The following is a 54,990-nucleotide window of genomic DNA, read 5'->3' as shown; positions in this document are numbered from 1 at the left end:
GTGTGCAGGCGCTGCCTGAGGTCGGCGTTGTGCAGCAGCCCGATGTCCCGGCTGTTCACCATCTCGTGCTCCTGGCGCTCGCGCAGCGCCTCGACGGTCAGCCGCAGCTGCTCCTCGACCTGGTTCATCGGCTGGTTGTAGAGGTCGGCGACCCTGCTGTGCATGCGCAGCACGGTCTGGGCGACGCTCAACTCGTACTCCCGTGGCGCCAGTTCGTAGTCGACGAACGTGCCCGGGAGGGACGGTTCACCCTCGTGTCCGGACGCCAGGCTGATGGCCGCCTCGCCGTCCGGTGTCCGCTGCGCGGGCACCGTGGGGCGGCCGCTCGCCAGGTGGGTGCGGAGGCTGCCGGAGCGCCCGGCGACCTCCTCGAACGCGGTCCTGGACAGCGTCAGCACGGTGCCGCTGGTGAGCGACCGGAGGGTGACGTCCCACTCGCCGGCTTCGCCCTCCAGCCGGTCGTCGCCCGCGAAGTCGCCGTCCGCGAGGACGCCGTGCGAGGTCTGCCGGTCGTACTTGCCCCGGCCCAGCCGCTCCAGCTTCCCGTGCGCCACGAGCACCAGCCGGTCCGCGGGCTGCCCGGCCTCGACGATCGTCTCGCCGGGCCCGAAGTCCCGCTGCTCGCAGCGGTCCGCGAGCTCCGTCAGGGCCGCCTCGTCCTCGTATCCGCGCAGCAGGGGCAGTTCGGCCAGCTCGCGCGGGATGACGCGGACCTCGGCGCCCGTGGAGACGAACTCGACCCGGCCGTCGCCGAGCGTGTGGGTGAGCCGCCTGTTCACGCGGAAGGTGCCGCCGGACACCTCGACCCACGGCAGCACCCTGAGCAGCCAGCGGGAAGTGATCCCCTGCATCTGCGGGGGCGTTTTGGTGGTGGTCGCCAGATTCCTCGCCGCGGCCGTGCCGAGGCTGAGCCTCGCCTGCTCCTCCGCGCCGTCGCTGCCGGAATGTGTTTCCACGGAAGTGGTCATGGAACGAAGACCGCCAATCTGCTTGCTGGCTTTGCGAATTCAGCGCGCTGCGCCACGAAGCTAACCGCCGCCGCGGAGCAGCGGCAATCGCTCGAAAGAGCTGCCGGGGCGAGGAATGCGGGCGGGTACGGACGGGTAACGCCCGAGCCCGCCCGCCGGAACCGGCGGCCGCGCGAACTCCGTGACCAGCCACGGGAATTGGCCACCCGTACGGCCGCCGGGCCGCACACGGGCGTACGCCTGGGGCGCGCGCGGGAGCCGTCACGGTTGCGTTCCAGCGATGCGCCCCCGGACCCGTGCGGGTGCTCCGCCCACGTAACGTCGGACTGTCCGAGTAAAGTCGGACCAACGGGGAGAACGGGGAGTTGGGGGTGAGGCCGTGCGCAGCATCGCCGGGCTGTGGCGCTGGCGCCGTAATCCGCTGTGCCGCCGCAGCGACCGCCGCGAGGCGCTGGTGTCGCTGTGCGCCGCGCTGCTGATCGTCCTCGGCGCCCCCGTCGTCGGCCTGACCGGGGGCGTGCTGGCCCACGAGGAACTGCTGGGCGCGGCGCGGGAGCAGCGCGCGGAGCGGCACGCCGCGTGGGCCACCGTACAGCAGCTGACCACCCCGCAGCCCGGGCTGGGCGCCGACCCCGAGGACGCCGACGGGGAGAGCGAGAAGTACCGCGTCGTCGCGTACTGGCCGGGCCCCGACGGCGCCGTCCACACCGGCACGACGGACGTCGGCCACCAGGTGCGCCCCGGCGACCGGTTCCACGTCTGGACGGACGACCAGGGCCGTATCACCAACCCGCCGATGTCCGCGGCCACCGCCTCCTCGCAGGCGCTGCTGGCCGGCGTGGTGTCGGCGGCCCTCGCCGCCGGCCTGGTGGAGGGTCTGCGGCGGCTGGCCGTACGGCAGTTGCTGCGCCGGCGGTACGCGCGCTGGGACGCGGAGTGGGCGCGGATCGGTCCCGACTGGGGGCGCACGGGCAGCAGCAACTGAACCGTCGCTGACCTGTCATGGGACACCCCGCGCGCACGCTACGGTGGACCTGCCCGCACGCGCGGCAGCGCAGCTCAGATCGCACGAAGTGAGGACGCAGCAGTCCATGGGACAGGCCCCGGTCCAGGTCACGCACACCGGCACAGCGCGCTGGCGGCGCCGCACGGGAGAGTACGGCTCACTGTCCGCCGCGTTGCAGGCCGCGGCCGACGGCGATGTGCTCACGGTGGCCCCGGGCACGTACAGGGAGAATCTGACGATCGAACGGGCCGTCACCGTACGCGGCCCCGAGCGCGCGGGCAGCGGCTCGGTGCGCATCGCGCCCGCGGAGGGCGTCGCCGTCACCGTACGGGCGTCGGCGGCGCTGGCGGACCTGCAGATCGAGGGGCAGGACTCCGCGGCGCCCGCGCTGCTCGTGGAGGACTGCGCCCCGGAGCTGAACGCCCTCCGGGTGATGACGCGTTCGGCGGCCGGCCTGGAGGTGCGCTCCGGCGCCCGTCCCATCGTGCGCCGCTGCACGGTGGACAACCCGGCCGGGATCGGCCTCAGCGTGTGCGGCGGCGCCGGCGGCGTCTACGAGGAGTGCGAGGTGGTCGCCGCGGGCCAGGCGGGCATCTCCGTGCGCGACGGCGCGCACCCGCGCCTGGAGCGCTGCCGGGTCCACCACGCCTCCGGGGCGGGCCTGTCGGTGCACGGCGAGGGCAGCGCGGTCGAGGCGGTGGGCTGCGAGGTGTACGAGATCAAGGGCGCGGGTGTGCTCGTCGCGTCCCGCGCGACCGGGCATCTCACGGGCTGCCGCGTGCACCGCACGTCGGCCGACGGGCTCACGCTGGACACGGACGCGGTGCTGACGCTCGCCGACTGCGAGATCCACGACATCCCCGAGAACGCCATCGACCTGCGGTCCCGTTCGGTGCTGACGCTGACCCGCTCGAAGGTGCGCCGGTTCGGCCGCAACGGCCTGTCGGTGTGGGACCCGGGCACCCGCGTGGACGCCAACAGCTGCGAGATCCACGAGAGTACGGGCGACTACCCGGCGGTGTGGATCAGCGACGGCGCCACCGCGGTGCTCGACTCGTGCCGCGTACACGGCGTGCCGGACGCCCTGTTCGTGCTGGACCGCGGCTCGCGTGCCGACGTGCTCGACAGCGACCTGTCGCAGGTGCGCGGCACGGCGGTGTCGGTGAGCGACGGCGCGACGGTGCAGCTCGACGACTGCCGCATACGTGAGAGCGGCACCGGCGCGTGGTTCCGCGACCACGGCAGCGGCGGCACCCTCGCCAACTGCACCATCGACGGCGTCGCCACCGGCCTCATCGTGACCAAGGGCGCCGACCCGACGGTGGAGCGCTGCACGGTGACCTCGCCGGAGGAGGCCGGGGTGTACGTCTCGGCGGAGGGCCGCGGCACGTTCCACGGCTGCCGGGTCACCGGGTCGCGCGGGTACGGCTTCCACGTCATCGACGGCTGCCGTACGACGCTGCGCCGCTGCCGTACGGAGCGGTGCGCGCGGGGCGGCTTCGAGTTCGCCGAGGAGGGGCCGGTCGTCGAGGACTGCACGAGTGACGAGAGCGCCGCCGTGCCCGCTCCGGCCGCGCCCGCCGCCCGTACGACCACCGCCGTGGTGAACGCGGGCCTGCTGACGGCCGGTTCCGACGTGCCGGCCCAGGGGGCCACGGCCGGCGGGAAGGCGGCGCGGGTGCCCGGCGCTGACGGGGAGCCGGAACCAGGCAGCCCGGCGGCGCGTCCGGCGAAGGAGGTGCTGGGCGAACTCGACTGCCTGGTCGGCCTGGAGAGCGTCAAGCGCGAGGTGCGCATCCTCACGAACATGATCGAGGTGGGGCGGCGGCGCCTGCAGGCGGGCCTGAAGGCGGCCTCGGTCCGCCGCCACCTGGTGTTCACCGGCTCCCCCGGCACGGGCAAGACGACGGTCGCCCGGCTGTACGGCGAGATCCTGCACTCCCTGGACGTGCTGGAGCGCGGCCACTTGGTCGAGGTGTCCCGCGTCGACCTGGTCGGCGAGCACATCGGCTCGACGGCGATCCGTACGCAGGAGGCGTTCGACAGGGCGCGCGGCGGCGTCCTGTTCATCGACGAGGCGTACGCCCTCTCCCCCGAGGACTCCGGGCGGGACTTCGGCCGCGAAGCGATCGACACGCTGGTGAAGCTGATGGAGGACCACCGCGAGGAGGTCGTGGTCATCGCCGCCGGGTACACCACCGAGATGGAGCGCTTCCTGGCCGCCAACCCCGGTGTCGCGTCCCGCTTCTCCCGCACCATCACCTTCGGCGACTACTCCCCGGAGGAGCTGTTGAGCATCGTGGAGCAGCAGGCGGAGGAGCACGAGTACCAGCTCGGCGAGGGCGCCCAGGAGGCGCTCCTGAAGCACTTCACGATCCTGCCGAAGGGCCCGACGTTCGGGAACGGGCGCACCGCGCGGCAGACCTTCGAGGCGATGGTCGAACGGCACGCGGGCCGGGTCGCGCAGCTCGCCGACCCGAGCACCGACGACCTGACGCTGCTCTACGGCGAGGACTTGCCCGGCCCGGCCTGAGCCCCCGTCTGCGCCTCCGCCTGAGCCACGGGCCGGTCCCCCGCCTGAGGCACAGCGCCCTGCTGCGCCGGGAGCCGCCCCCTGCGCAGGCGCGCCAGCAGCCCGTCCCGCTCCTCGTCGAACGCGGGGTCGGCCTGATAGTCGCTGTGCCCCAGGATCGGCGCGGGCAGCGGCTGTTCGGCGGTGCGGCCGTACGCCAGCGGGTCGAGCAGCGGGCCCCGGTCGACGTCCGGGTCCGTGTCGGCGGGGAGCCGTACGGGGCCGCCGATGGGGTCGGTGAGCCGCCACAGGTTGCGCCAGCAGTCCAGCTCGCGGTGCAGGGAGCCGAGTTCGCGGGGGCCGAAGTAGGCGGGGAACCAGCGGCCGTAGAGCCGCTCCAGCGGCGATCCGTACGTGAGCAGGGCGACGTGCCGGCGGGTGACCGGGTCGAGCTGCCACACGGCGGCGGCCGCGAGGACGCTGCCCTGCGAGTGCCCGGAGATGACGAGCCGCCCGCCCGGCCGCTCCTGCGTCCAGGTCGCCATGCGCCACACCAGGTCCGGCACGGCCCGCTCGGCGTAGCACGGCGGCGCGAAGGGGTGCGCGGCGCGCGGCCAGAACGTGCCGACGTCCCAGAGGATGCCGATGGTGCGCCGGGCGGACGCGTCGCGGTAGGCGCGCCGGCCCATGGTGAGGAGCAGCAGGAAGCCGAAGCCGACGAGCCAGGAGCCCAGCGTCTGGACGGTGTCGGCGAAGCCGTCGACGATGTCCGGGGCGCCGTCGGCGGCCGTGCCGGGAACCTCGCCGGTGAGCCACGTGCCGAGCACCGCCGCGGCGCCCAGCAGCAGCGTGACGGCGGCGATCAGGCCGACGAGCAGCGGCGCCGAGTCGGTGACGGCGGCACGCGCGATGGAGCTCGCGATGCGCCGCGAGCGGGACTCGTCGCGCTCCGCACGCTCGGCGCGGTACCCCTCGTGCACCTGGCCGGCCAGCCGGGAGCCGTGCCGCCGCACCTGGAGGAGGAACGAGAACAGCAGCACCAGTACGACGCCCAGCAGCACGGGGATCGCCGACGACTGCCAGGTGAGCACGGTCGGCGGCCCGGCGATCGAGCCGTCCAGCCAGTCGGACACCCACTTCGTCACCCCGCCGGACATCACGCCGCCCAGCGCGCACGCGAGCATCGCCACCGAGGCGGCGGCCAGTCCGGCCAGCGCCGTACGCGCGACACGGGCCGCCCGGTGCAGCAGGACGCCGATGGCGGCGAGGGCGACGATCAGCACGCCCTGCGCGACGGCGAGGACCGCGAACGTCTCGTCGCCGGGCAGCTGTCCGCCGCTGCGCCACTCCGGGCGCGACCAGGCGGCGTGCAGCACGGCGAGCGCGAGGACGCCGGCGGCGGCGCCGGGCAGCAGCCGTACGGTGAGCGTGTCGAGGGAGTCGTCCGCCACCCGTTCCTTGCGGCCCCGGCGGCAGACCGCGTAGACGGTCCAGCAGGCGCCGGCCGCGATCAGCGCGGCGACGGCCCAGCCCAGCGCCTCCAGCGCGGCGGCGCCCCCGGGCCCGCGGTCGAAGCGGCCGGCCGCGGCGCTGATCGCGGCGGCCACGGTGAGGAATCCGGCGGCCGTGTGCGCGGCACGCAGCCGGGCGACGTGGCGCCGCCCGTACCAGAAGCCGGGCAGGCACAGCGCGGGACGCTCGGCGCCCTCCGGCTCGTCCTCGGCGACCGGGCGGCGCCACGGGGGCTGCGACTCGTACGCGCTCCACGTGCGGTGCGAGAGCCACCACAGCAGCACCGTCAGCGCGGTGGGCACCAGCGCGGCCAGCGCGAGCCGCCGTCCCGGCTGGCTCCACCAGCCGCCGCTGCCGCCCGCGTCGACCGCCATGAAGCCGAGCCAGTCGCGCTCCGCGGAGCACTCCGGCGTTCCGGCGCACTGCCAGGCGACCAGGTCGAGCGCCACCTGGCAGGCGGCGGCGGTCAGCAGCACGGTGAGGCTGAGCGAGACCAGCCGCACCAGCACGCCGTGTGTCCGTACGGCGGGGCGGCGGGGGTCGGCGGCGGGGCGCATCCAGTGCGCGAGGTTGGCGACCATGAACGGCAGCAGGATCAGCCAGAGGGCGCGGGCGCTGTTGCCGGAGGTGAGGTTGGACCAGCAGTACGCCTCCGGGATCGGCCGGTCCGTGTACTCCTCGGGCCGCTCCTCGCCGCCCACGTCGTCGCCGCGCCGGTGGACGGCGGCGGTGTCGTCGCCGCTGACGCGCTCCGTACGCGGATCGCCCAGCATCTCCTCGGGGGTGGTGCCGCCCACCCCGTGCACGAGCAGTTCCAGGGCCAGCCCGCTGGGCCGGTCCCGTCCCGCCTCGTCCGCTCCGCCGGCGCTTCCGCCCGCCGTTCCGCCCGTGCTTCCGTCCGCCGCTTCCGCCCCGACAGCGCGCATCGCGTCTCCCCCGTACCCCCGAAAACCCCTCCGGCCGCGCACCAGCATCCACCTCGGACTGTGCCGGGCGCAGCCCACCTCCGCCAAGACGACCCGAAATCTTCACTCGAGCGGCTGACGGACGCTCATGGGAGGATGAGCACGGGCGTACGGCCGGATCGAGCAGGGTGACGAAGGGACGGAAGGCGCGGTGGGCGACAACCAGAACCTCCTCGCGGAGCAGCGGCGCGCGCTGATTCTGGACGAGGTCCGGCGGCGCGGCGGCGTCCGCGTCAACGAGCTCACCCGGCGGCTCATGGTCTCCGACATGACGGTCCGCCGCGACCTGGACGCCTTGGCGCGGCAGGGCGCGCTGGAGAAGGTGCACGGCGGCGCGGTGCCGGTCGCGGAGGCGAGCACGCACGAGCCGGGCTTCGAGGTGAAGTCGTCGCTGGAGCTGACCGCGAAGGAGGAGATCGCGCGGGCTGCCGCGGCGATGGCCGTGCCGGGCAGCGCGATCGCGCTGTCGGGCGGCACGACGACGTTCGCGCTGGCGCGGCATCTGCTCGACGTGCCGGACCTGACGGTGGTGACCAACTCGGTGCGTGTGGCGGACGTGTTCCACTCCGCGCAGCGCGCCGCGGGCGACGCGCGGACCATACGGCCCGGCGCGGCGACGGTGGTGCTGACCGGCGGGGTGCGTACGCCCTCGGACTCGCTGGTGGGCCCGGTCGCGGACGCGGCGATCCGTTCGCTCCACTTCGACGTGCTCTTCCTCGGGGTGCACGGCATATCGGTCGAGGCGGGGCTGTCCACGCCGAACCTGGCGGAGGCCGAGACCAACCGGCGTTTCGTGGGCGCCGCCCGGCGCGTGGTGGTGGTCGCGGACCACACCAAGTGGGGCACGGTGGGGCTGAGTTCGTTCGCGGCGCTGGAGCAGGTGGACACCCTGGTGACGGACGGCGGTCTGTCCGGCGCCGCGCGCGCGGAGATCAACGAGCAGCTGCCGGGCCTGATCGTCGCGGGCGACACCGCGGACGGGAGCGCGGAGGCGAGCGCGGGTGCGGGCGAGGACGCCGCCGCGGAGGAGCCCGCCGCGTCGGACTGAACGGCGGCGGTCTAGGCTGTTCCGGCTGTTCCGCGCCAAGTGCCGTCTCTGCCCAGGGGGTTGCGCCGATGCCGAACCGACTGCGTTCCGTGGAGCTGGAGTTCGCCGAGACGGCGCCGGTGCGCCTCGTGTTCCGCGAGGAGGCGCGGGCGTCGCCGGAGGCGCTGTTCGACGCCCTCTCCGAGGTGGACACGTGGCCCGAGTGGTACCCGGGTGTGACCGGCGCCCGGCCGCTGGAGGGCGGCGAGCAGCGGATGATCCACCTCCGGGGCGGCGGGCGGTTCCTGGAGACGGTCATCACGAGCCGCCCGGAGCGGTATTCGTACCGCTCCGACGAGACCAACGCCCCCGGCGTACGCGCCCTCCTGGAGGACTGGCGGCTGGAGCCGTCCGGCACCGGCACCCGGGTGCAGTACACCTTCGCGCTGGACGGCACCGCGCCGTGCCGCGCGGTGGCGCGGCTGCTCGGCCCCGGGCTGCGGCGCGCCTTCCGCGGCGCGGTGCGCACACTGGACGGGCGGCTCGCGGCCGGCGGCTGATCCCGTACGTACGGGCCGGAGCCGCGTCAGTCCGGCCAGACGCCCTCGGTGAGGAACGTGTCGATGGCCGCCGCGTACGGCGCGATGTCCAGGCCCTGTTCGGCGAGCCACGCGTCGGAGTAGTACTTGTCGAGGTAGCGGTCGCCGGGGTCGCACAACAGCGTGACGACCGAGCCCACGCGGCCCTCCGCGACCATCTCCGCGACGATCCGCAGCGCGCTCCACAGCCCCGTGCCGGTCGAGCCGCCGGCCTTCCGCCCGATGGCCCGCTCCAGCGCCCGTACGGACGCCACGGACGCGGCGTCGGGCACCTTCATCATGCGGTCGATGGCGCCCGGTACGAAGCTGGGCTCCATACGGGGCCGGCCGATGCCTTCGATACGGGATCCGCAGTCGCTGGACGCGCCGGGGTCGCCGCGTACCCAGCCGTCGAAGAAGCAGGAGTTCTCGGGGTCGGCGACGCAGATCCGGGTGTCGTACTGCATGTAGTGGACGTAGCGGGCGAGGGTCGCCGAGGTGCCGCCGGTGCCCGCGGTGGCGACGATCCAGGCGGGCTCCGGATAGCGCTCGAGCCGCAACTGGTGGTGGATCGACTCGGCGATGTTGTTGTTGCCGCGCCAGTCGGTGGCACGCTCGGCGTAGGTGAACTGGTCCATGTAGTGGCCGCCGGTCTCCACCGCGAGGGCAGCCGACACGTCGTACACGGTGCGCGGATCGTCCACCAGATGGCACCGGCCGCCGTGGAACTCGATCAGTCGTGTCTTCTCGCTGCTGGTCGTGCGCGGCATCACCGCGATGAAGGGGACGCCGATCAGCTTCGCGAAATACGCCTCGGACACGGCCGTCGAGCCGCTGGACGCCTCGATGACCGGCCGGTCCTTGCGGATCCAGCCGTTGCACAGGCCGTAGAGGAACAGCGAGCGGGCCAGCCGGTGCTTGAGGCTGCCGGTGGGGTGCGTGGACTCGTCCTTCAGATACAGGTCGATGCCCCACCGCTCCGGCAGCGGGAAGCTCAGCAGATGCGTGTCGGCGCTGCGCTGGTTGTCCGCCTGGACCTTGCGGACGGCCTCCTTCAGCCAGTCGCGGTAGCCGGGGTCGCTGCGGTCGACGTCGCCGGTGGCGGATGCGCTGGTCACCCGCCGATCATAGAGCCGCGTCAGAGCCGCACCGGACCCGCACTGGTGGAGGCGCCGGATGCGCGGCACACTGCGAACAGGGTGTGGTGCACCCGGCCGGGTGACACCGGCTGCGATGGTTCACGCGGAGGGCGGTGCGGCATGGCGGACACGGACTTCGATGCCGGTGGCGTGCGGATCGAGCGGATGCTGCGGTCACTCACCCGGGCCGGGAGGGTCCTCATCCGGGACGGCAGGCTGGAGCTGCTGACCAGCTACGGGCGCGAGATCGACAGCGCGCCGCTGGAGAAGGTGCGGATCAGCGGCTGGTACGGCGCGCGGCGGCGGGCCGTGGCGACCGTCAACGGCACCCGGTATCTGCTCCGCCTGGGCCTCGGGCACCGGGAGGGCCTGGTCAGCGCGGTGCGTACGGCCCGCGCCAAGGCGGCGGCAGAGCGGGGCGTACTGGGGCGCTGAGGCGCGCGCCGGGTCCGCGGGGCGCCGGGTCGTCCCGGCGTCCGAGTTGCAGTGCGGTGACGGTGCCCGCACCCTGGGGTTTGTGACGCGCATCACATGCGATCCGCTTTCCGCCCGCCCGGGCCCTTCCCAGGGAGTCGCAGCCGTGATCAGTCGAACCACCACCCCGAGCAGGCACTGCGCGGTCGAGTTCCAGGCGCTGCCCTCGCGCATCGGCCAGGTCCGCCGCATCGTCTCCGCCCAGCTGCGGTACTGGCATCTCCATCCGCTCATCGACCGGGCCGCGCTCGGAATGACCGAGCTGCTGGCGAATGTCCACGAGCACGCGGGCCCCGACAAGCACTGCACCGTGGAACTGGTCTTCCTGTGGGACCGGCTGACGGTGTCCGTACGCGACCAGGACCCGAACCTCCCCCGGCTGCGCGAGTCGGGGGCGCTCGCCACCGACGGGCGCGGGCTCGCGCTGGTGGCCGCCGTCAGCGAGAGCTGGGGCGTGCACGCGCGGCAGGACGGCTCGGGCAAGGTCGTGTGGTTCACGCTGCCCGCGCCGTTCACCACCTCCCGTACGGTGCGGCCGGCGGCCCCCGCCGCGTCCACCGCGGCTGCCCCGTCGGGTGCGTCCGCCCCGCCTGCTCCGGCCGCCGCGGCTGCCGCCGCTGCCCCGGCCGCCGCGTCCGCGCCGCTGCTCGCGGACGACGACGGGGCCGCCGCCCCCGTGGAACAGCGGCCCCGCGCCTCGCACGCCTAGGGTCTGCGGGGCAGCCTGCGGCGTACGGTCCGGGTGCGCGCGCCGGACGGCGCGCGCGGGTCACTCCGTGGCGATGGCCCGGAGCACGTCCAGCCGTGCGGCCCGGCGGGCGGGGCGCCAGCCGGCCAGCAGCCCGACCGCCACGCCCACCAGCGCGACCAGCGTCAGCTGCACCGGCGGCACGTCGAACGTGAACGGCGTGGCGGCCTGCGCGTCCGCCGCCGTCACCAGCGCCCAGCTCAGGAACCCGCCGAGCACCAGCCCGCCGGCCGTGCCGAACGCGGCGACGAGGACGGACTCCCAGCGGACCATCGCCCGCAGCTGGGCCCGGGTCTGGCCGACCGAGCGCAGCAGGCCCAGTTCGCGGGTGCGTTCGTGGACGGCGAGGGTGAGGGTGTTGGCGATGCCGAGCAGCGCGATCAGCACGGCCAGCGCGAGCAGGGCGTAGACCAGGCTGAGCATCATGTCGATGCCGCTCGCAGAGGTCTCGACGTACTCGTCCCTGCTCTGCACCTCGGGGCTGCCGTACGGCTCCGCCGCCCGCTCGACCGCGGCCTGTGCCCGGTCGGACGGCACGCCGTCGGCGTAGGTCACGACCATGAGCCAGTCGGCGTCCTGCGTACGGTGCGGGGCCCAGGCCTCGCGGGTGATGACGTAGTCGCCCGTCAGCTCCGGCTGATCGTAGAGGGCCCGTACGGTGAACGTCTGCTTCTCGCCGTCGGCGAAGACCAGTTCGGCCCTGGAGCCGACCCGCCAGCCCCTGTCGTCCGCCTTCTCCTCGGAGACCGCGATGCCGTGCGTGCCGAAGTCGTCGAACGAGCCCGTCACCTCGCCGACGTCGAGTACGCCGCCGAGCCGCGCCGGGTCCGTCACGGTCAGCTCGGTGCCGCCGCCGTCGATGCGGGCGACGCCCCGGCCGAGCCCGAGCGCCGTCTCCACCTCGGGGAGCTTCTCGACCGCCGGTTCCAGCCGCGGGCTGAGCCCCGCGCCGCCGGGGCCCTGGCCGCCGAAGCCCGAGGAGGCGGTGACGGCGGCGTCGCCGGCGAAGTTGCGCGAGACGGTGTCGTCCATCGTGGCCTTGAGCGACGACGCGAAGACCGTGAACAGGGACACCACGGCGACCCCGATCATCAGCGCGGTCGCGGTGGCCGCGGTGCGCTTCGGGCTGCGCAGGGCGTTGCGCTGCGCCAGGGCGCCCGAGATGCCGCGGGCCCGTGCGACGGGGCGGCCCAGGACGCGTACGGCGAGCGAGGACACCACCGGTCCGAGCACCACGAACGCGACCACCACCAGTACGGCCCCCAGCGAGGTCAGCAGCACCGTGCCGCCGGCCCCGGCCACCGCGAGCACCACCCCCGCCGCGCCGAGCACCGCGCCGGCGACGGCGCGCGTACGGGACGCGCCCGCCGACTCCACCGCGGTCTCGCGCAGTGCGGCGAGCGGCGCGGTGCGGCCGGCGCGTACGGCGGGCAGCACGGCCGAGCCGAGCGTGACGAGGACGCCGATGACAAGCGGCAGCAGCATGGACATCGCGCTGATGACCAAGTCGCCCTCGGGGAACGGGAATCCGATCGCCGGGAACAGCGCCTGCAGCCCGGCCGCGATCGCGATCCCGCCGCCGAGTCCGACGGCCGACGCGAGGGTGCCCACCACCGCCGCCTCCACCATGGTGGAGCCGAGCACCTGGCGGCGGGACGCGCCCAGGGCGCGCATCAGGGCGTTCTCGCGGGAGCGCTGGGCGACGACGATCGCGAACGTGTTGTGGATCGAGAACGTCGCGACGAACAGCGCGATGCCGGAGAAGACCAGCAGCAGGGTGGTGAACAGGCCGAGGAACTCCCCGGAGGTGTTCTCCTGCTGCTCGTCGGCGGCGGCCTCGCCGGTGATCGCCTCGACGCCGCGCGGGAGTTGGTCGGCGAGCGCCTTCGTCAGCTCCTCCTGCCCGGTGCCGGGTTCGGCCCGCACGTCGATCGTGGCGGCGCGTCCCGGCTCCGTGGCGAGGTACTTCTCCGCGTCGGCCCGCGTCATCCCGGCGAACGTGGTCTCGGCCATGCCGTCCTCGCCGCCGAAGGTGGCCAGGCCGACGATCTCGACCTCGACCGGCTCGGGCGTACGCAGCGTGGTGCGGTCGCCGACCTCCAGGCCGCCGCTCTCGGCGGCGCCCCGGTTGATCACGATCTCGCCGGACGCGCGCGGTGCGTGCCCCTCCGCCAGGTCGTACGGGTTGAGCTCCCGGTCCGTGACCCAGTTCCCCGCCATGGTCGGCGGCCCGCCGCCGCCCACCGGTTCGCCGTCGGAGCCGACGATCTGGCCGGGGCCCTCGATGCTGGGGGCGGCCGCGGCGACGCCGGGCACCTTCTCGATGGTGTCCACGAGCCGGGTGTCGACGGGTTCGCGGGCGCCCTGCGGGTTGTCCCCCGTGGTGATGGCCTCGCTGCTGCGGACCACCGAGTCGGTGCCGCTGGAGGCGTTGCCGAACATGGTGTCGAAGCTCGCGCGCAGCGTGTCCCCCATGACGAGCGTTCCGGCGAGGAAGGCCACGCCGATCAGCACCGCCGAGAACGTCCCGGCGAACCGGCGCTTGTGGGTGCGCAGCGACGCGAGGCTGATCCGTACGGAGGCGCGGGTGCCGCTCATGTCGCCACCTCCGGCTGACGGTGGTGCCCGTCGAACGCCTTCAGCCGGTCCAGGACGCGCTCCGCGGTGGGCGCCTCCATCCGGTCGACGAGCCGCCCGTCCGCCAGGAAGACGACCTCGTCGGCGTGTGCGGCGGCCACCGGGTCGTGCGTGACCATCACGACGGTGCGGTCCGTCTCCCGTACGGCGCGGCCCAGGAGCCGCAGTACCTCCTCGCCGGAGCGGGAGTCGAGGTTCCCCGTCGGCTCGTCCGCGAAGACCACCTCCGGGCGGCTCGCGAACGCGCGGGCCACGGCGACGCGCTGCTGCTGTCCGCCGGACAGTTCGCTCGGCCGGTGGTGCAGCCGGTCGCGCAGCCCTACGACGTCGATCAGAGAGTCGGTCCACTCGGAGTCGCCCCGTACGCCGGAGAGGTCCTGGGGCAGCGTGATGTTCTCGGCAACCGTCAGCGTGGGCAGCAGGTTGAACGCCTGGAACACGAAGCCGACCCGCTCGCGGCGCAGCAGCGTCAGCCGCTTGTCGCTGAGCGTGCCGAGCTCGGTGCCGCCGATGTGGGCCTCGCCCGAGGTGAGGGTGTCCAGGCCGGCGGCGCAGTGCATCAGCGTGGACTTGCCGGACCCGGAGGGGCCCATGATGGCGGTGAAGCGGCCGGCGGCGAAGTCGACGGACACGCCGTCGAGCGCGCGTACTTCGGTGTCCCCGCTGCCGTAGACCTTGACGGCGTCGACGACGCGTGCGGCGATGGAGGTCATTCCGAGCCTCCCTTGCTCTCCTTGAGCACGGACAGCCGCATCCAGTACTCGTTCTCGTCGATCTCGCCGGCCGCGAAGCGGTTCGCCAGGAGTTCGAGCGGCGCGTTCGCGGGGTCGGCGGCGGCCGTGCCGCGCCCCTGCCAGGGGCCGCGGCCGCGCCAGACGGTGCGGCGTGCCAGCGTGACCAGGCCGAAGATGACGGCCGCCCACATCAGCGGGAAGAGCAGGATCCAGGGGCCGGGGCCCCCGCTGTCGGCCCAGTGCGCCATGGTGTTCATGTCCGGTCAGCTCCTCGGTAGCGGTTGCTGTCTTCGCTACCGAGAGTCGCCGTACGAAGGGGTCCGCGTCGTCGTACGGCCAGCGGCCGTGCACGTACCCCGGCGGGAGTACGCGGCCCTGCGCGCGCTGCTTCCCGCGCGGGCGGAGCCGCGGGGCGGACGGCTCAGAAGGTGACTGCGATGCCGGTGTGCGGCCGTTTCCCGCGCCGCAGCAGGGCGGCGCCGGAGTCCAGCAGTCGGAACTTCCAGCCGTACTTGGCGCCCATCGCCGCCCGTACGCGGTCCAGCCCGGACCGGCCCGGCAGCAGCCGCGCCGTCGCCTCGACCGGCTCGGCGTCGCCCGCTGTGCGGCCCCGCGCGTCACACGGAGTGACGGTTACGCGGGTGTCGTTCCGCAGCCGCTTCACCTTGCCGGTGTCGGTCTTGGTCCAGATCAGCAGCTCCCCGCCGTCCGCCACGCACCAGACGGGCGTGGGGACCGGCGTGCCGTCACGGCGGAGCGTGACGAGGCGGACGTACGTGCTCTCGGCGATCACGGGCGGCACCATACGGCGAGGCTACGGCAGCGGGGCGCCGCCCGCGCCCGAACGGCGGCCGCGCCCGGGCGGCGTACGGCGGCGCGCGCGCCCGGCTCGCCACGTCACGTACGCCCGTGGCCGTACGCCCGTGCCCGTACCCCTGTCAGACGAGTTCGCGGCGCATGCAGACGCGCGGCCAGCGGTCGATGCCCAGTTCGGCCTCGTGCGCGCGGATCTCGCGGAGGCCCGGGGTCAGTTCGCCGTCGGCGAGCCGCCGGAAGCCGCAGCGCTCGTAGTACGGCGCGTTCCACGGCACGTCGTCGAACGTCGTCAGGGTGAGTGCGGGCACGCCCGCGGCCCGCTCGCGCTCCGCCACGTCGTCGAGCAGCGCCCGCCCGATGCCGCGGCGCGCGCTGCCGGCGTGCACCGAGATCTGCTCGACATGGGTGCAGCCGTCGACGGGCAGCAGCACCGCGTACGCCACCGGCCGGTCGTCCTCCCCCGCGCTGACCCAGAGCCGTCCGGCCTGCTGCAACTGCCGGAGTTCGGCCGGCGACGGCGGCTCGTGGTCCGCGATCAGGTCCATGCCCACGTCGCGGAACCACTGTCCCGCCGTCCGTTCGATCTCCCGCAGCACCTCGAGTTCCGCGGCGCGGGCAGGTCGGATCTCCATGGCCGTCAGCCTCCCAGCAGCAGCAGCGGGTCGTCCAGCAGCGGCTGCCAGGCCAGTTCGGCCGCTCCGACCAGGCTGTTGTGGTCGAGCGTGCAGGCCAGTACGGGCACGCCGCCGCTGCGGCCCCACAGGCTGCTGTCGGCGATGACGGCGCGGAGCCGTTCGCCGTCCTTCTCGACCAGCGCGCGGTGCAGCCCGGCGAGGACGATGCGGTCCGGGTTGAGGATGTTGACGAGCCCGGCGAGCCCCAGGCCGAGCCGGTCGATGAGCAGTTCGACCGCCGTACGGACCCGGGGGTCGGTGTCGTACTCCGTACGGATCAGCTCCCACGACTGCTCCAGCAGGGAGACCTCGGGCCCGGGCGTACGGCCCGCCGCCTCCAGGAACGCCAGCGGGTCGGTCTCCACGTCCAGGCAGCCGCGGCTGCCGCAGTGGCAGGGCCGCCCGGCCGGGTCCACGGTGAGGTGGCCGACCTCCAGGGCGAGGCCCGAACTCCCGGTGTGCAGCCGCCCGTTCAGCACCAGCGCCCCGCCGACCCCGCGGTGCCCGGTGCCGACGACGAGCAGGTGCTCGGCGCCGCGTCCGGCCCCGTGCCGGTGCTCGGCGAGGGCGGCGAGGTTGACGTCGTTGGCGGTGTAGCCGGTGGCGGGCGCGTCCGGGGACGGCCCGGGGACACGGGCGTCGGCGAGACAGCGGGTGAAGATGTCCCGCACGGGGGCGCCCGCCTCCCAGGCGAGGTGCAGCGGGTTCAGCGCCGTACCCTCCGGTTCGGCGACCGCGGACGGCACGGCGAGCCCGGCGCCGACGCAGCGCCGTCCGGTCTCGCGCAGCAGCCCGGCGCCCGACTCGACGACCTCGCCGAGCACTTGGGCGGGGTCCGCGTGGACGGTCATGCAGCCGGGGGCGGTGGCCACGATCCGCCCGCCGAGTCCGACGAGGGCGGCGCGGAAGCCGTCCGCGTGCACCTGGGCGGCGAGCACCACGGGCCCTTCGGGGTCGACGGCGAGCCGGTGCGAGGGCCTGCCCTGCGCCCCGACGGCGGCTCCGGGCCGGGAGTCGACGGTGATGAGGCCGAGCGACGCGAGTTCGGCGGCGACGGCTCCGGCGGTCGCGCGGGTCACGCCGAGTTCGGCGGTGAGCACGGCGCGGGTGGGCGCGCGTCCGGTGTGCACGAGGGCGAGCGCCGGCCCCAGGGCTCCACGGCCCCTCTCCAGCTTTGTTGTACGAGTCAGGGTCACACCCCTATTCTGGCTTTGTGCCGTCAATAAACAAACTACGGACCGCGCTCCCCGGCAGCGGAGGTCCCGCGGGCACGGGCCGACGCACCGCCGACGACGGGCTGCGGCGCCTCCGCGCCGCGCTCACCGCGTTCTTCGCGCTCGACGGCCTGCTGTTCGCCGGCTGGGTCGTGCGCATCCCCGCCATCAAACACCAGACGGGCGCGTCCGCCAGCGATCTCGGCCTGGCTCTGCTCGGGGTCTCCGCGGGCGCGGTGGCCACCATGACACTCACCGGCCGGCTGTGCCGCCGTTTCGGCAGCCGTCGCGTGACCGTCGCCTCCGCGGTGCTGCTGTCGCTCGGCATCGCGCTGCCGCCGCTGACCCACTCGGCACTGGCCCTGGGTCTCGTCCTGCTCGTCTTCGGCGCCGCGTACGGCGCCATCAACGTCGCCATGAACAGCGCGGCCGTCGACCTGGTCGCGGCGCTGCGGCGGCCCGTGATGCCCAGCTTCCACGCGGCGTTCAGCCTCGGCGGGATGCTCGGGGCGGGCCTCGGCGGGCTCGTGGCGGGGCAGTTGAGCGCCACACGGCACCTGCTCCTGCTCACCGTGACGGGCCTGCTGGTCACGGCGCTCACGGCGCGCACGCTGCTGGCGTACGAGTTGGCGCCGGGCGACGGCGGAGCGGCGCGCGACGCGTCCCGTACGGCACCGGATGCGGCGGGCGGCACGGAGCCCCGTACGGAGTCGCCCACGGCCGGCGGCGCGTCCCGTACGGATGCCGCGCCCGTCCGCCGTACCGGCGTGCTGGTCACCGTGCTCGGGCTGATCGCGCTGTGCACCGCGTACGGGGAGGGCGCGCTCGCCGACTGGAGCGCCCTGCATCTGACCGAGGACCTGGACGCGAGCGCCGGGGTCGCGGCCGCCGGGTACTCCGTCTTCGCGCTCGCCATGACCGTCGGCCGGCTCAGCGGCACCTGGCTGCTGCAGCGGCTCGGTGAGAACCGCGCCCTGGTCCTGGGCGGCGCCACGGCGGCGTGCGGCATGCTGCTCGGCGCCCTCGCCCCGTCGGTGTGGCCCGCCCTGGCGGGCTTCGTCGTCACCGGCTTCGGGCTCGCGAACATCTTCCCGATCGCCATCGGCCGGGCCGGCGCCCTCGCGGGCCCGAGCGGCGTCGCCGCCGCGTCCACGCTCGGTTACGGCGGCATGCTGCTCGGCCCGGTGGCCATCGGCTTCCTCGCGGAGTGGTTCTCACTGACGGCCGCGCTCACCACCGTCGCGCTGCTGGCCGCGGTGGCGGCGCTCATCGCGTACGTGGCCCGGCGCGCGATCTGACGCCCGTACGCGCGGCCCGGCGGGCATGTTCAGGCGCCGCGGCCCGGCGGGCGCGCCGCGTCCGTACGGTGGGGCCGCGCACGCCTATTACCGGACAGTAACTCCCGTGGTAGCGTCCCGGCATGCGAAAGACGCTGTCCACTCCGCACGGCCTGCGCCGCGCCATGGCTTGGTGGCCTCCGTACCGCTTCGCCGGCATCAAGGTCCTCGACATCGCCGGGGACTGGAGCAGCGCACGGGTGCGGCTCCGGCTCGGCCGCTTCAACCGGAACTACTTCGGCACCCAGTTCGGCGGCTCCCTGTACTCGATGAGCGACCCCTTCTGGGCGCTGCTCGCCGTGAACCGGCTGGGCAAGGAGTACATCGTGTGGGACAAGGCCGGCGAGATCGAGTACGTGGCGCCGGGCCGCGGCGACGTCTTCGCAGAGTTCGAGCTGACCGAGGACCGGCTGGCGGAGATACGGGCCGAGACCGCGGAAGGCGGCAAGGCGCTGCCCTGGTTCGAGTCCGTGGTGACCGCCGCCGACGGCACCGTGGTGGCGCGAGTGCGCAAGCAGCTCTACGTACGCCGCAAGTCCCCCGCCGCCGCCCGGCGCTGAACCGCGCCGCCCGCACCACCGCCGAGGCGGCCCGCGGGCTCCCCGCGGCCGTACGCCCCGTCCCTGCGCGGGCGCTCCGGCGCCCGTTGGCCGAGGCATGTCGCAGGGCCGCCGGAGGGTGACAGAATCGCTTTATGGACTCAGAGCGGCAGCCACCCGACACACCGGCGACGTCCACGGGCAGCGCGCCGTCCCAGGCCGCGCGGGACGCCACCACCGTGGAGATCGCCTTCGCGCTCATCAGCGGGGGCGTGCTGGCCGGTGCCGTGTTCCTCGCGCTGGCCAGTCCCGCGCTCTTCTGGCACGGGTCGTCCGAGTGGATCCAGCCCGCGCAGTGGATCGGCGGCACGGTGTTCGTCGGCCGCGTGCTGTGGGTGCTGCTGAGGTGGCGCTGGCAGCAGCAGGAGTGGCGTCAGCCGAGCCACCCGGGGCGGACCAGCCCGGACTCGTAGGCCAGCACGACCAGTTGGGCGCGGTCCCGCGCCCCGAGCTTGACCATGGTGCGGCTGACATGGGTCTTCGCCGTGAGGGGCGAGACGACGAGCCGCCGGGCGATCTCCTCGTTCGAGAGCCCGATGCCGACCAGCGCCATCACCTCCCGCTCGCGCTCGGTGAGTTCGGCGAGCGACGCGGCAGCCGCGGGCTCCTTCGAGCGGGCCGCGAACTCCGAGATCAGCCGCCGCGTCACCCCCGGCGAGAGCAGGGCGTCGCCCTCGACGACCGCGCGCACGGCGCGTACCAGCTCGTCCGGCTCGGTGTCCTTCACCAGGAAGCCGGAGGCGCCGGACCGGATCGCCTCGAAGACGTACTCGTCCAGTTCGAAGGTGGTCAGCATGACCACCTTGACCGGCTCCAGGCCGGGGTCCTCGCTGATCTTGCGGGTGGCGGCGAGGCCGTCGAGCACCGGCATGCGGATGTCCATCAGGACGAGATCGGGCGCCAGTTCGCGCACCATGGCCAACGCCTCTGCCCCGTCGGCGGCCTCGCCCACGACCTCGATGTCGGGCTGCGCGTCGAGCAGCGCGCGGAAGCCCGCGCGGACGAGCAGCTGATCGTCGGCCAGCAGTACGCGGATCACGATGCCTCCTTCTCGGTGGACCCGCTCACGGTAGCCGGGGCGGACAGGGGGAGCCGGGCCAGCACCCGGAACCCGCCGTCGCCGCGCGGCCCCGCCTCGACGGAGCCGCCGAGCACGGCGGCGCGTTCGCGCATGCCGACGAGTCCGTTGCCGCCGCCGCCCGGCCCGCGCTCGGCGGCCGGCCCGTCGTCGTCGACGCGGATGCGCAGCTCGTCGCCCGCGTAGTGCAGCAGTACGCGCGCCTCCCGGGACGCGGAGTGCCGCATCACGTTGGTCAGCGCCTCCTGGACGATGCGGAACGCCGCCAGGTCCGCTCCCGGCGGCAGCCCCGCGGGCCGCCCCTCGGTCTCGGTGCTGACCCGCAGCCCGGCGCCCGCCGCCTGCTCGGCCAGCTCCGGCAGCCGTTCGAGGCCGGGCGCGGGCGCGCGGGGCGCGTCCCCGGGGGTGCGCAGCGTGTCGAGGACGTGCCGTACCTCGCCCAGCGCCTCCTTGCTGGCGGACTTGATGGTGGTCAGCGCGGAACGGGCCTGCTCGGGGTCGGAGTCGAGGAGCGCGAGCCCGACGCCCGCCTGCACGTTGATCACCGAGATGCTGTGGGCCAGTACGTCGTGCAGTTCGCGTGCGATGCGCATCCGCTCCTCGTCGGTCTTGCGCCGCTCCGCCTCCTCCCGCTCCTCCCGCTGGCGGGCCCACTGCTCCCGGCGCACCCGCGCGACCTCGGCCGCCGCGGCGACCGCGATCATCCAGGCGGCGGGCGCGAGGGCGAAGCTCCAGTCGCTGCCGCCGTCGCCCGCGGGCGGCAGCCAGCGGTACAGCCAGGCGCCGACCAGCACCTGGCTGCTCCACAGCACGAGGAGCCCGGACCAGGCGGCGCGGCGGTGCCCGGCGACGACGGCTGTGAACGTACCGACGATCACGCAGAGGTAGATCGGCCCGTACGGATACCCGAGGGCGAGATAGAGCGCGCACACCGCGCTCGTACCGAGCGCCACGAGCGCCGGACGGCGCTGCCGCAGCAGCAGCTGCCCCGGGCCGAGCACCAGCAGGACCCGCGCGAACACGTCGAGCGCCTCGCGGTCCGTCTGCTCGCTGGCGGCGAAGGCGGAGCCGACGAGCGTGATGAAGGTGATCGCGAGGGTCGACGGCCAGGGCAGCCGCGCCAGCGCCGGGGGCCGCTCCACCCAGCGCTGCCACAGCGGTGGGCCGGGCAGGCCGTCGCGCAGAGGGGCTCGTTTCATACGGCAACGCTAGACCGCCGGGCGGCGGGGCGGCGTCAGCCGAGCGCGGTGCTCACCCGTACTCCCTGGGCAGTACGGGGTTCCCCCGGGCCGCCGTCGCGGCGGCCGTCACGCGTCGCCGTCCGCCCCGGTCCCGATGCCGAGGCCGCGGGCGAGACGGGCGGCGGCGTGGTCGAAGAACTCCTCGCGGGCCTCGACGACCCGGTTGAACTGGCCGAACACCTCGAAGCTCACCAGCCCGAACAACTGCGACCAGGTGGCGACGAGTTCGGCCATCAGCGTCGGCGTGAGCGCCAGGCCGAGCTGCTCGGCGAGCCGTTCAGCGTCCTCCCGCATCCCGGCCGCCGCCTCCGCGCCGTCCGCGGGTGCGCGCAGGTCGCCCGCCGCGGCGGCCTCGCCGACGACGGTGATCAGCGCGAGGGCGACGCGGGAGGCCGGGCCGGTGGTGGCCTGGGGTGCGGAGTATCCGGGTACGGGCGAGCCGTAGATGAGCGCGTACTCGTGCGGGTGGTCCAGCGCCCACGCCCGCACCGCGCGGCAGACGGCCAGCCAGCGCTCGAGGTGGGTGTCCGGGGACGGCGCCGGGGCCGCGTCGAGGGCGCGTTCGGCGGCGGCGCCGACAGCGTCGTACGCGTCGATGATCAGGGCCGTCAGCAGGTCGTCACGGCTGGGGAAGTAGCGGTAGAGGGCCGAGGACACCATCCCCAGCTCGCGGGCGACGGCGCGGAGCGACAGGCGTGCGGCGCCCTGCTCGGTGAGCTGCCGCCTGGCCTCGTCCTTGATCGCCGCCGTGACCTCGGTGCGGGCGCGCTCCCTGGCGCCCTGGATCTTGGGCATGGGACGAAGTGTGCCACCTTCCGGAGCATCGGCCAAGAACGAGAGCACCGCTCTTGCTTTTCCTTCACTCGCGTGCAACGCTGATCTCAATCGAGAGCAGTGCTCACACAAAGGAGACGCCATGTCGCCGCACTATCTGAAGCCCGGCCGGTACGAGGCCGTTCTCGTGCACCGCCCGCTCGCCTGGCTCGCCCGGCGCGGCATCCGCCTCTACGGGCTGTCCGAACTCGCCGTACGCGGCCGCAAGTCCGGTGCCTGGCGCACCACTCCCGTCAACCCGCTCAGCCACGCCGGCGAGCGGTACCTCGTCGCCCCGCGCGGCCACACCCAGTGGGTGCGGAACCTGCGCGAGGCGGGCAACGGCGAGCTGCGGTCCGGCAGGCGGCGTACCGACCGCTTCACCGCCACCGAACTGCCCGACGCCGAGAAGCCCGAGGTGCTGCGCGCCTATCTCAAGCGCTGGGGCTGGGAGGTCGGCCGGTTCTTCGACGGCGTCAACGCCAAGTCGAGCGACGAGGAGCTGCTCGCCGCGGCGCACAAGCACCCGGTGTTCCGGATCACCGTGCACGAGGAGCCGGCCTGACCCCGGCCCCGCCGCGGCCACGGCGGGGCCGGCGGCCCGCTACCCCCGCCCGGCCGCCGGCCGGTCCAGGGTGTCCAGCGCGCGCCGCGCCACCGGATGCGTGCGGACGATCTCGGCCATCGAGGTGGTGCCACGGGTGATCCGCGAGAACGCGTTCCACGCGGGGCGGAAGCCGGTGAGCGCCGCGTGCAGCAGCCCGGGACGCCGCGAGAACGCGGTGAACATCCGCCGCCCGACGCCCATTTCGACACCCAGCCCCGCCTTGACCGCGAACGCGTAGTTCAGCGCCTGGCGCCGTGCGTCCACCGCGTCGTGCGACTCGGCGACACGGACCGCCCACTCCCCCGCCAGCCGCCCGGAGCGCAGCGCGAACGAGATGCCCTCACGCGTGCACGGCTCCAGCAGCCCCGCCGCGTCGCCGCACACCAGCACCCGGCCGCGGGACAGCGGCGAGTCGTCCGTACGGCAGCGGGTGAGATGCCCGGACGAGACGCTGGGCGTGAACCCGGCCAGGCCGAGCCGCGCCACGAAGTCGTCCAGATAGCGCCGGGTGGCGGCGCCCTCGCCGCGCGCGGAGATGACCCCGACGGTGAGCGTGTTCTCCTTCGGAAACACCCAGCCGTAGCTGCCGGGCAGCGGGCCCCAGTCGATCAGCACCCGGCCCGCCCAGTCCTCGGCGACGCTGTCCGGGACCGGGATCTCGGCCTCCAGGCCCAGATCGACCTGGTCGAGCTTCACGCCGACGTGCGAACCTATCCGGCTCGCGCTCCCGTCCGCGCCGACCACCGCGCGGGCGAGCACCGGCTCCTCGTCGCCGGACAGCACGACGGCCACCGTCCGCCGGTCCGGCACGCCGGGCCCGTGCTGCTCGACGCGGGACACGGTGACGCCCGTACGGAGCTCGGCGCCGGCCCGTTCGGCGGACTGCACCAGGGCGTGGTCGAACTCCGGCCTGTTGATCAGCCCGAACAGCATCCGCTTGGACCGCCGGGTGCGGCTCAGCTTCCCGTTCAGCGAGAAGGTGACGGCGTGCACGCGGTCGCGCAGCGGGAGCTCGAAGCCGGGCGGCAGCGCGTCCCGGGAGAGGCCGATGATGCCGCCGCCGCACGTCTTGTACCGCGGCAGCTCCGACTTCTCCAGCAGCAGCACGCGGCGGCCGGCGACCGCCGCGGCGTACGCCGCCGAGGCACCGGCCGGGCCCGCGCCCACCACGACGACATCCCACACGGCGCGGTCCGGTCCGTCCGGTGCCTCCGTGCGGTCGGGTTCGGCGTCCTCGGATGCGTTCTCGCTGCTCACGATGTGCTTCTGCTCCCGTTCGATGGCTGGCTCCGGTGTGGCAGCCCGCATCCTACGGGCCCGTGTCCGCCGGATCGCGCTGTGGGAGGATCGGCCACACCCCTTCGCGTACGCGTGTGCGTACGTCGTGCCCAACGTCGCGCCCACAAGGAGCGTTCCCATGCCGCAGAGCCCGCTCGCCGCCACCGTTTCCTCGCTGATGCCACAGGCCAGGACCGAACTGGCCGAGCTGGTCGCCTTCGCTTCGGTGGCCGACCCCGAGCAGTTCCCGCGCAGCGAGTGCGAGGCGGCCGCGCGCTGGGTGGCCGACGCGCTGCGCGCCGAGGGCTTCGAGGACGTGGCGCTCCTGGACACCCCGGACGGCACGCAGTCCGTCTACGGGCACCTGCCCGGCCCCGAGGGCGCGCCGACCGTGCTCCTCTACGCCCACTACGACGTGCAGCCCCCGCTCGACGAGGACGCCTGGCGGACGCCGCCGTTCGAGCTCACCGAGCGCGCGGACGGGCGCTGGTACGGGCGCGGCGCCGCCGACTGCAAGGGCGGCGTCATCATGCACCTGCTGGCGCTCCGCGCGCTGCGCGCGAACGGCGGTGTGCCCGTCAACGTCAAGGTGATCGCGGAGGGTTCGGAGGAGCAGGGCACCGGCGGGCTCGAGCGCTACGCCGAGGCGCACCCCGAACTGCTCGCCGCCGACTCGATCGTCATCGGCGACAGCGGCAACTTCCGGGTCGGCCTGCCGACCGTCACGGCGACGCTGCGCGGCATGACGCTCGTACGGGTCCAGGTCGACACCCTCGAAGGGAACCTGCACTCGGGGCAGTTCGGCGGCGCCGCTCCCGACGCGCTCGCCGCTCTCATCCGGATGCTGGACTCGCTGCGCAACGCGGCCGGTTCGACGACGGTCGACGGGCTGGACGCGGACGACCGCTGGGAGGGCCTGCAGTATCCGGAGGAGGACTTCCGCAGGGACGCCAAGGTCCTCGACGGCGTACGGCTGACCGGCGCGGACACCGTCGCCGACCGCATCTGGGCGCGCCCGTCCGCCACCGTGCTGGGCATCGACTGCCCGCCGGTGGTCGGCGCCACCCCGTCCGTACAGGCGAGCGCACGGGCACTGATCAGCCTGCGGGTGCCGCCGGGCACGGACGCCGCGCACGCGACGCAGCTGCTGATGGCCCACCTGGAGGCGCACGCGCCGTGGGGCGCACGGGTGAGCACCGAACAGGTCGGCCAGGGCCAGCCGTTCCGCGCCGACACCACCAGCCCCGCCTACACCGCGATGGCCGACGCGATGCGCGAGGCGTACGACGGAGCCGAGATGGCGACGGCCGGCCAGGGCGGCTCCATTCCGCTGTGCAACACCCTCGCCGCGCTCTACCCGAAGGCGGAGATCCTGCTGATAGGGCTGAGCGAGCCGGAGGCCCAGATCCACGCCGTGGACGAGAGCGTGTCGCCGCGTGAACTGGAGGCGCTGTCGGTGGCGGAGGCGCTGTTCCTGCGCAAGTACGCGGCGGCCGCCGCGGGTTGACACCGTACGGGCCCGGCTGGTTGACACCGTACGGCCCCGGCGGGCGGCGGCCCGTACGGCGGCCGGTGCTCCCGGCGGGCGCTCAGGCGCGCCGGTCCGCACGGCGGTGGCGGTGTACGGCGGCCGCGGTGAGCGCGACGGCGGCCAGGCCCGTGCCCGCGGCCAGCGCCGCCGCGGAACCGCCGTACGGCTGCGAGCCGCCCGCGCCCGCGTGCGAGCCGTGCTCCGGCTTCCCTGGCGGCACGGGGCCGGGGCCGGGCGCCTTGATGGTCAGGGTGCCCGTGCCGGTCTCGTGGCCGCAGGTGAACGTGACGTCGTACTCGGCGCCGGGCTTGGCGTCGTCGTAGACCGTGGCCGTCCCGCGCTTGGTGCCACCCTTGCCGCCGGGGCCCTCCGGGGCCTCGGGGCCGCCGGGGATCTCGGCGCCCGCGCTGGCGCCCGTGTCGCCCGCGCCGCCGTCCATGCCTTCCATTCCGTCCATCCCCTCCATACCGGTCGAGCCTCCGAGCTCGTCGCCGGGCGCGGCGGGATCGGCCGGGTCAGCGGGGTCGGCCGGTTCGCCGAAGTCCTCGTCACCGCCGGGCTCCTGGCCGAGGTCCCCCTCGTACCCCCCCACACTCCCCGAGCTCCCCGAACTGCCCGAGCTCCCGGAACTGCCGCCGTCGCCGACGGGCCCGTGCAGCGTCGTCTTGTCGAAGACGGGCGAGTCGGCGGTCGCCTTCTTGTGGCAGTCGGTGACCGTCAGCTCCACCTGTCCGCCCGGTTTCACGGTCTCCGGCGAGATGCTGAAGCCGAACGAGGTGATGCCGGACTCGCTGCCCGTCGTTCCGTCCTCGTCCCCCGCCAGCGCGGCGGGGGTGCTCAGGCCGAGGGACACCGCGGTGAGCGAGGCCGCGGCCACGGCTCTGGATATCGCACGCATCTGGGTTCTCCTCCGTCACCGGAAGCCCTGCTTCCGTCGCGCTGATCTACCGTCGCGACGCTATGCGGACGAATCGGACTGGGCGATACACAAGGGGCAATCGGGGCACCCGCCCGTGCGGCCGGGTGACCGCGGGCCGCCCGCGGTCCGCCTCAGTCCGTGCTCACCCCGTTCTCAGTCCGTGCTCACTCCGTGCCGGTCAGCCGGGCGAAGACCACGACGTTGCCCTGGTAGCCGCTTCCGGCGCGGTAGCCGCCGCCGCAGGTGAGGACGCGGAGTTCGGCGCGCCCGGTGTCGCGGTACACGCGGTCGCCGGGGAAGCGGTCCTTGTCGTGCACCTCGACGGCGTAGACGGTGAACACGGCCGTACGTCCGTCCGCGCGCCGCACCCGTACGGTGTGCCCGGGGCGCAGCGCGCCCAGGTCGTAGAAGACGGCGGGCCCGGACCGGTTGTCGACGTGGCCGACGAGCACGGAGGTGCCGCGGGCGCCCGGCACAGCCGAACCCCCGTACCAGCCCGCGAGGTTCGGCTCGTCCGGGGGCGGCGCGCCGACCCAGCCGCCGCGCTCCAGCCCCACCCGGGTCAGCGGCGCGTCGACCCCGATGGAGGGGATGCGCACGTTCGCCGGCCGGGAGCGCGGCAGCGGCGTGGTGGCTCCCTCCGCGCGCGGGTCGTACGCCGTCCGCGCCCGTCCCGCGGCGGCGTCCGGCTGCGGCGGGCCGGAGCCGCCGTCCTGCCCGGTGACGGCGCGGACAAGGGACAGCCCGAGCACGAGGGCGAACGCGGCGCAGCCCAGCGCGAGCCGGTCCCCGCCCGGCCGCCGCGCCCGTAGGCCGCGGCCGTCCTCGCCCGTACGGTGCATGCCGACCTCGCTGCCGACCGGATCCCGCTGCTGGTCGGTGCCACGCTAGGGCGCACGCGTACGGACGGCGATCCGACGGCGTCCGTACGGCGCACGCAGCCGCAGGGCACCGTCCCGTACGGTGCGCGACCGGCGCCGTGCGGCTCAGATGCCCACCGGGGCGCCCGCCTCCAGGTTGAGCGTGGTGCCGCGTTCGCGGGCGCGGAGGGCCCAGCGCAGCCGACGGAACCGTTCGGGCGGCAGCAGGCCCGCCGCCTCGGACTCGCTCGCGAAGCGCCAGTCGCGCAGTTCGGCGCCCGGCAGCAGGAGTTCGTCGGCGCGGGCCGACTCCAGCAGGCCGCCGTCGAACAGCAGCCGCAGTCCGCCGAAGCCCGCCGCGCGCGGCGGCTCCCAGTCGATCACCAGCAGCCGGGGCACGTCGGCGAGTTCGAGCCCGACCTCCTCGGCGACCTCCCGCATGCCGGCGCGGGCCGGGGGTTCGCCCTGCTCGACGACGCCGCCGGGGAACTCCCAGCCGGGCTTGTACGTGGGGTCCACCAGCAGCACGCGGTCCTCCTCGTCGAAGAGGAGCACGCCCGCCGCGACGGTCTCGGCGGTCGGTTCGGGCGTCTGCACGATGTCGACGGCGCCGGCGCCCTCCCGTACGACCTCGGCCACGCGCTCCGCGGTGCGCCGCGGGCTGAGCCCCGTGGTGTCGACGGTGTGCGCGTCGGCGGTGATCCAGGGCAGCGCGGCCTGGTACGCGGGCAGGTGCCCGAGGCACCAGTCGCGGGTGGAGCCGCCGTCCACGGCGGCCCGTTGGGCGATGCGGTCACGGAGGATCGTTTCCTCGGCATGCAGCAGGAAGTGGCACACCGGGACGCGGCGGGAGGCGAGCGCGCCGAATATCTCGTCCCGGTACTCCTGCCGCAGCAGCGTCATGGGAGCGATCAGCGGTCCTGGCACCTCCGTCAGCAGCGCCACCGCGGTGTCCGCGACGAGCCGCCGCCAGGCAGGCAGCTCCTGGAAGTCGTCGACCTGCGCCACCCGCTCCTTCGGCAGCATCACGCGCAGGCCGGTGCCGAGCAGTTCCGGGTCGTAGAGGGTGCTCCCCGGCAGCAGGTCCACGAGCTCGCAGGCCGCGGTGGTCTTGCCCGCCCCGAAGGCACCGTTCAACCAGACGATCACACTTCCCCCTCTTCCTTCGCCCCTCCGTTCAGTTGCCCACTGCACCCCGCCACGGAAACGCGCCGGGTCGGCGCCCGCGTACGGTACGCGCCACCGAGCGCCGGTCAGTTCTTGCTCGCGCCCAGGGTCAGTCCGGCGATGAAATGCCGCTGGAGCAGCAGGAACACCAGGATCGTGGGAAGCGCCACGATCACGGATCCGGCGGCGAGCAGGTTGTAGTCGGTGAAGAACTGGCCTCGCAGATTGTTGAGGGCGGAGGTGACGGGGAGCTTGTCGCCGTCGGAAATGAAGACGAGGGCCCAGAGGAAGTCGTTGTACATCCAGGTGAACTGGAGGGTGCCGAGCGCCCCGAGAGCCGGTCGGCACAGCGGCAGGGTGATCCGCCAGTACCGGGTCCACACGTCGGCCCCGTCCACGATGGCCGCCTCCTGGATCTCCTTCGGCAGCGCCCGCATGAAATTGGACAGGACGAACACGCAGAAACCCAGCTGGAATCCGACCTGTACGGCGATGACGGCCCACAGCGAGTCGTACATCGTCATCGATTCCGACAGCCAGTACGGCAGCGTGATGCGGTTGAAGAGGACGTACAGCGGAGTGACGATCACCTGCTGCGGCAGCAGATTCCCGGCTGTGAAGAGAATCAGCAGGAACAGCTGCCCCCTGATCCGCAGCCGCGTGATCGAGAACGCCACGAACGAGGCCAGGAAGAGGACGATCAGCACTCCGGGGACCGCGACCAGCATCGAGTTGACGAAGTACTTGCCCATTCCCGAGTCGGAGAACGCCTGCCGGTAGTAGTCGAACGAGATCGTGCGCGGCAGCGAGAAGTAGCCGTGCTCGGCGGTCTCCTCGTACGGGCGCAGCGAGGCGTAGACGGCGAGCAGCAGCGGTGCGAGAAAACCCAGCGAGACGGCGGCCAGAAAGGCGTGCAGGCCGAGCCGTGCGGCGCGCGGTCGTGTCATCGGTCCCTCTCCCCTCGCAGCTCGTGCACCAGATACGTGACGATGAATCCCAGGGACACGACGAGCAGCACGGTGGCGATGGCGGAGCCGAATCCGATGCGGCTGGCCTCGCCGATGATGTTGTCGGTGACGAGGACGGAGAGCAGTTCCAGGCCGTTCCGGCCGTTGTTGACCGCGTAGACGATGTCGAAGGCGCGCAGCCCTTCGATGACCGTGATCACGCCGACGATGACGTTGACCGGGCGGAGCGTGGGGAAAACGACGCGGAAGAAGGTCTGCCGGTCGTTCGCGCCGTCTATCGCGGCGGCCTCCTTGAGCGTCGGGTCGACGGACTTGAGGCCGGCGAGATAGAGGATCATCACGTATCCCACATGCCGCCAGCCCGCGGCGAGCAGGATCATCCAGATGTTCAGATCCGGGTCGCCGAGCCAGTCCACGGGCTGTTCCTGATTGGCGAGAATGGCGTTCAGCGCGCCCTGGTCGCGGGAGAAGACGAGTTGGGCGATGAATCCGACGATGGCCAGCGACAGCACCACCGGCATGTAGAGAGTCGACTGGTAGAAGCGGCTGAACCGGACGCCCTTGTCGACGAGGACGGCGAGCAGCAGTCCGAACGGCGTGGCCACGAGGCCGAGGAACGCGAGCCACAACAGGTTGTTCCGTACGGCGGGCCAGAAGCGCGGATAGTCGGAGACGAGTGAGCTGTAGTTGTCACCGCCCACCCACTGGATCTCGCCGATGCCGTCCCAGTCGGTGAAGGACAGCCCGACGGAGGCCAGTGTCGGGCCCCAGATGATGGTGATGTCGATCAGGACGGGAATTCCCAGCAGCACGCTGAGGACGACGAGATCGCGAGGTGAGTAGCGCCGCGTCTTCCGCCGGCCGGCGCGCCGCGCTTGCGCTTTGGTGAGCTGCACGGCGCGTGACTCCTAGGCGTCGAAGATGTCCTTCTTCTGGGTCTCGATGTCCTTCACGAGCCCGTCGATGTCGTCGGGTTCGTTGATGAAGCGCTGGATGGCCTGGATCATCACCGTGGAGGCGAAGTCGGGCCGGGTGTCCCGGTCCATGAACTGGGATATCTGCTTGGCGCTCGAGATGAGTTCGGCGGACTTCTTCTGGAGGGCGGAGTAGCCGCTGGTGTCCGCGTTTTTGTGGACGGCGACGCACGTCGGGTCGGAGGAGGTGTACGCCTCCTCGGCCTTCGGGGTGGCGAGGTACTTGAGGAGTTCCCTGGCGCCGTCCTCGTTCCGCACCTTCTTCGCCATCAGGAATCCGTCGATGGGCGCTTCCACGGCGTCCGTGCCGATCGCCGGGTCGATCTCCGGGAACGGGAAGAAGTCCAGATCGTCCTGGTCCTCGGCGGGGAACTGCTGACCGGGTTGCTGGAGTCCGAGCACCGTCATGCCCGACTTCTTCGCGACGAGCGTCTGCGCGGCCTCCTGCCAGGTGCGGCCGTTGGCGCCCTTCTGGTGGTACGGCATCAGGCCGCGCCACAGGTCGAAGACCTGCCGTACGCGCTTGTCCGTCCACGATTCCCGGCCGCGCATCAGCGAGAGGTGGAAGTCGTATCCGTTGGCGCGCATGTTGAGGTAGTCGAAGGTGCCCATGGCGGGCCAGCCGTCCTTGTCGCCGAAGGCGAGCGGGATGAGGCCGTCCTTCTCCATCTTCGCGGCCAGGGCGCGGAATTCGTCGAACGTCCTGGGCTGCTCGTAGCCGTACTTGTCGAAGACGCTCTTCCGGTGGAACACGGCCCACGGGTAGTAGTAGTACGGCACGAAGTACTGCTTGCCGTCCTCGCCCGAGGACTGCTTCCGGAGCGCCTCCGAGAAGCCGTTGAACCCCTTCCACAGGTCGCTGATCTCGGTCAGCAGACCCTGCTTGGCAAAGAATTGCATGCGGTATCCCGCGAACCACATGAAGACGTCGTCCGGACTGCCCTTGAGATAGCGGTTGATGTTCTCCTGGAAGGAGTTGTGGTCGACGGTGTTGACCTCGACGTCCTTGTCGGAGGTCTTCTTGAAGGCGCCGAAGACCTCCTCGTACGCCTTCTTGGGCGCCTTGTCGGAGGCGTTGGAGCCGACCGACACGGGGCCGTCCCCCGGCTGCGAGCAGGCGCTGAGGAGCGCGGGAAGGGTGATGGCCCCGGCGCCGGCGGCCGTACCGCGCAGCAGCGCGCGCCGGGAGGGCAGCGGGGGACGGGGGGAGCGGGATCTGTCGCTGAAGGTTGACTGCGCCATGGCTTTACCCTTCGGGTTGAACCGAACAGAACCGAACGCGAGCGCGAGCGATACCACTCCAGGTACCGACGTCCGTCAAGGGTTCCGGCACAACACCGATCAACTGTTATCCCGCTGAGGCCCAGTAGCCCAACATCTTCCAACAGGCCCCCGCAGTAACGCCCAAGCGCGGGGCGGGGGTTCAGCGCTCCCGGCAGGTGGCCATGTCGGGCATGGGCGCGTCGTTCACGCTGCCCTCGAGGTGGATCAGGTTCACGTACTTCGCGGGGTCGCCGCTCGCACCCCCCGCCACCTTCGCCACCCAGCTGCTGGTGCGCCCGCCCGCGGTCTCCCGCTTCCCGAAGTTCGCCTGGCACGCGAAGCGGTGCGGCCCGGCCCCGATGGTCCCCGCCTGGGCGCCGGCGCGGGTGTGCAGGGGTGCGGCGTGCAGCACGGTGCAGCTGTACGCTCCCGTGCCCGCGGGCACGCACGGGTCGCCGGGCGGGTCGCCGCCGCCGCTGTCCCCGCCTGTGCCGCCGCTGTCGCTGCCGCCCGTACCGCCGCCGGTCACCGACGAGGCGCCGCCGTCCGCACCGCCGTCGGAGCCCGACGAGCCGCCGCTGTCCGCGCCGCCGGTGCCTCCGTCGTCCGTGCCGTTGTCGGGGGCGCCCGCGGCGCCGCCGCCGCGGGTGGCGCTCGGTGTCTCCTCCGGGGACGGTTTGGCCTTCCGGGTCCGCTCCGGGGCGGCCTCGCCGCCGTGCTCCGCGCCGTCGCGGGTGGCACTCGCGGTGGGCGTGCGGTCGCCTCCGGCCTCCGGGTCCCCGCCGTCGTTGCCGAGCACCGCGTACGCCGCGCCGCCCGCGATCACGACCACCGCGGCGACCACGGCCGCGGGCACCGCCTTCCGGCGTCTGCCCGTGCGGCCCGGCGGCGTCTGCCCCTGGCCGGCGCTGCCCAGTACGACGGCGCCGGAGCTCTCGCCCCCGGGGGCCGCGGAGCCGCCGGCGGGCGGGGCCGCGGCGGAGGCGGCGGGTACGGCCGCGGCCGCGCCGGCGGCCTCCGGGGAGCCCGCGGCCACGGCGCGGAGCAGGTCGCGTGCCCGCGCCGCCGTGGGCCGCTGCTCCGGCTCCTTGGACAGCAGTTCGCGCAGGACGGGCTCCAGCGGGCCCGCCCGCTGCGGCTCCGGCAGCGGCTCCGAGATGATCGCGCTCAGCGTGGACCACACCGAGGTGCGCCGGAAAGGTGCCGAGCCCTCCACAGCCGCGTACAGCGTCATGCCCAGCGCCCAGATGTCCGCCGCCTTGTCCGGCTCGGCGCCCTGCGCGCGTTCCGGCGGCATGTAGTCGAGGGAGCCGACGAGTTCGCCGCTGCGGGTCAGCCGGCTGTCGGCACCGTCGTCGGGTGCCTCGATGCTCGCGATGCCGAAGTCGGTGAGGACGACGCGGCCGCTGCGGTCCAGCAGTACGTTGCCGGGCTTGACGTCCCGGTGCAGCACGCCCGCGGCGTGCGCCGCGTCGAGCGCGTCGGCCACCTCGGCGCCGATGGCCGCGACGGCCCCGGGCTCCATGGCGCCGTCGTCGGTCATGGCGCCGTCCAGCGAAGGGCCGTCGATCAGCTCCATCACGATGACCGGCCGGCCGCCCTCCTCGAGGACATCGTGCACGGTGATGACACGGGGGTTACGGATACGGGCCGCCGCGCGCGCCTCGCGCTGCATACGGGCCCGCATGTCGGCCAGTTCGGAGGCGGCGGCGTCGGTGTACGCCCGCAGGACCTTGACCGCGACCTCGCGGCCGAGCACCTCGTCGACCGCGCGGCAGACAACGCCCATGCCGCCGCGGCCGATCCGGCCGGTCACCCGGTAACGCCCGCCGAGCAGCCGCCCGTCCAGCTCCGCGCCGGGTCCCTGGTCAGCGCTGTCCCCCGATGCCACGACTGGTGCGTTCCCCTCGCTCGTCCGTGCGGTACCGGGTCACACCATACGGCCAGGGCACCGCACGCCAGTAGCGCAGCCCTCGGGTGAGAGGCGCCGCACATCCTGGAATCGGAGGTTCCGCCACGGCGGCGTACGGTGCCCGGCACCGGCCCGTACGCCGCCGCGCGCACTCGCGTACCGCGCGCCGCACCGGCGGGTGGCGGCTCCCGCGCGCCGGCCCGTCGCGCCGCGGCCGTACTCGTGCTCGTACCTGTACCCGTACGCACGGGGCTACGGCGCGGGCTCCGCCTCCAGCAGGTCCCGGCAGGCGGCGGCCGCCCCGACCAGCCCGGCGTCGGTACCCGTCTGGGCGGGCACCACCCGGAGCCCTTGCACGTACGAGAGCGTGGCGAACTCGCCCAGCGCCCGCCGCAGCGGCGCGAACAGCACCTCGCCCGCCCGTGCCACTCCCCCGCCGATCACCGCGATCTCGATCTCGACCAGCGCCGCCGTCGCGGCGATCCCGGCGGCGAGCGCACGCGCGGCCCGCTCGAAGGAGGCGGCGGCGACCGGGTCGCCGGCCCGCGCGGCCGCGGCCACCGCGGCGGCGCTCGTGTCGCCGCCGGGGCCGGGGCGCCAGCCGCCGTCCAGGGCGCGGCGGGCGATGTTCGGTCCGCTGGCGATGCGTTCGACGCAGCCGCGGGCGCCGCACGGGCAGGGGTCGCCGTCGAGGTCGACGCTGATGTGGCCGATGTGGCCCGAGTTGCCGGTGGGCCCGGCGTACACCTGTCCGCCGAGCACCAGTCCGCCGCCGACGCCCGTCGAGACGACCATGCACAGCGCGGCCGTACGCCCCTGGGCGGCGCCCTGCCAGTGCTCGGCGGCGGCCATCGCCACGCCGTCCCCGACGAGGGTCACGGGCAGGGAGCCGGTGTGCTCGCGTACGCCGTCGACCAGCGGGTGGTCGCGCCAGCCGGGGATGTTCACCGGGCTGACGGTGCCGGCCTGCGCGTCCACCGGTCCGGCGCTGCCGATGCCCACCGCGCGCACCCGGGACCAGTCCGGCGCCGCGGACAGTTCGGTGAGCACCTCGCGTACGGCGGCCATCACGCGCCCGCCGTCCGCCTGCTGGGGCGTGGGCCGGCGGGCGCCGGTGATCAACGCGCCGGCGCCGTCCACGAGCGCACCCGCGATCTTGGTACCGCCGATGTCGAGTGCGGCGACGAGGTCGGTCTGCATCGGCGTCCGTATCTCCTGGAGAGGGCCGTTCCCACTCCCGGTCGGGCGCGGGCCGCAGCAAGTGTCACTTTTTCTGACAACGTTGTCCAGCCCGGATTTCCCCAGACGGTGCTGCTCCGGGTCCTGAGTGGACCATGATGAGTGTCCCGCCGCGTACGACGACAAGGACAGGACCCCGTGGCCGACACCGTACGATCCACTGCCCGCGCCTCGGCGCCCCGTTACGGCAACCGTCCCACCATGAAGGACGTCGCCGCCCGCGCGGGCGTGGGCCTCAAGACCGTCTCGCGGGTGGTCAACGGAGAGGAGGGCGTCTCCGCCGACACCGAGCACCGCGTGCGCGAGGCAATCACGGCGCTCGGCTTCCGGCGCAACGACAGCGCCCGTACGCTCCGCAAAGGCCGCACTGCCAGCATCGGACTCGTGCTCGAGGACCTCGCCGACCCCTTCTACGCCCCGCTCAGCCGCGCCGTCGAGGAGGTCGCGCGGGCGCACGGCGCCCTGCTGATCAACGGCTCCAGCGCCGAAGACCCGGACCGCGAACGCGAGCTGGTGCTGGCCCTGTGCGCGCGCCGGGTGGACGGGCTCATCATCATCCCGGCGGGCGACGACCACCGCTATCTGACGCCGGAGATCGAGGCCGGGGTCGCCATCTCGTTCGTCGACCGGGCGCCGGGCCTCATCGACGCCGACGTGGTGCTCTCCGACAGCTTCGAGGGCGCGCGCGAGGGCACCGCACATCTGATCGCGCACGGTCACCGGCGCATCGGCTTCGTCGGCGACCAGCCGCAGATCCAGACCGCCGCCGAGCGGCTGCGCGGCTACCGTACGGCGATGGCCGAGGCGGGCCTCCCGGTGGACGGCTCCTGGGTCTCGCTCGGCCCGACGAACCCCGAGCGCGTACGCGCCGAGACCGTACGCCTGCTGTCCGGACCGGAGCCCGTCACGGCGCTGTTCGCGGGCAACAACCGCGTGACCGTGACGGTGGTACGGGTGCTGGCCGCGCAGACGCGCGGGGTCGCGCTGGTCGGCTTCGACGACTTCGAACTGGCCGACCTGCTCTCGCCCCCGGTCACCGTCGTCGCCCAGGACCCCGCCCAACTCGGCCGCAGCGCGGCCGAGCTGCTGTTCCGGCGGCTGGAGGGCGTGGACGATCCGCCGCGCCAACTCGCCCTGCCCACACGGCTGATCGCCCGTGGCTCCGGCGAACTTCCCCCGGAAGTGTGAACACTCTCCGAAGCGGCCGAACTCTCTGCGTAAGCACACGGTCACCGGGAACAATGACGTCACCAACTCCCCCCACTTCTTGGAGGCGCCGCATGCTGCACGGCATAGACGTGAGCTCGTACCAGTCGGACTTCGACACCAAGGGCCTGTCGTTCGTGTTCGTGAAGGCCACCGAGGGCCGGTCGTACGTCAATCCGCGGATGTCCGCTCAGGTCGCCAAGGCCCGCGAGGCCGAATGCGTCGTCGGCTTCTACCACTTCCTGTGGCCCGGGAACATCAAGGCGCAGGCCGAGTACTTCGTGTCCAAGGCCGGCGAGAAGCGCGGCGACGTGCTGGCCGCGGACTGGGAGCGCAACAGCGAGGGGACGTACCCGAGCAACGCGCAGAAGGACGAGTTCATTCGCGAGGTGAAGCGACTGCGGCCGTCCCACCGCGTGATGCTTTACTGCAACCGGGACTTCTGGCTCAACGTCGACACCACCTCGTACGCGGGCGACGGCCTGTGGATCGCCGACTACGTCTCGGCGGGCAAGCCGCGGATCCAGGCGAAGTGGCGCATCCACCAGTACACGGACACGCCGCTGGACAAGAACGTGGCCGACTTCGAGAGCAAGGACGCGATGCGGGACTGGGCGCAGGGCTGAGCGCGGACCGGGAGGCGTTCAGCGGGCGACCCTGCGGCAGGTGGGCAGGCCGGGCACGGGGCGGTCGTTGTCGCCGCCCCTGACGTACACGACGCTGACGTACACGCCGGTGTTGCCGCTGTCGTCGTCGGTCCTGGCCCACCAGACGTTCGTCCACTCGCCGGAGGTCTCGCGGTACGGCAGCCGCTTCTGGCAGAAGAAGTAGTTCGTGCCCGCGTTGAGCCGGCCGACGGCCCGGTGGTCCTTGTTGTAGGACGTCGCGGTCCGCCAGACACGGCAGTTGAACTTGCCGCCGCCGATGGCGTGGCAGGCCGGCTTCGGGTCCTGCCCGCCACCGCCCGTACCGCCGCCTCCGCTTGAGCCTCCGCTTCCGTCTCCGCCCGGGGCCGGCCCGGCGTCTTCGCCCCGGTCGTCGCCGCCCTTGCCGCCCTTGCCGCCATCGGACGAACCGCCCGCCGTTCCGGCCTCCTTGGTGCGCTCGCCGGCCGAACCCTCGGGCGACGAGCGGGAGTCGTCCGGCTCGTCCCCGGTGCCCTGGCCGCCGTCCGCGCGGGACTCGGTGCCGGGGTCCGTGCTGTCCCGGCTTTCCGAGGGCGCGGCCGAGGACGCGCCGCCGCTGTCACCGCCGACGACGGCGTAGGTCACCCCGGCCCCGGCGATCAGCACCGCGGCGACCGAGGCCGCCACGGCCGCGCGCCGCCGGCCGCGCCGGGAGGCCGCGGGGCCGGTCCGTACGGTCTGCCGTCCGGTGTCCGGGCCCGGCTCCGAGCCGGGGCCCGGCACGGGCGCGGGGCCCGGCGCGGGCGCGGAGCCCGGTACGTCGGCGGGCGGCGGTCCGAAGCCACCCTCGGCCTGCACGGGTCCGGCGCCGTGTCCGCCGGCGGGCGGCGTCGGCTGCCCGCCGGCCGCGCCGGGCGGTGTGCCCCCATCCCCCGCGCCGCGGCCCAGCCGCACCGTGTCGGCGGTCGGCGGCGCCGCGCCCTCGGCGGCCGCGGTGAGCAGGGCCGCCGCACGCTCCGCGTCGGCGCGCCGGGCGGGGTCCTTGTCCATCAGCTCGGCCAGCACGGGCCCGAGCGGACCGGCGTTGCGCGGTTCCGGAAGGGGTTCCACAACGATCGCGGTGAGGGTCGACCAGGTAGACGTGCGGCGGAACGGCGACGCCCCTTCCAGCGCGGCGTACAGCGTCGCGCCGAGCGACCAGACGTCCGAGCCGGGGCCCGGCTGCTCGCCCCGTGCGCGTTCGGGCGCCAGGTAGTCCAGGGAGCCGACGAGATCGCCGCTGCCGGTGATCCGGGTGGCGGAACCGTCGCCCGGGTCCTCGACGGCGGCGATGCCGAAGTCGGTGAGGACGACCCGGCCGCCCTGCTCCAGCAGGATGTTGCCGGGCTTGACGTCGCGGTGCAGCACTCCGGCGCGGTGTGCGGCGGCGAGCGCGTCCAGCACCTTGGCCCCGATGTCCGCGACCCGCTGCGGCGGCAGGGTCCCCTGGTCGCGGAGCACGTCGTCGAGCGAGGGGCCGTGCACCAGCTCCATGACGATGACGGGCCGGCCCTCGTGCTCGGCGATGTCGTGCACCGCGATCACGCCGGGGTGGCGCACCCGTGCGGCGGCCCGCGCCTCGCGCTGCATCCGGAGCCGCAGGTCGGCGAGTTCGGAGGGCGCCGCGTCCGAGAAGGCGCGCAGCTCCTTGACCGCGACCTCGCGCCCGAGCACCTCGTCCATGGCGCGGCACACCACGCCCATGCCGCCGCGGCCGAGCTGTTCGAGCACCCGGTAGCGGCCGGCGAGCAGTCTGCCCGCGCCGTGCGCCGAGTGCTCTCCCGGTACATCCACAGGTCCGGTCCCCCCAGTCGTGCGTCCTTCCGGACGACAGCCTAAGGGGTGCCCGCGTGGCGGCCGTGCCGCCCGCGAGGGGCCCCGGGCGGCTACGCGGCGCTGTCCGGGCGCCCCGCGAGACGGTCGAGATCGGCGCGGGTCAGGCCCGTACGGCGAGCGACCTCGTCGCTGTCCAGGGCGCCGCAGTCGAGGCCGCGCAGCAGGTAGCCGCTGAGGGCGCGGGCGGTGGCGGGCTCGTCCATGACATCTCCACCCGCACGGGTGACATACGCCGCGAGCCGTGCCGCCGCGTCGTCGAGGCCCTCGCGGTAGAAGGCGTAGCCGGCGGCGTACCGGGTGGGCAGGTGGCCGGGGTGCATGTCCCAGCCCTGGTAGTAGGCGCGGGCCAGCGAGCGCCGTACGAGCCGGTGGTGCAGCCGCCACGCCTCGTGCACGCGGTCGGCCGCGCCGGCGGGGACGACGTTGGTGGAGCCGTCGGAGAGGCGTACGCCGGTGCCCGCGGCGGCGGCCTGCATCACGGCCTTGGCGTGGTCGGCGGCCGGGTGGTCCATCGCCTGGTGGGCGGCGCTGACGCCGCAGGCGGCGCTGTAGTCGAAGGTGCCGTAGTGCAGGGAGGAGGCGCGGCCGTCGGCGGCGTCGATCATGCGGGCGACGGTGGCCCGGCCGTCGGCGCCGAGGATCGACTGGGTGGTCTCGATCTGGAGCTCGAAGCGGAGCCGCCCGTCCGGCAGTCCGTGCGCCCGCTCGAACTCCGCGCAGAGCCGCACCATCGCGCGTACCTGCTCGGCGTAGCTCACCTTGGGCAGCGTGAGCACCAGCCCGTCGGGGAGGCCGCCCGCCTCCGCCAGCGCGGTCAGGAAGATGTCCAGGGTGCGGATGCCGCGGTCCCGTACGGGCGCCTCCAGGCACTTCATGCGGATGCCCATCCAGGCGGGCACGGGCCCGCGTGCGCCCGGCGCGAGCGCGGCGGACACCAGCCCGGCGGCGCGTACGGCCGCGGAGTCCTCCTCGGCGTCCGGGCGGGGGCCGTAGCCGTCCTCGAAGTCGATGCGGAGGTCCTCGACGGGTTCGCGTACGAGCTTCGCGCGCACCCGCTCGTACACCGGGCCCGCGATGTCGTCCGGCAGCCCGAGGACGGCGGCGAGCGAGGCGGCGTCCGGGGCGTGCTCGTCGAGGAGGGCGAGGGCCTGCTCGCCCCAGTTCCGTACGGTGTCCGCGGTGATCTCGTCGGCCGGCACGTAGACGGTGTGGACGGGCTGGCGGGTGCCGGGGTCGCCGGGGTAGCGGCGGGCCAGGTCGGCGTCGACGTCCGCGAGCGAGGCGGCGACGTCCTCCCGTACGGACGCTGCGAACGTGGTCGGGACGGGCTCGCCGTGCGACATCTGCTGTGCTCCCTCTCCGCGGACGAGAAATCAACAAAACGTTGAACTTCTGCGCGGGACGCTAATCCCGGCCGCCCGCCGCGTCAACAGGGCGCCGTACGCGCGCGAGGCCCCCGCGGGCGCTGCGGGGGCCTCGTGTCCGGACGTTTTCGACCGGGGGACCGGTCAGCCCTTGCGGGTCTTGACCTCCTCGGTCAGCTGCGGCACGACCTGGAAGAGGTCGCCGACGATGCCGTAGTCGACCAGGTCGAAGATCGGGGCCTCGGCGTCCTTGTTGACGGCGACGATGGTCTTCGAGGTCTGCATGCCCGCGCGGTGCTGGATCGCGCCGGAGATGCCGGCGGCGATGTAGAGCTGCGGCGAGACGGACTTGCCGGTCTGGCCGACCTGGTTGGAGTGCGGGTACCAGCCCGCGTCCACGGCGGCGCGGGAGGCGCCGACGGCCGCGCCGAGCGAGTCCGCCAGGGCCTCGATCACGTGGAAGTTCTCGGCGCCGTTCACACCCCGGCCGCCGGAGACCACGATCGCGGCCTCGGTCAGCTCCGGGCGGCCCGTGGACTCGCGCGGGGTGCGCGAGGTGACCTTGGTGCCGGTGGCCTGCTCGCCGAACGAGACGGCCAGCTGCTCGACGGCGCCCGCGGCCGGAGCGGGCTCCGGGGACGCGGAGTTGGGCTTCACGGTGATGACCGGGGTGCCCTTGGTGACGCGGGACTTCGTCGTGTACCCGGCGGCGAACACCGACTGGGTCGCGACCGGGCCCTCGTCGCCTGCCGCCAGGTCGACGGCGTCGGTGATGATGCCGGAGCCGATACGGACCGCCAGCCGGGCCGCGACCTCCTTGCCCTCCGCGGAGGAGGGCACCAGGACGGCGGCGGGCGAGACGGCGTCGTACGCCGCCTGCAGCGCGTCCACCTTGGGCGCGACGAGGTAGTCGGCGAACTCGGCGGCGTCCGCCGCCAGCACCTTCACCGCGCCGTGCTCGCCGAGCACCTTCGCGGCGTCTTCGGCGCCCGGGCCCAGGTGCACGGCGACGGGGTCGCCGAGGCGGCGGGCCAGGGTCAGCAGCTCGAGCGTGGGCTTGCGGACGGCGCCGTCCACGTGGTCGACGTAGACAAGGACTTCAGCCATGGGATGTTCTCCTGCGGAGTGATGCGGGGCGTGAACGGGCGGGCGTGCGGGGCCGTGCGGCCCTACGGCACGCGGGAGGGCGTCAGATGAACTTCTGCTCCGCGAGATACGTGGCGAGCTGCTTGCCGCCCTCGCCCTCGTCCTTGACCACGGTGCCGGCCGTACGGGCGGGGCGCTCGGCGGCGTCGTCGACCGCCGTCCACGCGCCCTCGAGGCCGACGTCGTCGCCGTCGATGTCCAGGTCGTCCAGGTCCAGGGACTCCACCGGCTTCTTCTTCGCCGCCATGATCCCCTTGAACGACGGGTAACGCGCCTCGCCGGACTGGTCGGTCACCGAGACCACGGCCGGCAGCGCGGCCTCCAGCTGCTCGGTCGCGGTGTCGCCGTCCCGGCGCCCGGTCACCTTGCCGCCGTCCACGGACACCTCGGACAGCAGCGTCACCTGCGGCACCGCGAGGCGCTCGGCGAGCATGGCCGGGAGCACGCCCATCGTGCCGTCCGTCGACGCCATGCCGCAGATCACCAGGTCGTACCCGGTCTTCTCGATCGCCTTGGCCAGCACCAGCGAGGTGCCGAGCGCGTCGGTGCCGTGCAGGTCGTCGTCCTCGACGTGCACGGCCTTGTCGGCACCCATCGAAAGCGCCTTGCGCAGCGCGTCGTTGGCGTCCTCGGGGCCGACGGTCAGCACCGTCACCTCCGCGTCGTCCGCCTCGTCCGAGATCTGCAGCGCCTGCTCGACCGCGTATTCGTCGAGCTCGGAGAGCAGCCCGTCCACCGATTCGCGGTCGGTGGTCAGGTCCTCGGCGAACCGCCGGTCGCCGGTGGCGTCGGGCACGTACTTCACACAGACAACGATCCTCAGGCTCACGCCGGCTCTCCTACTGCATCGTCTCTAACGCTTCCCGGCCGGTAAGACCGGTCTTCACACTGCTCGTTCAGCTTATTACTCGTCAGTACACTCGGCAGTCCACCCGAGATGACCTCTGTTATCAAGGCCGTCGAGCTGTGACCTTGCCAACGATACGCGCCGCGCGGCGCGCGCCCGCCGGATGCGAGGAGGATCACGCGCGGGCGCGCCCCGTGCCCACGCGCCCGCACCCCGCCTCCGCCTCCGCCTCCGCGCTCACGCGACCGCGTGCCCCAGTGCCGCGATCACGTCCGCCCGGCGCGGCTGCCCGGCCGCGCGCCGTACGATCCGCCCGTCCGCGTCCAGTACGAGGACGGTCGGGGTCCGCTCGATCCCGAGCCGTCGCACCAGCTCCAGCCGCCCCTCGGCGTCGATCTCGATGTGCTCGACGCCGTCGACCATTCCGCTGACCTCCCGGAGAATGCGCCGGGTGGCGCGGCAGGGCTGGCAGAAGGCGCTGGAGAACTGGACCAGCGTCGCGCGTTCACCCAGCCGTTCGGCGCCGAGCGCGGCGGCCGGCAGTCGTTCGGTCATCCCTCCAGCATGCACGTGACGAGAATCTCCCGGCTCCCCGCGTCCCGTGCTGTGGTTCTTCCCGCGGCTTTCGGGCACGATCTGCGAGGCCCGGAAGTTACGACTCCGTAGGTTCCCCATCCGACCAGTGCCCGCCGGGAGTCCCCGCCCAGCGGCCAGAAGGGTCCCCGCATGGCAGAGCTCGTCTATCCCCCCGTCATCGGCGTCGCCCGCACCTTCTTCAAGGCGCTCGACCTCCGCTTCGACATGCAGGGCACGGAGAACGTGCCCCGCCGCGGCGGCGCCGTGCTGGTCAGCAACCACATCGGCTATCTCGACTTCATCTTCACCGGCCTGGCCGCCCGCCCGGCCAAGCGGCTGGTGCGGTTCATGGCCAAGGAGTCGGTGTTCAAGCACAAGGTGTCGGGCCCGCTGATGCGCGCCATGAAGCACATCCCGGTGGACCGCGCGCAGGGCGAGCACGCGTACCGGCACGCGCTGAAGGCCCTGCGCAACGGCGAGATCATCGGCGTCTTCCCCGAGGCGACGATCTCCCAGTCGTTCACCCTCAAGAACTTCAAGTCGGGCGCCGCGCGGCTGGCACAGGAGGCCGGCGTGCCGCTGCTGCCGATGGCCCTGTGGGGCACGCAGCGGCTGTGGACGAAGGGCCACAAGCGGGACTTCGGCCGCAACCACCTGCCGATCGGCATCCACGTCGGCGAGGCCATGCACCCGGACCCCGGCGAGCTGGCGGTGGGCGTCACCGAGCGGGTGCGCGAGCGGGTGCAGGAGCTGCTGGAGGTCGCACAGCGCGCGTATCCGGCCAGCCCGAAGGGCCCGGAGGACAGCTGGTGGCTGCCGGCGCACCTCGGCGGCACCGCGCCCACCCCGGCGCAGGCGAAGGCGCTCTGAGCGGGGCCTTGTGCACCCGCTCCGAGCGGGCCGTACGCACCGCGCCGGCCCGCGCCCTGACGGCCCGCCGCCCGGCCCCCTGCCCGTCACGCTCTGACGGGCAGCAGGGTGTCCAGGTGCGGCCGGTCCGCCGCGTCGCGGAGGGCGCGCAGCACAGGTCCGGGCGGCGCGGCGTAGAGCGTGGCGTGGTCGTAGTCGCCGACGCGGTGGTCCGGCACGTACGCGAGCTGCTCGCGGTCCAGGCGGAACTGCGCGTCGACGCCGGGCTTGTTGCCGCGCGGGTCCTGCCGCACCCAGCCGTGTCCGGGCAGCCTGACGGCCACGAGGCCGTGGACGACGCCGAGCCTCTGGTAGCAGAGCCCGGCCGGGATGCCCTCGGCCCGCAGCAGCGCGGCCAGTGCGTGCGCCTTGGCGTGGCAGATGCCCGTGCGTTCGCGCAGCACCTCGGAGGCGCGGCAGGTCACGCGCAGGTCGCCGGTGTCGTTGGAGTGCGCGATGGCGTCCCGTACGTACTCGAACGCCGCTCGCGCGTACGCGTACCGGCCCCCGTCCGGGACGGCGGCACGGAGCCCGGCCGCCGTCTCGCGTACGAGCGGATGGTCGTGGTCGATGATGTCGTCCGCGGCGAGATAGGCCGCCTCGTCGGCTGTCTCGGGGGTCAGGCGCATAGCCGGAGCGTACGAGCGCGGCGGACGCCTATCAATGGCTTTACGACTCTTCGCATATTCATGCAGGCGGCGGGCGCCAGGACGCCGGGCCCCGCGGACGACGCCGCGCGGTCAGGGCGTCCTGGCCATCTCCTCCCGCAGAGCGGCCACGAAGCCGTCCACGTCGTCCTCCGTCGTGTCGAACGCGCACATCCAGCGCACGTCCCCGACGGCCTCGTCCCAGAAGTAGAAGCGGTAGCGCTTCTGCAGCCGCTCGCTCACGTCGTGCGGCAGCCGTGCGAAGACGGCGTTGGCCTGTACGGGGTGGAGTATCTCGACGCCGTCGACCGCGCGTACGCCGGCCGCGAGCCGCTGCGCCATGGTGTTCGCGTGCCGCGCGTTGCGCAGCCACAGGTCGCGCGCGAGCAGCGCTTCGAGCTGCACCGATATGAAGCGCATCTTGGAGGCCAGCTGCATCGACAGCTTGCGCAGGTGCGCCATCGCCCGGCCCGCGTCCGGGTTGAGGACGACCACGGCCTCGCCGAACAGCATCCCGTTCTTGGTCCCGCCGAACGACAGGATGTCGACGCCCGCGGCGTGCGTGAACGCGCGCATCGGCACGTCCAGCGCCGCCGCCGCGTTCGCGATGCGGGCGCCGTCGAGATGCACCTTCATGCCCCGCTCGTGGGCGTGCTCGCAGATCGCCCGGATCTCGTCGGGGGTGTAGACGGTGCCCAGTTCGGTGTTCTGGGCGATCGAGACGACCTGCGGCATGGCGCGGTGCTCGTCGTCCCAGCCGTACGCCTCCCGGTCGATCAGGTCGGGCGTGAGCTTGCCGTCCTCGGTGGGCACGGTGAGCAGCTTGAGCCCGCCGACCCGCTCGGGCGCGCCGCACTCGTCGACGTGCACGTGCGCGGTGTCGGCGGTGATGACCGCGCCCCAGCGGTCGGTGAGCGCCTGGAGCGCGACCACGTTGGCACCGGTGCCGTTGAAGACCGGGAAGGTGCGGGCGTACGGGCCGAAGTGGCTCCGCATCACCTGCTGGAGGTGCTCCGTGTACTCGTCACCGCCGTACGCGGTCTGGTGGCCGCCGTTGGCGAGCGCGAGCGCGGCCAGCACCTCGGGGTGCGCGCCGGCGTAGTTGTCGCTGGCGAAGCCGCGCACCCCGGGGTCGTGGCGTCGCTTGGCGTCGGTCTCTACGGCTGGGGTGTGAGCCACAGGCGGTGTCCGTTCACTTCCTCGGTCGGCTTGCTCCACGTCCTGATGATCGCATCGGCCAGGTCCTTGACGTCCGTGAAGCCCGCGAACTTCGCCTGCGGACGCTCGGCCCGCATCTGATCGTTCACCAGCGCCTTGACCACCAGGATCGCCGCGGCCGCGGGCGGAGGGCCGTCGCGGCCCGCCTTGCGGAAGGCGTCGCCCAGGGCCAGCGTCCAGGCTTCGGCGGCGGCCTTGGACGCGGCGTACGCGGCGTTGCCGGCGGTGGGCTTGCTCGCGCCGGCGGCGCTGACCAGCAGGAAGCGGCCGTTGGCGCTGCGGCGCAGGCCGCCCTCGAAGGCGAGCGAGGTGTGCTGCACGGTGCGTACGAGCAGGTCGTGCAGCACGTCCCAGTCGGCGAGGTCGGTCTCCGCGAACGCCGCCGAGCCGCGCCAGCCGCCCACCAGGTGGATCAGCCCGTCGACGCGGCCGAACTCCTTCTCGGTCCGCGCGGCCCACTCCCGGGTCGCGCCCAGGTCGAGCAGGTCGACGGTGTCGCCGATGACGGTCGCGCCGCCGTGCGCGAACCGCGCCGCGTCGACCGCCTCGGCGAGGCGCTCGGCGTCGGCGTCGGCCCCGACGACCGTGGCACCGGCCTCGGCGAGGCGCAGCAGAGCGGCCTGCCCGGCCGGCCCGGCCGCTCCGGCGACGGCGACGACGGAGCCCTCCAGCCTGCCGCCGTTGCCGTCCGTGCCCTGTGTGCTCGTCATGACCGCTGCCTTCCTGTCCCGGGCGGGTTCCGTGCTCTGTCGCCGGCTCTCGCGGCCCGCGCTCACGCGGCCGCGAGGGCGGCGGAGTCCGCCGTGATGCCCTTGGTCGATGTGATCACACCACGCAGCTTCTTCGCGAGTGCCTCATAGAACATGCTGAGCGGAAACTCGTCCGGGAGCACGTCGTCCACGAGCTTGCGCGGCGGCAGGCTCAGATCCAGGGCGTCGGGGCCCTTGGCCCAGGTGGAGCCGGGGTGCGGGGCGAGATAGGCCGAGACGAGGTCGTACGCCTTGAACCAGTGCACGATCTTCGGACGGTCGATGCCCTCGCGGTAGAGGGTCTCGATCTCCTCGCGCAGCCGTACGGTCACCTCGCGGGCGCGCGCCCAGTCGACGGTGAGCTTGTTGTCGGTCCAGCGCAGGGCGTCGTTCTTGTGCAGGTAGGCGAAGAGCAACTGGCCGCCGAGGCCGTCGTAGTTACGGCTGCGGGCACCCGTGACGGGGAACCGGAAGAGGCGGTCGAGCAGCATCGCGTACTGCACGTCGCGGCCCTGCGGCACGCCGTCCGCCTCCAGCTTCACGGCCTCGTGGAACGCCGTCAGGTCGCAGCGCAGCTCCTCGAGCCCGTACATCCAGAACGGCTGGCGCTGCTTGATCATGAACGGGTCGAACGGCAGGTCGCCGTGGCTGTGCGTGCGGTCGTGGACCATGTCCCAGAGCACGAACGCCTCCTGGCACCGCTGCTGGTCGGCGAGCAGGCCGTGCGCGTCCTCGGGGAGTTCGAGGCTGGTGACCCGGCAGGCGGCGTCGACGACGCGGCGGAAGCGGGCGGCCTCGCGGTCGCAGAAGATGCCGCCCCAGGAGAACCGCTCGGGCGCCTCGCGCACCGCGATCGTCTCGGGGAAGAGGACGGCGGAGTTGGTGTCGTAGCCGGAAGTGAAGTCTTCGAAGGTGATGCCGCAGAACATGGGGTTGTCGTAACGGGTGCGCTCCAGCTCGGCGAGCCAGTCCGGCCACACCATGCGCAGCACGACGGCTTCCAGGTTGCGGTCCGGGTTGCCGTTCTGGGTGTACATCGCGAACACCACGAGGTGCTGCAGGCCGTCCGCGCGGTTCCGCGCCGGCTGGAAGGCGAGCAGGGAGTCCAGGAAGTCGGGGACACCGAAGCCGTCGGCGGCCCACCGGCGCAGGTCGCCGATGAGCGCGCGGAGATACGCCTCGTCGTGCGGCAGCAGCGGCGTGAGCTCCTGCACGGCGGTCACCACGCGCTCCAGGTGCGCCTCGACGGTGGCGCGCGAGGGCGCGTCCTCGGCGTCGAAGTCGATGGAGCCGTCCTTGGACTGCGCCGGGCGTATCGCCTCCACCGCGTCCTTGAGCACCGGCCAGGCGGGGTGGTCCACCACCCGCTCCGTGGCCGCGGCAGCACTGTCCGCACCAACTGGCGAAAGAATTTCCGTCATGACCACGCCTCCACGGGAGAAACTCGCGTACAAGCACGGTAACGGGAAAAGTATCTGGTGCAAAGTGGAGCCCAGGAAATCCTGCTGTTCACCGGCCCTTCCGCCGGACGTTCTCCTCCCGGTCCACCCCGGCACCCCGGGCCGCTAGGCTGACCGGCCGTACGCGCCGTACGCCGGGACCCCCGGTGCGTGCGCCACTCGAGCCACCGGACGAAAGCGAGAGCGCGCCGTGCCACTGCTCACCGTCGGACACCGCGGGCTGATGGGCGTGGAGCCCGAGAACACCCTGCGCTCCTTCGTACGGGCCGACCGCGAGGGCCTCGACGTCATCGAGCTGGACCTGCACCTCAGCAAGGACGGCGCGCTGGTGGTGATGCACGACGCGGACGTGGCCCGCACGACGGACGGCACCGGCCCCATCGGCGACTTCACCCTCGCCGAACTGCGCGAGCTGGACGCCGGCGAGGGCGAGCGGATCCCCGTCTTCGAGGAGGTCATACGGGCCGTACGGGCGCCGGTCCAGGCCGAGATCAAGGACCGGGCGGCGGCCCGCGTGCTGGCCGCCGCGATCACCGAGCTCGGCCTGCACGACCGGGTCACCGTGATCTCGTTCCACGACGACGCGCTGCGCGAGATCCGCGAGCAGCTGCCCGACATGCCCGTCGTGCTGGTCGCCGGGCGCAGCTCGCCGACCGCGCCCGAGCGGGCGCGCGAACTGGGCGCGGGCATGGTCTCGCTGGAGCTGCGCTGGCTCGACGCGGACACGGTGGAGCGCTGCCACGCGCACGGCATCAAGGTCATCAGCTGGACCGTGAACACCGATGAGGATCTGGCACGCGTCCGCGAGCTGGGCCTCGACGGTGTGGTCACGGACCGCCCGGAGATTTTCCGGGCCGTCAGCCGAGCTGCTTGACCAGCAGCTCGAAGGCGAGGTCGGGGCGCTGCGGCAGACCGAACCGCTCGTCGCCGTACGGGAAGGGGATCAGCTCGCCCGTACGGACATAGCCCCGCCGCTCGTACCAGGCGATCAGGTCCGCGCGCTGGGTGATGACCGTCATGTGCATCGCGGTGGCGCCCCAGTCGGCGACGGCGGTGCGCTCCGCCTCGGCGAGTATCGCCTTGCCCAGCCCGGCGCCCTGCTGCGCGGGGCTCACGGCGAACATCCCGAAGTACGCGTGCCCGTCCCGCTTCTCGAGCTGGCAGCAGGCGACCAGCTCGCCGGCCTTGTGCACCGCGAGCAGGATGCTGTCCGGGTTGCCGATCACCGCGGCGACCCCCTCTGGGTCCGTGCGCTGGCCCTCCAGCAGGTCCGCCTCGGTGGTCCAGCCCGTACGGCTGGCGTCGCCGCGGTACGCCGACTCGATGAGCGCCACGAGCGCGGGAACGTCGTCCTCGGCCGCGGCGCGGAAGGTCAGCCCCGCGTCGTTCTGTCTGGTGTCCGTGACGTGGTCGTGCTGCGTGGCGTCCATGACGTCGGATCCTAAATCAGGGGTACGACAGGCCCGCCCCCGCGGGCACCCGTCGGCCCGGGGGCGCTGTCGTAGGGTGCCGCGCATGGTGCACGTACTGAGCAGCAGGGTGCTGCTGCGGCCGACCGATCCGGAGCGCTCGCGGGCCTTCTACGGGGAGGCGCTGGGGCTGGCCGTCTGCCGCGAGTTCGGGACCGGGCCGGAGCGCGGCACCGTGTACTTCCTGGGCGGCGGCCACCTCGAGGTCGCGGGGCGCGCGGAGCAGCCGCCCGCGCCGGGGCTGATGCTGTGGCTCCAGGTCGCGGACGCGGAGGCGGCGCACGAGGAGCTGGCGGAGCGAGGGGTCGAAGTGCTGCGGCCGCCGGTGCGCGAGCCCTGGGGACTGGTCGAGATGTGGATCCGCGATCCGGACGGCGTGCGGATCTGCGTCGTCGAGGTGCCGCCGGACCACCCCATGCGGTCACGCCCCGGCATCTGACCCCCGCCGCCGACCCGGCGCACGGCCCGTACGCGGCCCTCCGGGCATGGCTCCGCCGCGCCCCTTCCTGCTCCGGTGCGCTCCCTTGTACGGGCCGCCGCCGGGCAGCCTCCCCGGGACCGACCGGGAAGGAACGCGATGCACGGGCCTGCCGTGGTGAGCTGGCTGCTGGTGGCGGTGTGCGGCACGACGGGCGCGTACTGCCTGACACGGATACGCAGCGGATCGCCTGCACGACGGCGTACCTCCGGGCTCGAGGCGGCGATGGGGCTCGGCATGGCCGCGATGGCGCTGCCCGCCGGCGTGGCCGCCGTCCCGCCGCTCGCGCTCACCGCGCTGTTCGGCGCGGTGACCGTGTGGGCGCTGTGCGGCCTGCGCACCGCAGGCGCGCACTGCCTCCACCACGCGCTGGAGGCGGCCGCGATGGTCTACATGGCGCTGGTCATGGAGACCGCCGCAGGCGGCGGTCTCCATGACGGGCACTCGGCGGCGCCCGGCGGCCTACCGGCGCTGACGGGGGTGCTCCTCGCGTACTTCGCGGTGTACGCGCTGCGCACCGGCACGCGGGTGATCCCGGCCGCAGTGGCGGGCGCGCCCGTGCCGCCCGCCGGGCGGGGCCCGGAGCCCGGCCGGCCGCCGGGGCTGGCGGACGCGTGCGGGCTGGCGCTGGCGCTCGGCAGCTTCGCGATGCTGCTCACGCTGTGACGGCGGGCGGGGTACGGCGTACGGCGCAGGGCATGCGGCGTGAGGGATGCGTCACTTCGGCGCAGGGGGGCGTACCGCGGTGTAGTCGGCGGAACATACTCTGTTGCCCATGATGGTCCCGCTCGCGCTGCTGGTCCTCGGCGCCCTCGCCGCCTCCCTCGCACCGCGCGTGCTGACCCGTTCCTCCTGGCCGGACCGCGAGCCCGTGCTCGCGCTGTGGGTGTGGCAGTGCGTCGTGGCGGCCGTCCTCATGTGCTGCGTCCTGGCCATGGCGCTCTCCGCGGCCGCCGCGTGGCAGGCCGTACGGGGCCACGTGTTCGCCCCCGCGCCGAGCGGCGTGGTGGAGGCGTACCGGCTGGGCGCGTACGAGACATGGGCCGCGCCGCTTGCCGTACTCCTCGCCTGCGGCGGCGCCTGGACGGGCGCCATGCTGCTGCGGGAGATCCGCGACGCGCGGCTGCGCCGCCGCCACCGGCGCGCGGAGCTGCGTGCGCGCGCCCCGCGGCTGCCCGGCGAGGAGTCCGCGGAGGGCGACCGGCTCGTGGTGCTGGAGGGCGAACGCCCCGACGCCTGGTGGCTGCCCGGCGCCGCACCGCAGCTGGTCATCACGACGGCCGCGCTGCGGCGGCTGCGCGGACACCAGCTCGACGCGGTGCTGGAGCACGAGCAGGGCCACGCGCGCGCCCGGCACGACTGGCTGCTGCACTGCGCCGACGCGCTGGCCACCGGGTTCCGGCGGGTGCCGGTCTTCGGCGCGTTCCGCGACCAGGTGCACCGGCTCGTCGAACTCGCCGCGGACGACGTCGCCTCGCGCCGCTACGGCCGGATGACCATCGCCCTCGCGCTCGTCGAACTCAACGAGGACCGCGGCGTGTTCGGTCCCTGCGGCACCCCGCGCGCCCTCGTACCGCAGCGCGTGCAGCGACTGCTGGCCCCCGCACCCCGGCTGCCGGTGGGGCGCCGGCTGCGCACCGGCGCGGTCGCGTCGCTGGTGCCGGTGGTGCCGCTGCTGGTGGCGTTCGTGCCGGGACTGTCCGCCCTGCGATAGCGCGCGCCCCCGCCCGTACGTGAGGATCGGTCCATGCCCGATCCCGCACACTCCCCGCGCCCGCGCGGCCCGTACGCGTGGGCGCTTGCGCTCAGCGCGTCCGCGGCGCTCCTCATCGCCCTCGTGGCCGCCGGCTGGCAGCCGCTGCTGGACCTGGACGGGCGCGTCGCCCGCGGCCTGCACAGATCGGCGCTGACGCACCCGGGGTGGACGCACACGGCGCGGATCTTCACGGACTGGGTGTGGGACACGTGGACGATGCGGGCGCTGACGGCGGCCGCCGTCCTGTGGCTGTGGTCCCGTACCGAACGGGCGCTGGCGGCGCAGGTCGCGGTCGCGGCGCTACTCGGGGCGCTGGCGCAGCAGCTGTTCAAGGCCGTGCTGGGACGTGAACGGCCGGAGTGGGAGCGGCCCGTGGACTCCGCCGACTACGCCGCCATGCCGTCCGGGCACGCCATGACCGCGGCGCTGACCTGCGGGCTGCTGTTGTGGGCGGCGCGGCGGCTGCACGCGCCGGGCCCGCTGTGGTGGTCCGCGGCGGCGGTGGCCGGAGTCTCGGTGGCGGGCGTGTCGTTCACCCGGATCTACCTGGGCGTTCACTGGCTCACGGACGTGGTCGTCGGGTGCCTGCTGGGCTTCGCCGTCACGGCGTGCGCCGCCGCGGCCGACGCTTGGCAGCGGGAGCGCCGGTTGGAGAGGATCCCCATATGACGATCAAGGGTGTGCTCTTCGATTTCTCCGGCACGCTGCTGCGCGTCGAGCCGGTGTCGAACTGGCTGCACGCGGTGCTGGAGCAGGCGGAAGTCCCGCTGCCGGACGACGAGTTCGCGCGCTGCGCGCGGCTGCTGGAGGAGGCGGGCGCGCTGCCCGGCGGCCCGTCGCCGCTGGCGCTGCCGCCCGGCCTGGAGGCGGTGTGGCACGAGCGCGACCGCACCCCGGAGCTGCACCGCGCCGCGTACACGGCGGTGGCGCGTACGGTGCCGCTGCCCCGCGAGGAGCTGTACGACGCGCTGTACGACCGGCACATGACGCCGGAGGCGTGGCAGCCGTACGCCGACACCCGGAGCGTGCTCGGCGAGCTGCGGGAGCGGGGCATACCCGTGGCGGTGGTGAGCAACATCGGCTGGGACCTGCGGCCGGTGTTCCGGGCGCACGGGCTGGACCCGTTCGTGCGGGAGTACGTGCTGTCCTTCGAGCACGGTGTGCAGAAGCCGGAGCCGAAGCTGTTCCGCACCGCCTGCGAGGCCCTCGGACTCGCGCCCGAGGACGTGCTGATGGTCGGGGACGACCGGAGGGCGGACGGGGGCGCGGCGGAGATCGGCTGCGCCGTGCACTTCGTGGACCACCTGCCGGTGGAGCGGCGCCCCCGCGGGCTTGCACCGCTGCTCGGCCGGATCGGGTGACGATGTCCGGGCCGCGCGTCCGGCACCGCGGGCGTCTCCCCAGGTGAGATGCCGATATCGGGGCGATCCCCCGCGTCGCCCCGATATCGGCTGCTTGCCGGATGCCCGCCCCTCGGCAGGGCGGCACCCGAAGACCCGGCGAGTATATTGGCCCGTAGCCAGTCAACGCAGGAGTTACAGGATGTCCCCTCGGAGCGCATCGGTCAATGAAGAGTTGCGCCGACGCTCACGCGAGCGTCTGCTGCAGGCGACCGTCGATCTTGTCGGGACCCGCGGGTACGAGGCGACGACCCTCGGCGACATCGCGGACCACGCGGGCTCCGCACGCGGGCTGATCTCGTACTACTTCCCCGGCAAGCGCCATCTCTTCCAGTCCGCCGTACACCGGCTGATGCATCTGACGCTGACCGAGGCGCTGGACCGGCACCCGCTGCCCGAGGGCCCGGACGCGGGCCGCGAGGCCCTCGCCCGCGCGATCGACGCCATCCTCGGGCTGGCCCGCGACCGCCCCGTCCTGATGCGCGCGCACATGGCCGGGATCCTGCAGAACGAGGGCTTCGTCCAGTGCGACGAGCAGCAGCAGCTGGCCGCGGTGCTGCACCGCACCGTCTCGCTGTACGGCTCCCCCGACCCGGACACCGACTATCCGCTGCTCCGCGCGCTGCTGATGGGCGCCGTGGTGGCGGTCCTGCTGCCAGGCGCGCCGATGCCCATAGCGCGGCTGCGCGCGGAGCTGTTCGGCCGCTACGGCCTGGACTGGGAGCTGGGCGTGCCGCCCGAGGTCGAGCGGCCGAGGCTGGCGGCGGCGGAACGCAAGACCCCGTCGCAGTTCCCGGCACAGCGGTAGCGCACGGCGTACGGGGGTGCGCGGGGCGCACGGCGCTCGGCGCTCGGTGGCGCCCTCGGCCAAGACGGCCGGACGGCGTACTCCCGCCGACGGCCCTCGCGGTGCGATCCTGGTGACCCCGGCGGGAAGGACCCTGCGGTGTCGGATCTGCTGCGCGTTGCGGTCATCGGCTCGGGGCCCAGCGGTGTGTACGCCGCGCAGGGCCTCGCGCCTCGGGAGAACGACGGTCCACGGACGGCGGTCGACGTGCTCGACCGGCTGCCGGCCCCGTACGGTCTGGTGCGCTACGGCGTGGCGCCCGACCACGAGAAGATCAAGTCCCTGCAGAACAACCTGCGTTCCGTACTGGAGCAGCCGGGCGTGCGGTTCCTGGGCAACGTCGAGGTGGGCGGCGAGCGCCTCCGCCCCGCCGACCTGCTGCGCATGTACCACGCGGTGGTGTACTGCGTGGGCGCCGCCACCGACCGCCACCTGGGCATCCCCGGCGAGGACCTGCGCGGCAGCCACTCGGCGACGGACTTCGTGTCCTGGTACAGCGCCCACCCGGACGCCGCCCGCGGCTTCGCGCTGGACGCACGCTCGGCCGTGGTCATCGGCGTGGGGAACGTCGCGGTGGACGTGGCGCGCATCCTGGCCCGCGGCGCGGACGAACTGCGGCACACGGACGTGCCCGACGCCGCCCTCGGCGACATGGCGGCCAGCACCGTGCGGCACATCTCGATGGTGGGCAGGCGCGGCCCCGGGCAGGCCAAGTTCACCACCAAGGAGCTGCGCGAACTGGGCACGCTGCCCAGCGCGGACGCGCTCGTACGGGAGGAGGAGCTGGCGCTCGACCCCACGTACGCGGACCCGTCCGTGCTGCCGGCGGTCGGCCGCCGCAACGTGGGCGTGCTGCGCGACTGGGCGGCGCGTACGGAGCGCGAACACCCGCGCGCCGTCGAACTGCGCTTCTTCCTGCGCCCGGTGGAGCTGCTCGACGACGGCACCGGCGCGGTGCGCGCGGTGCGCTTCGAGCGGACCGCGCCGGACGGCACGGGCGGCGTGACGGGCACCGGCCGCCACGAGGAGATCGAGGCGCAGCTGGTGCTCCGCTCGGTGGGCTACCGCGGAGTGCCGCTTCCCGGGCTGCCGTTCGACGACGCGACGTGCACCGTGCCGCACGAGGCGGGGCGGGTGCTGCGGGATGGCGCGGTCTCGCCCGGCGAGTACGTGGCGGGCTGGATCAAGCGCGGCCCGACGGGCGTGATCGGCACCAACCGCCCCTGCGCCAAGGAGACGGTGGCCTCGCTGACCGCGGACGCGCCGGAGCTGCTGCGCACGGCCGGGCCGCGGGACCGCGACCCGCTGGACGCGCTGCGGGACGCCGGGTGCAAGCCCGTCGAGTGGCCGGGCTGGCTGGCGATCGAGGCCGCGGAGGAGGAGCTGGGGCAGACGCTGGACCGGTCCCGGGTGAAGATCGCGGACTGGAAGGGGCTGCTGGCGGCGGCGCAGGGCGGGGACTGAACGGGCGTTCATCCCTCCGGGTGATGTCTGCCCTGCCGCGCGTCGGCGGTGAGGACGCAGCCGAGGAGGCCCGGGAAGAGCGCCTCGAGGTCGTCCTCGCGCAGGGAGTTCATCTTCGCCGTGCCGTGGTACGTCTGCCGGATCACGCCGCTCTCGCGGAGCA

At 73.7% G+C, this 54,990-nt stretch carries 54 protein-coding genes (2 of these 54 running past the window's edge); 22 read left to right on the top strand and 32 right to left on the bottom strand.

The genetic code is table 11. From position 1 onward, the window contains the following. Nucleotides 1-968 carry the 5' portion of a family 2B encapsulin nanocompartment shell protein gene (locus DVA86_RS04535; protein WP_208875995.1) on the bottom strand. 448 nt of this gene lie to the left of the window's left edge, so the window shows 968 of its 1,416 coding nt (coding positions 1-968); its start codon is at nt 966-968; the stop codon falls past the left edge of the window. A 379-nt stretch (nt 969-1,347) separates the two neighbouring features. Between DVA86_RS04535 and DVA86_RS04530 the strand changes: the two genes are divergently transcribed. Together DVA86_RS04530 and DVA86_RS04525 are read left to right on the top strand one after the other, a co-directional pair. Further along, nucleotides 1,348-1,953: an Rv1733c family protein gene (locus tag DVA86_RS04530; protein WP_208875993.1), complete on the top strand. Its 606-nt coding sequence runs from the start codon at nt 1,348-1,350 to the stop codon at nt 1,951-1,953. A gap of 106 nt (nt 1,954-2,059) precedes the next feature. Then, on the top strand, nt 2,060-4,507 hold the full coding sequence (locus DVA86_RS04525) for a right-handed parallel beta-helix repeat-containing protein (protein WP_208875992.1): 2,448 nt from the start codon (nt 2,060-2,062) through the stop codon (nt 4,505-4,507). Here the strand turns inward: DVA86_RS04525 and DVA86_RS04520 are convergent. Further along, entirely contained in the window at nt 4,477-6,924 is a 2,448-nt protein-coding gene (locus DVA86_RS04520) for a hypothetical protein (RefSeq protein WP_245996342.1), read from the bottom strand. The genes DVA86_RS04525 and DVA86_RS04520 overlap by 31 nt on opposite strands. Nucleotides 6,925-7,114: 190 nt before the next feature. Here DVA86_RS04520 and DVA86_RS04515 point away from each other — a divergent pair, with 190 nt between their 5' ends. Both DVA86_RS04515 and DVA86_RS04510 read left to right on the top strand, forming a co-directional pair. Beyond that, nucleotides 7,115-8,011, top strand: a complete 897-nt coding sequence (locus DVA86_RS04515; protein WP_208875990.1) for a DeoR/GlpR family DNA-binding transcription regulator — start codon at nt 7,115-7,117, stop codon at nt 8,009-8,011. 68 nt (nt 8,012-8,079) lie between these two features. Further along, entirely contained in the window at nt 8,080-8,550 is a 471-nt protein-coding gene (locus DVA86_RS04510) for an SRPBCC family protein (protein WP_208875989.1), read from the top strand. Nucleotides 8,551-8,576: 26 nt separating this feature from the next. Here DVA86_RS04510 and DVA86_RS04505 read toward each other — a convergent pair whose 3' ends face one another. Further along, complete coding sequence (locus DVA86_RS04505) at nt 8,577-9,686, bottom strand: PLP-dependent cysteine synthase family protein (RefSeq protein ID WP_208875987.1); 1,110 nt, start codon at nt 9,684-9,686, stop codon at nt 8,577-8,579. 141 nt (nt 9,687-9,827) lie between these two features. Here DVA86_RS04505 and DVA86_RS04500 point away from each other — a divergent pair, with 141 nt between their 5' ends. Both DVA86_RS04500 and DVA86_RS04495 read left to right on the top strand, forming a co-directional pair. After that, on the top strand, nt 9,828-10,142 hold the full coding sequence (locus DVA86_RS04500; RefSeq protein ID WP_208875986.1) for a hypothetical protein: 315 nt from the start codon (nt 9,828-9,830) through the stop codon (nt 10,140-10,142). 145 nt (nt 10,143-10,287) lie between these two features. Then, nucleotides 10,288-10,890, top strand: coding sequence for an ATP-binding protein (locus tag DVA86_RS04495; protein WP_245996341.1), 603 nt, complete (start codon nt 10,288-10,290; stop codon nt 10,888-10,890). A 60-nt stretch (nt 10,891-10,950) separates the two neighbouring features. Here the strand turns inward: DVA86_RS04495 and DVA86_RS04490 are convergent, their stop codons facing one another. From DVA86_RS04490 to DVA86_RS04465, 6 genes are all read right to left on the bottom strand, one after another. Next, a complete protein-coding gene (locus DVA86_RS04490) occupies nt 10,951-13,527 on the bottom strand; it encodes an ABC transporter permease (RefSeq protein ID WP_208875984.1) in 2,577 nt (858 codons plus the stop codon). Further along, the gene (locus DVA86_RS04485; protein WP_208875983.1) at nt 13,524-14,279 is read right to left on the bottom strand and encodes an ABC transporter ATP-binding protein; all 756 of its coding nucleotides are present in this window, start codon (nt 14,277-14,279) and stop codon (nt 13,524-13,526) included. Before DVA86_RS04485 ends, DVA86_RS04490 begins: the two co-directional genes overlap by 4 nt. Continuing rightward, nucleotides 14,276-14,557 (bottom strand): SHOCT domain-containing protein, encoded by a 282-nt coding sequence (locus DVA86_RS04480; RefSeq protein ID WP_208875981.1) that lies wholly within the window; start codon nt 14,555-14,557, stop codon nt 14,276-14,278. Before DVA86_RS04480 ends, DVA86_RS04485 begins: the two co-directional genes overlap by 4 nt. Before the next feature lie 164 nt (nt 14,558-14,721). After that, complete coding sequence (locus DVA86_RS04475) at nt 14,722-15,105, bottom strand: PPOX class F420-dependent oxidoreductase (protein WP_208875979.1); 384 nt, start codon at nt 15,103-15,105, stop codon at nt 14,722-14,724. 133 nt (nt 15,106-15,238) lie between these two features. After that, the gene (locus DVA86_RS04470; protein WP_208875978.1) at nt 15,239-15,748 is read right to left on the bottom strand and encodes a GNAT family N-acetyltransferase; all 510 of its coding nucleotides are present in this window, start codon (nt 15,746-15,748) and stop codon (nt 15,239-15,241) included. A gap of 5 nt (nt 15,749-15,753) precedes the next feature. After that, nucleotides 15,754-16,980: an ROK family protein gene (locus tag DVA86_RS04465; RefSeq protein ID WP_425470965.1), complete on the bottom strand. Its 1,227-nt coding sequence runs from the start codon at nt 16,978-16,980 to the stop codon at nt 15,754-15,756. A gap of 23 nt (nt 16,981-17,003) precedes the next feature. Here DVA86_RS04465 and DVA86_RS04460 point away from each other — a divergent pair, with 23 nt between their 5' ends. The 3 genes from DVA86_RS04460 to DVA86_RS04450 all read left to right on the top strand — a co-directional run bounded on the left by DVA86_RS04460 (nt 17,004) and on the right by DVA86_RS04450 (nt 19,353). Further along, entirely contained in the window at nt 17,004-18,302 is a 1,299-nt protein-coding gene (locus DVA86_RS04460; RefSeq protein WP_208875975.1) for an MFS transporter, read from the top strand. A 122-nt stretch (nt 18,303-18,424) separates the two neighbouring features. Beyond that, nucleotides 18,425-18,901, top strand: coding sequence for a DUF4442 domain-containing protein (locus DVA86_RS04455; protein ID WP_208875973.1), 477 nt, complete (start codon nt 18,425-18,427; stop codon nt 18,899-18,901). Between the two features lie 134 nt (nt 18,902-19,035). Continuing rightward, the gene (locus tag DVA86_RS04450) at nt 19,036-19,353 is read left to right on the top strand and encodes a DUF6332 family protein (RefSeq protein WP_208875972.1); all 318 of its coding nucleotides are present in this window, start codon (nt 19,036-19,038) and stop codon (nt 19,351-19,353) included. Here the strand turns inward: DVA86_RS04450 and DVA86_RS04445 are convergent. The 3 genes from DVA86_RS04445 to DVA86_RS04435 form a co-directional block, all read right to left on the bottom strand. Next, the gene (locus DVA86_RS04445) at nt 19,314-19,979 is read right to left on the bottom strand and encodes a response regulator transcription factor (protein ID WP_208875970.1); all 666 of its coding nucleotides are present in this window, start codon (nt 19,977-19,979) and stop codon (nt 19,314-19,316) included. The two genes, DVA86_RS04450 and DVA86_RS04445, sit on opposite strands and share 40 nt — an antisense overlap. Continuing rightward, a complete protein-coding gene (locus DVA86_RS04440) occupies nt 19,976-21,217 on the bottom strand; it encodes a sensor histidine kinase (protein ID WP_208875967.1) in 1,242 nt (413 codons plus the stop codon). The genes DVA86_RS04445 and DVA86_RS04440 overlap by 4 nt, the downstream gene beginning before the upstream one ends. Before the next feature lie 108 nt (nt 21,218-21,325). Next, nucleotides 21,326-22,054, bottom strand: a complete 729-nt coding sequence (locus DVA86_RS04435) for a TetR/AcrR family transcriptional regulator (protein WP_208875966.1) — start codon at nt 22,052-22,054, stop codon at nt 21,326-21,328. A gap of 121 nt (nt 22,055-22,175) precedes the next feature. Between DVA86_RS04435 and DVA86_RS04430 the strand changes: the two genes are divergently transcribed. Further along, the gene (locus tag DVA86_RS04430; protein WP_208875965.1) at nt 22,176-22,637 is read left to right on the top strand and encodes a nitroreductase family deazaflavin-dependent oxidoreductase; all 462 of its coding nucleotides are present in this window, start codon (nt 22,176-22,178) and stop codon (nt 22,635-22,637) included. A gap of 39 nt (nt 22,638-22,676) precedes the next feature. Here the strand turns inward: DVA86_RS04430 and DVA86_RS04425 are convergent, their stop codons facing one another. Further along, nucleotides 22,677-23,987: a geranylgeranyl reductase family protein gene (locus tag DVA86_RS04425; RefSeq protein ID WP_208875964.1), complete on the bottom strand. Its 1,311-nt coding sequence runs from the start codon at nt 23,985-23,987 to the stop codon at nt 22,677-22,679. A 109-nt stretch (nt 23,988-24,096) separates the two neighbouring features. Between DVA86_RS04425 and DVA86_RS04420 the strand changes: the two genes are divergently transcribed. After that, the gene (locus DVA86_RS04420; protein ID WP_208875963.1) at nt 24,097-25,464 is read left to right on the top strand and encodes a dipeptidase; all 1,368 of its coding nucleotides are present in this window, start codon (nt 24,097-24,099) and stop codon (nt 25,462-25,464) included. A gap of 82 nt (nt 25,465-25,546) precedes the next feature. Here the strand turns inward: DVA86_RS04420 and DVA86_RS04415 are convergent, their stop codons facing one another. The 8 genes from DVA86_RS04415 to DVA86_RS04380 form a co-directional block, all read right to left on the bottom strand. Further along, nucleotides 25,547-26,386, bottom strand: coding sequence for a hypothetical protein (locus DVA86_RS04415; RefSeq protein ID WP_208885612.1), 840 nt, complete (start codon nt 26,384-26,386; stop codon nt 25,547-25,549). 185 nt (nt 26,387-26,571) lie between these two features. Then, entirely contained in the window at nt 26,572-27,249 is a 678-nt protein-coding gene (locus tag DVA86_RS04410; RefSeq protein WP_208875962.1) for a class F sortase, read from the bottom strand. Nucleotides 27,250-27,393: 144 nt separating this feature from the next. Continuing rightward, complete coding sequence (locus tag DVA86_RS04405) at nt 27,394-28,416, bottom strand: NUDIX hydrolase (RefSeq protein ID WP_208875960.1); 1,023 nt, start codon at nt 28,414-28,416, stop codon at nt 27,394-27,396. Between the two features lie 104 nt (nt 28,417-28,520). Then, nucleotides 28,521-29,381, bottom strand: coding sequence for a carbohydrate ABC transporter permease (locus DVA86_RS04400; RefSeq protein ID WP_208875959.1), 861 nt, complete (start codon nt 29,379-29,381; stop codon nt 28,521-28,523). Then, nucleotides 29,378-30,298, bottom strand: coding sequence for a carbohydrate ABC transporter permease (locus tag DVA86_RS04395; RefSeq protein WP_208875958.1), 921 nt, complete (start codon nt 30,296-30,298; stop codon nt 29,378-29,380). Before DVA86_RS04395 ends, DVA86_RS04400 begins: the two co-directional genes overlap by 4 nt. A gap of 12 nt (nt 30,299-30,310) precedes the next feature. Continuing rightward, nucleotides 30,311-31,618: an ABC transporter substrate-binding protein gene (locus tag DVA86_RS04390; protein WP_208875956.1), complete on the bottom strand. Its 1,308-nt coding sequence runs from the start codon at nt 31,616-31,618 to the stop codon at nt 30,311-30,313. A 181-nt stretch (nt 31,619-31,799) separates the two neighbouring features. Then, complete coding sequence (locus DVA86_RS04385) at nt 31,800-33,530, bottom strand: serine/threonine-protein kinase (RefSeq protein WP_208875955.1); 1,731 nt, start codon at nt 33,528-33,530, stop codon at nt 31,800-31,802. 273 nt (nt 33,531-33,803) lie between these two features. Next, nucleotides 33,804-34,751, bottom strand: a complete 948-nt coding sequence (locus DVA86_RS04380) for an ROK family protein (RefSeq protein ID WP_208875954.1) — start codon at nt 34,749-34,751, stop codon at nt 33,804-33,806. Nucleotides 34,752-34,991: 240 nt separating this feature from the next. Here DVA86_RS04380 and DVA86_RS04375 point away from each other — a divergent pair, with 240 nt between their 5' ends. Together DVA86_RS04375 and DVA86_RS04370 are read left to right on the top strand one after the other, a co-directional pair. Next, on the top strand, nt 34,992-35,978 hold the full coding sequence (locus DVA86_RS04375) for a LacI family DNA-binding transcriptional regulator (RefSeq protein ID WP_208875953.1): 987 nt from the start codon (nt 34,992-34,994) through the stop codon (nt 35,976-35,978). A gap of 92 nt (nt 35,979-36,070) precedes the next feature. Next, entirely contained in the window at nt 36,071-36,622 is a 552-nt protein-coding gene (locus DVA86_RS04370; RefSeq protein ID WP_208875952.1) for a glycoside hydrolase family 25 protein, read from the top strand. 18 nt (nt 36,623-36,640) lie between these two features. Here the strand turns inward: DVA86_RS04370 and DVA86_RS04365 are convergent, their stop codons facing one another. The 5 genes from DVA86_RS04365 to DVA86_RS04345 all read right to left on the bottom strand — a co-directional run bounded on the left by DVA86_RS04365 (nt 36,641) and on the right by DVA86_RS04345 (nt 42,409). Beyond that, nucleotides 36,641-38,455 (bottom strand): serine/threonine-protein kinase, encoded by a 1,815-nt coding sequence (locus DVA86_RS04365; protein WP_245996340.1) that lies wholly within the window; start codon nt 38,453-38,455, stop codon nt 36,641-36,643. Nucleotides 38,456-38,547: 92 nt separating this feature from the next. Next, nucleotides 38,548-39,840: a DUF6986 family protein gene (locus DVA86_RS04360; RefSeq protein ID WP_208875951.1), complete on the bottom strand. Its 1,293-nt coding sequence runs from the start codon at nt 39,838-39,840 to the stop codon at nt 38,548-38,550. A 165-nt stretch (nt 39,841-40,005) separates the two neighbouring features. Continuing rightward, a complete protein-coding gene (locus tag DVA86_RS04355; RefSeq protein WP_208875950.1) occupies nt 40,006-40,968 on the bottom strand; it encodes an electron transfer flavoprotein subunit alpha/FixB family protein in 963 nt (320 codons plus the stop codon). 82 nt (nt 40,969-41,050) lie between these two features. Next, entirely contained in the window at nt 41,051-41,836 is a 786-nt protein-coding gene (locus tag DVA86_RS04350) for an electron transfer flavoprotein subunit beta/FixA family protein (protein ID WP_208875946.1), read from the bottom strand. Between the two features lie 255 nt (nt 41,837-42,091). Then, the gene (locus DVA86_RS04345) at nt 42,092-42,409 is read right to left on the bottom strand and encodes a TlpA family protein disulfide reductase (protein ID WP_208875945.1); all 318 of its coding nucleotides are present in this window, start codon (nt 42,407-42,409) and stop codon (nt 42,092-42,094) included. A gap of 171 nt (nt 42,410-42,580) precedes the next feature. Between DVA86_RS04345 and DVA86_RS04340 the strand changes: the two genes are divergently transcribed. Next, complete coding sequence (locus tag DVA86_RS04340; RefSeq protein WP_208875943.1) at nt 42,581-43,300, top strand: lysophospholipid acyltransferase family protein; 720 nt, start codon at nt 42,581-42,583, stop codon at nt 43,298-43,300. An 86-nt stretch (nt 43,301-43,386) separates the two neighbouring features. On the opposite strand, the gene DVA86_RS04335 is transcribed toward DVA86_RS04340, so the two are convergent. The 4 genes from DVA86_RS04335 to DVA86_RS04320 form a co-directional block, all read right to left on the bottom strand. Then, entirely contained in the window at nt 43,387-43,968 is a 582-nt protein-coding gene (locus tag DVA86_RS04335) for a transglutaminase domain-containing protein (RefSeq protein WP_208875942.1), read from the bottom strand. Between the two features lie 111 nt (nt 43,969-44,079). Continuing rightward, on the bottom strand, nt 44,080-45,165 hold the full coding sequence (locus DVA86_RS04330; RefSeq protein WP_208875937.1) for a threonine aldolase family protein: 1,086 nt from the start codon (nt 45,163-45,165) through the stop codon (nt 44,080-44,082). Beyond that, complete coding sequence (locus DVA86_RS04325) at nt 45,144-45,914, bottom strand: SDR family NAD(P)-dependent oxidoreductase (RefSeq protein ID WP_208875935.1); 771 nt, start codon at nt 45,912-45,914, stop codon at nt 45,144-45,146. The genes DVA86_RS04330 and DVA86_RS04325 overlap by 22 nt, the downstream gene beginning before the upstream one ends. 62 nt (nt 45,915-45,976) lie before the next feature. Further along, the gene (locus DVA86_RS04320) at nt 45,977-47,374 is read right to left on the bottom strand and encodes a DUF6421 family protein (RefSeq protein ID WP_208875933.1); all 1,398 of its coding nucleotides are present in this window, start codon (nt 47,372-47,374) and stop codon (nt 45,977-45,979) included. Nucleotides 47,375-47,603: 229 nt separating this feature from the next. On the opposite strand from DVA86_RS04320, the gene DVA86_RS04315 reads away from it, so the two are divergent. Next, a complete protein-coding gene (locus DVA86_RS04315; RefSeq protein WP_208875932.1) occupies nt 47,604-48,287 on the top strand; it encodes a glycerophosphodiester phosphodiesterase in 684 nt (227 codons plus the stop codon). On the opposite strand, the gene DVA86_RS04310 is transcribed toward DVA86_RS04315, so the two are convergent. Then, on the bottom strand, nt 48,271-48,843 hold the full coding sequence (locus tag DVA86_RS04310) for a GNAT family N-acetyltransferase (RefSeq protein WP_208875930.1): 573 nt from the start codon (nt 48,841-48,843) through the stop codon (nt 48,271-48,273). The two genes, DVA86_RS04315 and DVA86_RS04310, sit on opposite strands and share 17 nt — an antisense overlap. Before the next feature lie 85 nt (nt 48,844-48,928). Here DVA86_RS04310 and DVA86_RS04305 point away from each other — a divergent pair, with 85 nt between their 5' ends. The 7 genes from DVA86_RS04305 to DVA86_RS04275 all read left to right on the top strand — a co-directional run bounded on the left by DVA86_RS04305 (nt 48,929) and on the right by DVA86_RS04275 (nt 54,827). Further along, complete coding sequence (locus DVA86_RS04305) at nt 48,929-49,321, top strand: VOC family protein (protein ID WP_208875924.1); 393 nt, start codon at nt 48,929-48,931, stop codon at nt 49,319-49,321. 138 nt (nt 49,322-49,459) lie between these two features. Then, nucleotides 49,460-50,026, top strand: coding sequence for a DUF5134 domain-containing protein (locus DVA86_RS04300; protein WP_208875922.1), 567 nt, complete (start codon nt 49,460-49,462; stop codon nt 50,024-50,026). Nucleotides 50,027-50,135: 109 nt separating this feature from the next. Continuing rightward, a complete protein-coding gene (locus DVA86_RS04295) occupies nt 50,136-51,074 on the top strand; it encodes a M56 family metallopeptidase (protein WP_208875920.1) in 939 nt (312 codons plus the stop codon). A gap of 33 nt (nt 51,075-51,107) precedes the next feature. After that, nucleotides 51,108-51,785, top strand: coding sequence for a phosphatase PAP2 family protein (locus DVA86_RS04290; RefSeq protein WP_208875918.1), 678 nt, complete (start codon nt 51,108-51,110; stop codon nt 51,783-51,785). After that, nucleotides 51,782-52,477, top strand: a complete 696-nt coding sequence (locus DVA86_RS04285; RefSeq protein WP_208875917.1) for an HAD family hydrolase — start codon at nt 51,782-51,784, stop codon at nt 52,475-52,477. The genes DVA86_RS04290 and DVA86_RS04285 overlap by 4 nt, the downstream gene beginning before the upstream one ends. A gap of 181 nt (nt 52,478-52,658) precedes the next feature. Continuing rightward, a complete protein-coding gene (locus tag DVA86_RS04280; protein WP_208875916.1) occupies nt 52,659-53,324 on the top strand; it encodes a TetR/AcrR family transcriptional regulator in 666 nt (221 codons plus the stop codon). A gap of 147 nt (nt 53,325-53,471) precedes the next feature. Next, nucleotides 53,472-54,827 carry an FAD-dependent oxidoreductase gene (locus tag DVA86_RS04275; RefSeq protein ID WP_208884374.1) on the top strand — a complete coding sequence of 452 codons (1,356 nt, stop codon included), beginning with the start codon at nt 53,472-53,474 and terminating at the stop codon, nt 54,825-54,827. Nucleotides 54,828-54,835: 8 nt separating this feature from the next. Here DVA86_RS04275 and DVA86_RS04270 read toward each other — a convergent pair whose 3' ends face one another. Continuing rightward, nucleotides 54,836-54,990, bottom strand: partial view of an ArsR/SmtB family transcription factor gene (locus DVA86_RS04270; protein ID WP_208884372.1) — the 3' end only. Its footprint extends 199 nt past the window's final position; 155 of the gene's 354 nt are visible here — the last part of the coding sequence; its start codon lies beyond the right edge, outside the window; it ends in the stop codon at nt 54,836-54,838.

This window comes from Streptomyces armeniacus (assembly GCF_003355155.1).
GTDB lineage: Bacteria > Actinomycetota > Actinomycetes > Streptomycetales > Streptomycetaceae > Streptomyces > Streptomyces armeniacus.
Note: the sequence above shows the minus strand (reverse complement) of the source record. Positions and strands in the feature narration are given on the sequence as shown.

Excerpts from the sequence above, each read along its gene's own strand:
- DVA86_RS04525 (WP_208875992.1), top strand. The coding sequence starts at position 2,060 with ATGGGACAGGCCCCGGTCCAGGTCACGCACACCGGCACAGCGCGCTGG.
- DVA86_RS04520 (WP_245996342.1), bottom strand. The coding sequence starts at position 6,924 with ATGCGCGCTGTCGGGGCGGAAGCGGCGGACGGAAGCACGGGCGGAACG.
- DVA86_RS04510 (WP_208875989.1), top strand. The coding sequence starts at position 8,080 with ATGCCGAACCGACTGCGTTCCGTGGAGCTGGAGTTCGCCGAGACGGCG.
- DVA86_RS04500 (WP_208875986.1), top strand. The coding sequence starts at position 9,828 with ATGGCGGACACGGACTTCGATGCCGGTGGCGTGCGGATCGAGCGGATG.
- DVA86_RS04490 (WP_208875984.1), bottom strand. The coding sequence starts at position 13,527 with ATGAGCGGCACCCGCGCCTCCGTACGGATCAGCCTCGCGTCGCTGCGC.
- DVA86_RS04485 (WP_208875983.1), bottom strand. The coding sequence starts at position 14,279 with ATGACCTCCATCGCCGCACGCGTCGTCGACGCCGTCAAGGTCTACGGC.
- DVA86_RS04480 (WP_208875981.1), bottom strand. The coding sequence starts at position 14,557 with ATGAACACCATGGCGCACTGGGCCGACAGCGGGGGCCCCGGCCCCTGG.
- DVA86_RS04475 (WP_208875979.1), bottom strand. The coding sequence starts at position 15,105 with ATGGTGCCGCCCGTGATCGCCGAGAGCACGTACGTCCGCCTCGTCACG.
- DVA86_RS04470 (WP_208875978.1), bottom strand. The coding sequence starts at position 15,748 with ATGGAGATCCGACCTGCCCGCGCCGCGGAACTCGAGGTGCTGCGGGAG.
- DVA86_RS04455 (WP_208875973.1), top strand. The coding sequence starts at position 18,425 with ATGCGAAAGACGCTGTCCACTCCGCACGGCCTGCGCCGCGCCATGGCT.
- DVA86_RS04450 (WP_208875972.1), top strand. The coding sequence starts at position 19,036 with ATGGACTCAGAGCGGCAGCCACCCGACACACCGGCGACGTCCACGGGC.
- DVA86_RS04440 (WP_208875967.1), bottom strand. The coding sequence starts at position 21,217 with ATGAAACGAGCCCCTCTGCGCGACGGCCTGCCCGGCCCACCGCTGTGG.
- DVA86_RS04435 (WP_208875966.1), bottom strand. The coding sequence starts at position 22,054 with ATGCCCAAGATCCAGGGCGCCAGGGAGCGCGCCCGCACCGAGGTCACG.
- DVA86_RS04430 (WP_208875965.1), top strand. The coding sequence starts at position 22,176 with ATGTCGCCGCACTATCTGAAGCCCGGCCGGTACGAGGCCGTTCTCGTG.
- DVA86_RS04425 (WP_208875964.1), bottom strand. The coding sequence starts at position 23,987 with ATGCGGGCTGCCACACCGGAGCCAGCCATCGAACGGGAGCAGAAGCAC.
- DVA86_RS04420 (WP_208875963.1), top strand. The coding sequence starts at position 24,097 with ATGCCGCAGAGCCCGCTCGCCGCCACCGTTTCCTCGCTGATGCCACAG.
- DVA86_RS04415 (WP_208885612.1), bottom strand. The coding sequence starts at position 26,386 with ATGCGTGCGATATCCAGAGCCGTGGCCGCGGCCTCGCTCACCGCGGTG.
- DVA86_RS04410 (WP_208875962.1), bottom strand. The coding sequence starts at position 27,249 with ATGCACCGTACGGGCGAGGACGGCCGCGGCCTACGGGCGCGGCGGCCG.
- DVA86_RS04400 (WP_208875959.1), bottom strand. The coding sequence starts at position 29,381 with ATGACACGACCGCGCGCCGCACGGCTCGGCCTGCACGCCTTTCTGGCC.
- DVA86_RS04390 (WP_208875956.1), bottom strand. The coding sequence starts at position 31,618 with ATGGCGCAGTCAACCTTCAGCGACAGATCCCGCTCCCCCCGTCCCCCG.
- DVA86_RS04380 (WP_208875954.1), bottom strand. The coding sequence starts at position 34,751 with ATGCAGACCGACCTCGTCGCCGCACTCGACATCGGCGGTACCAAGATC.
- DVA86_RS04375 (WP_208875953.1), top strand. The coding sequence starts at position 34,992 with ATGAAGGACGTCGCCGCCCGCGCGGGCGTGGGCCTCAAGACCGTCTCG.
- DVA86_RS04370 (WP_208875952.1), top strand. The coding sequence starts at position 36,071 with ATGCTGCACGGCATAGACGTGAGCTCGTACCAGTCGGACTTCGACACC.
- DVA86_RS04360 (WP_208875951.1), bottom strand. The coding sequence starts at position 39,840 with ATGTCGCACGGCGAGCCCGTCCCGACCACGTTCGCAGCGTCCGTACGG.
- DVA86_RS04355 (WP_208875950.1), bottom strand. The coding sequence starts at position 40,968 with ATGGCTGAAGTCCTTGTCTACGTCGACCACGTGGACGGCGCCGTCCGC.
- DVA86_RS04345 (WP_208875945.1), bottom strand. The coding sequence starts at position 42,409 with ATGACCGAACGACTGCCGGCCGCCGCGCTCGGCGCCGAACGGCTGGGT.
- DVA86_RS04340 (WP_208875943.1), top strand. The coding sequence starts at position 42,581 with ATGGCAGAGCTCGTCTATCCCCCCGTCATCGGCGTCGCCCGCACCTTC.
- DVA86_RS04335 (WP_208875942.1), bottom strand. The coding sequence starts at position 43,968 with ATGCGCCTGACCCCCGAGACAGCCGACGAGGCGGCCTATCTCGCCGCG.
- DVA86_RS04325 (WP_208875935.1), bottom strand. The coding sequence starts at position 45,914 with ATGACGAGCACACAGGGCACGGACGGCAACGGCGGCAGGCTGGAGGGC.
- DVA86_RS04320 (WP_208875933.1), bottom strand. The coding sequence starts at position 47,374 with ATGACGGAAATTCTTTCGCCAGTTGGTGCGGACAGTGCTGCCGCGGCC.
- DVA86_RS04310 (WP_208875930.1), bottom strand. The coding sequence starts at position 48,843 with ATGGACGCCACGCAGCACGACCACGTCACGGACACCAGACAGAACGAC.
- DVA86_RS04305 (WP_208875924.1), top strand. The coding sequence starts at position 48,929 with ATGGTGCACGTACTGAGCAGCAGGGTGCTGCTGCGGCCGACCGATCCG.
- DVA86_RS04300 (WP_208875922.1), top strand. The coding sequence starts at position 49,460 with ATGCACGGGCCTGCCGTGGTGAGCTGGCTGCTGGTGGCGGTGTGCGGC.
- DVA86_RS04295 (WP_208875920.1), top strand. The coding sequence starts at position 50,136 with ATGATGGTCCCGCTCGCGCTGCTGGTCCTCGGCGCCCTCGCCGCCTCC.
- DVA86_RS04290 (WP_208875918.1), top strand. The coding sequence starts at position 51,108 with ATGCCCGATCCCGCACACTCCCCGCGCCCGCGCGGCCCGTACGCGTGG.
- DVA86_RS04285 (WP_208875917.1), top strand. The coding sequence starts at position 51,782 with ATGACGATCAAGGGTGTGCTCTTCGATTTCTCCGGCACGCTGCTGCGC.
- DVA86_RS04280 (WP_208875916.1), top strand. The coding sequence starts at position 52,659 with ATGTCCCCTCGGAGCGCATCGGTCAATGAAGAGTTGCGCCGACGCTCA.